The sequence below is a fragment of the Caulobacter hibisci genome, from assembly GCF_016135805.1.
In the GTDB taxonomy this organism is placed as follows: domain Bacteria; phylum Pseudomonadota; class Alphaproteobacteria; order Caulobacterales; family Caulobacteraceae; genus Caulobacter; species Caulobacter hibisci.
Genome location: NZ_JADWOX010000007.1, coordinates 113557 through 169257, shown reverse-complemented (window position 1 = coordinate 169257; position 55701 = coordinate 113557). Strand labels below are relative to the sequence as shown.

The following is a 55701-nucleotide window of genomic DNA, read 5'->3' as shown; positions in this document are numbered from 1 at the left end:
GAACGGCATCAACGGAGCGGCCTGCGACGGCGGCCGGCACACCGACCGGAGGGCGCACTGATGGTTCCCTACGCTCCGCCGCCCGAGGAGGAAGCGGCCCAGGCCGCCGAGCGCCTGCGCCTGGGCCACAGGCGCGACGCCGAGGGCAAGCCGGCCCGCGGCATGACCCTGATCATCGCTGGCGAGGGAACCGGCAAGTCTCAGATGCACCCCGTCCTTGTCGCCCAGTGGGAGGCGGCCGGCGGCAAGGTTGTGCGACTGCCGACCGACAACCCCATTCGCGGCCACGAGGTCACGGGCGTGTTCATCGACGAGGGCCACCAAGTCACGCCCGCCGCCGCCCGCCAGATCCTGGGGCGGCCGAGCCTGGGCGCCCGCGTCGCCATCGCCATGGACGCCCTCGACCGAGCCATGCCCTGGCTGATGATCGCCGCCGCCATCGCCTTTTGCCTCTTCATCGCCTGGATGGTGGCCACGGGCGCGGCGCTCGACGCCGCGGCGGTGCGCCGATGAGCCGGGCCAATTTCTGCCTGGGGCGCGGGTTCGAGCCTGATCGCACCTTCGCCACCGCCGACGAGCTGGCCCGCGCCCTGCTGGCCCTGCTGGTCGAGCGCGGCCACGCGGGCATGCCGTTCGGCCTGCGCGACGCCAACGCCGCCCGCGACGCCGTCCACGCCAGCGGGCCGTGCGTGCGGGTGACCGTCTATGCGCCCGAGGGCCAGGCCGTGGATCCGGGCTTTGCCTATCTCTTCACCCCGTTCGGCCCCGCCGCCCGCGACAAGCTGGCCCAGGCCATCGCCGCGGCCGATCCCGACTGGAGCGCCCGCGTGCGCCAGCCGGCGGCGGCGCCGGGCCTTCAGCTGGCCCCCTCAGAGCCCGAAAGGAGCGCGGCATGACTGGCCGCCGCAATCGCACCGCCAGCGCCCTCTGGCGCAAGAGCCTGGACACCGAGACCGCCCGCAAGACGCCCCTGGGCGCCCTGGTCGCCGACGTCTCCAGCACCGCCCACTACCTCGCAGGCTTTGGCCTGATCGTCTCGGTGCGCGAGCTGCCCGCCGGCGCCTTGTCGGCCGACTGGCTGGCCCACGGCGAAGGGCCGCTGCTGTCGCCGGCCGGCGAGCGCACGTGGAATGCGCTGCTCACCCTGGCCCAGCACCTGGCGACCTCGCCCCAGATGTTCGGCGCCAGCGGCGACCTGGCCGCCGTGGTGCTGCACCCCCAGGCCATCACGCATGCCGACGCGGCCCTGCAGGGCGAGAAGCGGGAGGCGGCTTGATGGGCAAGCAACACCTGGCCGAGCGCATTCTCGCGCAGGCCGAAAAGGTTCGCGCCGAAACTCTGGCCGCGTTCGCTGACCTCGACATCGACGCCCAGCCGGCCGCGATCGCCGCGCTCCTGAACGCCGCCGGCATGACCGTAGCCGACGTCGTCGGCTACGCGGTCGAAACCCACAAGGTGGAAGAAGCGGCAAACCTCGCCGCCGACCAGCTATTCGAACTGGCCTGCGCCCAATGGTCGCTACGGCTTCACGCCAGCAGGCGATCCCAGTCGTGACCGCCGCCGCCCTCTCCCAGGCGGCCGTCGCCCAGGCCGTGGGCCTGTCGCGCTCGCGGTTCGCCCACGTCTGGCGCGACCTGGTGGCCGACGGCCGCCTGCCCGCGCCGTTCCTCAGCGGCCCGGGCGTCCACCCCAAGTGGGACGCCGACGCCATCGCCGCGCTGAAGGCTGGCCAGCACCAGGCCCAGCCCGCCCCGCCCGCCCCCGCCGCGTCTCGCCCACCCCAGGCCGCCGACGCCGCCCGCCTCGATCGCCAGCGCAGCACCCTGCGCGGCCTTCTCCAACGCCAAGGAGCCTGACGCCCATGGTCGCCTATAATTTTCAACCCGCCTTCCAGGCCGCCATTCGCGACGGTAGCAAGGACCTCACCTTCCGCCGCATCGGCGTGGCCAAGCACGCCCGGCCGGGCGACCGCATCCCCCTGCTGTTTCCGCAGGGGCCCGGCAAGAAGGCCGCCGGCGTCACCGCCCTGTGCGTGCTGCGCGCCCAGGTGATGATCACCGGCGCGGGCGTGCTGCGCATCGTCGGCCCCGTGCTCACCTTCAACGACCACGGCGCGGGCCTGGCCCGCCTGCTGGAGGCCTGCGAACAGGCCATGCCCCAGGCCGCCGAGCACCTGCCCAGGCTGGCCGCCCACGACGGCTTCGCCGACTGGCCCGCCCTGTGGACATGGCAGCGCGACAACGCCCGCGACGACGAAAGCGCCCACGAGCTGGCGCGCATCGTCATCGGCTGGAACCCCGCCACGATCGAGGAGCGCGCCTGAGCCATGACCGAGTTGATCAAACCCCTGTTCGACGCCGTCGCCTTCGCCCAGGCCCTGCGCCAGCGCCTGGCCGACCGCGCCGACCTGCCCGGCTATCGCGACGCCGCCGCCGAGGCCGGCGTCTCGGCCGCCACCTTCAGCCGCGCCGCCAACGCCGACGCCACCCTCAGCCACGAAAACTTCCTGCGGCTCAGCGCCTGGCTCGCCGCGGCGTCGGGCGGGAAGGCGGCGGCGTGAGCGGGCGTCGCTTCGGTCAACAGACCGCCGCCGAACTGGCGGAGGCCCGCGCCGCCGCCGACGCGGTGATGGAAGACTATGGCGAGGGCGACCTTGCGCGCTTCCGCGCCGACGGCATCTGGAACGATCACCCCGCCGTTCAGGCCGCCCTGCGCGTGATCATGGATCGCAATGACGGCCATGCGCCAGGGCACGCCGATGTCACGCGCGACGCCGATGGGCGGATCCGCCAACTGGCGGCGGTCGGCCTGCCGGCCGAGGCGGAGTGGCTGCTGGCGGCCAAGGACCGCTGGCACAACCGCGCCCTGGCGGCCGAGCGCGATCAGGGCTTGGGCGGCGCCGAAGTCGTCGCGCGGTTGACCGAGGTGATGACCGAGACGATGGAGCGCGCCCAGCAGGCGCTGCGCTACCTGGCCAAGCACCAGAACTTCGAAGACGACGGCGCAGGCAACCGCTATCGCGAAGGCTTCGAAATCGCCTGCGAGGTCGGCCAGTCGTCGATCGCCGACAGCATCGAGCGCCACCGCGCTTCGATCCTCGCCGCCGCGCCCTCGCCTCCCGCCGTCTCCCATGAGGGGGAAGAGGGTAAACCGGATCTATCGAAGGCCTTCCCCGATAGCGAGGGGTTCGGTGCGAGCTTCGACCGCGAAGACGGCGTGTGGATTCTCTACACGATGCCGGGCGCCAAGGCGTTCGGCCAGATCTACGGCTACGACCGCGAGAGGATCGACTGGGTTATCGCCGCCCTACGCAAGGCCGCCGCCCCTGACGAGAAGGCTGCGCTGGTGGAGGGCGAAGCGTTCCAACGGGTCTACGCCGCCGTTGCCGACCGGAAGGCGGGCGCTGATCGCGAAATGTCGCGCAATCGGGCCTTCATCTACTCGCCCGAGATGGTGGCGGAGGAATACAAGCTTGCGACCGTCCCCGGCCTCTCGCTCGCCGACCTGATGGCCCTGCTCGCCGCCCTCTCTCCTCAAGGGGAGGGTGATCAGTGACCTGTCGCCACGAAGCACGCTTCGTCATCTGCCCAGGCTGCGGCGGTGAGGGCATTTGGGACGTGCCTACCGGCTGGATCGACTACGACCGTGGCGAGCCGATCACCGAGACGCACGCCTGCAAAACGTGCGGAGGGTCGGGCCAGGTCGAGGAAGAGCCTCAAGCGCGCACCTACAGCGACCTTGCTGAAGAGGACGCTGAAATGCCCGCCCCTCAGTCCGAGGGAGAAGGCTGATGGCGAAGCTGACGGTTCGAGAATTGGAGCGCAGCGCACTCCGCTACGCGATCAGAGAGCGCGAGGCTCTCGTTCACGCGATCGGCGACAGCACCAACCCCAGCGACGTACGGGAGCGAGAACGCGCTAACGCCCTAATCCTAGGGTGGAAGGCGATGCTGAAGCGGCGTCACGGTTTCGTCGAGGCTCCGCCGGCAGGCAAGGCGGTCGATATCTTCACCCTCGCCGCTCAATCCGGCCGCGCCGCTCTCAGCGACAAGGGAGAAGGCTGACATGGCGTTCCCGAGCGACTGGACCGTGCGCCGCGACGGCTCGCACTACAACGGCGGCAAGGAATGGTTCGGTGAGGGCGGCCGGTGCGATCAAGAGCGCCGCCTTCGCTACATCGACCGCTACTATCGCGCGACGCGCACCGGCGAGCGGCAATGGATCGTGGACGGCGTAGCGTGCGCTTCGGCCGATGAAGCCTGGGACCGCCTACAGGCCCCGCCTGTCTTCACCCCGGAAGAGCTGATCGCGCTCGCCGTCATGACCGACGAGCCGACCGACCTTCGCGACGCCTACCCCTACGAGGTCTTGAAGGGCCTCACGAACAAGGGAGCCGCGATCGCGAACCGTGGGCGCTACGTCATCACCGACGCCGGCCGCGCCGCTATCAGCGACAAGGGAGAGGGCGAGAAGCAGACGGCAAGGCCCTCTGCCCAAACTCGAATAAACCCTAGATAGTCAGCTTTGACTATTAATCCCTCGACGCTTCCAGAGTCCACAAGAGTAACACGGAGTCTAACCACTTCCCCCAAGGGTTGTTTCGCAAATACAACCTCGCGACATCGCAAGTTGTTTGTTTGTATTTACTCCCGCGTGCGACAGCTTGTCGCATGGCGGACTGAACTAATCTCCTAGTCATAGTGCGCCCTTCCTAAACCTGTGATTGGGGGCTTTCTTGAGTAGCGTTGATTTTCAAACCTTGCCGCCGGCCATGCAGAGCGCGCGCGGGGCCGCCCGGGCCTTGGCCGCCCTGCTCCGCATCGCCGACCCGGCCGGCGCCCGCTCGCTGGGCGGTCCCGACACCGCCGACCTGGCCGACCTGGTCGACGTGGTGACCGGCAAGTTCGACGAAGGCCTGGGCGACCTGGGCTTTTCACCCCATCCGTCCGACTGACGCGCCAGGCTGGCGCGGCGGTTGACAAGACCAAGGGGGCGGCGATCACTCGTCGCCCCCGGCCTTTTGAGAGGAGGCCTTCATGTCCAAAGCGCCCCGCCGCCCCGCCGACCCGCGCCACAGGCGCGTCGATCCGCCCAAGGCCAAGCGCGCCCAGCGCGCCCACGGCGCCCTGCCGCCCGGCTTCGTGCCCCGGCCGCAGGCCGACGGCTCGTTCCGCCCGCGCTGGATCCCGCAGCCCGCGCCGCGCAAGGCAGGCTGGAGAAGCGGCAGCCTGGTCGACGACAAGGGCGTCTATCTGTCCTACGGCGCGGCCATCGACATGGCCCGCGAGATCAATGCCGCCGTGGCCGCCTGGAAAGCCGGCGACGAGACGCCGCCTCACCTGGCCGCCTTCGCCCCCGCGCTCAGCTCGGTTCAGACCATGGCCGTGGCGGTCGGGGCCTCGATCGGCGCCCTGGAAACGGCCTGGCTGGAAAGCAACGAATACCTTTCCAAGTCCGCCGCCACCCGCCGCGACTACAAGAACAAGCTGGGGCGGCTGCTGGAGGCCATCGCCGGCTACGCCCAGCGCCCCCTCGCCAGCGACGCCGCCGGCCGCGCCCGCATGACCCGCGACCTGGCCACCCTGCGCGGTCTGTCGATCATGACGCTGGAGCCCGTCCAGCAGGGCGACGATGATCTGTTCGACCCCCTCTATGAGGCCTATTGGGCGCTGCATCAGCACGCGGGCGTCAACCAGGCCTCGGGCGTGCTGGCCGTGGCGTCGGTCTGGCTTAACTGGATCCGCAAGCGCAAGCGCCGCGAGGTGGTCAACTGGGCCAAGGAGGTCGAGCGCGAAACCCCGCCGGGGCGCATCCGCCCCGCCACCCTGGACGAGCTGCGCGCCCTGATCGCCGCCGCCGACGCCAACGGTTACGAGGACGTCGCCGACGCGGCCATCCTCTCGTTCGACCTGTCGTGGTCGGCGATCGACATCCTGCAACTGACCGAGGCCAAGGTGCTGCCCGGCTATCGCGCCCACACCGCCCGCCAGAAGACCGGGCGCAAGGGCGGCACGCCCATGACCTTCATCGGCCGCAACCGCTATGACGCGATCCTGGCCCGCCGCAAGGACGACAAGGTCCAGCCGCTCAAGGCGGCCGATCGCCGCGTCATCCAGCTCAAGCGCGAGCGCGACACGACCAGCAAGCGCGGCATGGAGGCCGACAGCGAGCACCTGCGCCGCAGGTTCTCCGACGTGCGCGACCTGGCCGCCCTCGCCTGCCCCAGCATCGCCGACCTCACCTTCGCCGACCTGCGCGACACCGCCTGGACGATCGCGCGCCAGGCGGGCCTGTCGGACGACCAGCTGGCCAGCCGCACCCTGCAGAGCCGCAAGCACATCAAGGAACTGGGCGACCGCCACTATGGCGAGATCGGGCCGGAAATCGCCGACCAGGGCAAGGATCTGCTGGAAACCTACTACCGGGCGTCGGGCCTCGCCCTGTAATCGGAGGCCCCGTGTGAGTTTCGGAAACGACCGTGTGAGTTTTTCGACAAAAGACGACATGCAACGGCCCATTACAGCCCGCGCTTTTGCTCAACACCCTTTGATTTACTTAGCTTTTTCCTTGGACCCTATTTCTCTTAATCAGCGGGTCGTAGGTTCGAATCCTACTACACCCACCATTCCCTCCTAGACCTTGTGAACTGAGGCCGGATGGCCGCTGAAGTGGCCGGCGCCGCCGCTTCGCGCAACCGTACGCGGTTTTCGCCGGCAACTGTCCGACAGTCGGGCGCCGCCGCTCACGCCCCCTTGAACCGCCGTTTCGCGCCTAGCGTCGCGAGATCGTCTTCATCGGATCCGCGCCATGACCGCCGCCAAGCCGCCCTCGTCCCGCCTGCCCCTTCTCGTCCACGCCGGCTATGGCGCGGGCCAGATCGCCGGCCAGGTGTTCCGCGACGCGCCGTCGCTGCTGCTGCTGTTCTTCATGACCAATGCGCTGGGCGTCGAGCCAGCGCTGGCGGGCGCGGCGATCTTCTTTCCCAAGCTGTTCTGGGGCCTGCTGTCGGACCTGACCGTCGGGCTGGTCTCCGACCGCTGGAAGGACCGCGTGCCGCGACGGCTGTGGCTGCTGGTCGGGGCGCTGCTGGCGCCGGCGGCGCTGATCCTGCTGTTCCATGTGCCGGAGGGAACCGCCACGGCCAAGGCGGTCTATGTGGCCTGCGCCTTCAGCGTCTACATGATCGTGTTCGGGGCCTTCTCGGTGCCGTACCTGGCGATCGGCACCGAGCTGTCGGACGATCCCAAGGAGCGGACCGTGGTCATGGCCTGGCGGATGGGCTTCTCGGCCATCGGCCTGCTGGTCGGCAACGCCCTGGCGCCGGTGCTGGTCCAGACCTGGGGCGGCGGCCGGCCGGCCTATTCGCAGATGTCGCTGGTGCTGGCGGCGGTGTGCTCGGTCAGCCTGCTGATCGCCTTCCTGGCCTCGCCGCGCCCCGTCGTGCAGGCCGCCGGCCAGCCGGCCCTGCGCCTGAAGGCCATTCTCAGCGCCGTCACCGACGCCACCTTCCGGCCGCTGCTCGCCGCCTACATCCTGCAGCTGGTCGGCTCGGGCCTGGGCTATGCGGCCATGGTCTATTTCCTCAGCTACAACATGGGCCGCACCGACGCCCTGAACCAGCTGGGCCTGATTGTGCTGATGATGAGCGCCGTGGTCATCGCCGCCCAGCCGCTGTGGATCAAGCTGTCGACCGCCTTCGGCCGCAAGCGGATCTACATCGCCGCCGCCCTCGGCCACGGTGTCGTGCAGGGGCTGTGGGGCCTGATGGCCGGGGCGCCGCTGCCGGCGATCTACGGCCTGGTGCTGCTGTTCGCGCTGTTCAATTCGGGCTGGAGCCTGATGAGCTACAGCCTGCTGTCGGACGTCATCGCCAAGGACGAGGCCGCGCATGGCGAGAGCCGGGCCGGCGTGTTCTCGGCCCTGTGGACCGGGGCCGACAAGATCGGCTTTGCCTTGGGCGGCACCTTGCTGACGGGCCTGGTGCTGTCGGCCTTCGGCTTCTCCAGCGCCCTGGCGATGCAGGGCGCGCCCCAGCCGGGCTCGGCGCTGATCGGGGTGGCGATGGCGTTCTCGTTCCTGCCGGCGGCGTTCAACATCGCGGCGGCGGCGGTCTATGCGCGGTTTGGGAAGGCTTGAGCCCAAAATGACTGAGGCCGGCGCAGTGCGCCGGCCCCTGGGTCCCGGATAAGCCCTTCGGGCTTTCCGGGATGACGCGCTTTGGAGAAGGAGGGCCTCAGCCCACCTTCACCAGGGTCTTACCCGAGTTCGCGCCCTTCATCAGCCGCTCGAACTGGGCCGGGGCGGTCTCGATGCCGTCGCCCAGGTCCTCCACCTGCACCAGGCGGCCGTCCTTGATCCAGGGCTCGGCGGTCTTCACCCACTCGGCCCAGCGCGGATAGAAGTCGTAGACGATCAGGCCCAGCATCTGGGCGCGCTTGCCGACGATGGGGCCAAGGCCGAACTGCGGCGGCGGGCCGTCGACCTGGTAGTGGGCCGACAGGCCGCACAGCACCACGCGGCCGTAGAGCTTCAGCAGGCCGAACACCGGCTGCAGGATCGGCAGGCCGACGTTCTCGAAGTGGACGGTGGGGCCGCCGTCGGTCAGGGCCTTCAACTGGTCGACCCAGCCTTCGCTGCGATAGTCGACGGCGGCGTCGAAGCCGTACTGCTGAACCACCTGCGCCACCTTGTCGGCCCCGCCGGCGATGCCGACGGCCTTGGCGCCGAGGATCTTGGCGATCTGGCCGGCCGTGCCGCCGACGCTGCCGGCGGCCGCGTCGACCGTGAAGACGTCGCCTTCGCCGACCTTGGCCAACTGGGTGACGCCGGCCCAGGCGGTCAGGCCCGGCATGCCCAGCACGCCCAGGTGATTGGAGACGCCGAGCGAGGGATCGACCTTGCGCACCTCGGCGGCGTTCATCAGCCCGACCTGGGTCCAGCCGGCCTCGCCGACCACGTGGTCGCCGACGACGAAATCGGGATGGCCCGAGGCGATGACCTCGGCGACGGCGGCGCCCGGCAGGCTCTCGCCCGGACCGGGGCGCGGCTCGCCCATGTGCCGGCCGCGCAGGCGCGAGCCGATATAGGGATCGAGCGACAGATAGAGCACCCGCACCAGCAGCTGGCCGGCCGGCGCGCTGGTCGGGGCGGCGCGCTCGACGACCTCGAAATCGGCGGCGGTCGGGATCTCCTCGATCGTGCGCTTGAGGACGACTTCCAGGGTCTTGCTCATGGTCGGCTCGCTTGGTCGGGCGCCGCCTGTCGGAGAAAGCTGCCGCCCCCTCCCCGGCCGCACCGCGGTTGGGACTATCGAAGCGGTGACCCTAGCTTTCGAGACCCCTCCGTGGCCGCCGCCAAATCCGATCCATCCGCCAGCCGAACTTCCATCGTCGCCGCCCTGCGGGCCATCGTCGGCGAGGCCGGCGTGCGCGACGACGAAGCGAGCCGCGCGCTCTACAGCCAGGACATCTTCGCGATCAGCGACGAGACCGTGCTGGCCGTGGTCGCGCCGACCAGCGTCGAGCAACTGGCGGCGGTGGCTGGCCTGGCCTCGCGCGAGAACCTGGCCCTGGCCCCGCGCGGCGGCGGCATGAGCTACACCAAGGGCTACATCCCGGCCCGCGCCGGCACGCTGAGCCTGGATCTAGCCAAGCTGGACCAGATCGTCCGCATCGACGCCGACGACATGGTCGCCACCGTCCAGGCCGGCTGCACCTGGAAGACCCTGGACGAGGCGCTGAAGCCGCTGGGTCTGCGGGCGCCGTTCTGGGGGCCGATGTCGGGCCTGACCTCGACCATCGGCGGCGGGCTGTCGCAGCAGAACGCCTTCTTCGGCGCCGGCCACTATGGCACCACCAGCGAGAGCGTCGTGGCCCTGACCGTGGTGACGGGCGACGGCCGGATCCTGCGCACCGGCGCGCGCGGACAAGGCGGCGAGCATCCGTTCTGGCGGTTCTACGGGCCGGACCTGACGGGGCTGTTCGGCGGCGACTGCGGGGCGCTGGGCATCAAGGCCGAGGTGACGCTGCGGCTGATCCGCCGGCCGGCCCACGAGGCCTACGCGTCTTTCGCCTTTTCGGACGCGGCGAGCATCATCGGCGCCATGGCCGAGATCACCCGCGCGGGGATCGCCAGCGAGCTGTGCGGCTTCGATCCGAACCTGACCAAGGTGCGCCTGCGCCGCTCTTCGCTGCTGACCGACGTCAAGGTGCTGCAGGACGTGGTCGCCAAGCAGGGCTCGCTGTTCAAGGGCCTGCTGGCCGCCGGCAAGATCGCCCTGGCCGGCCGCAACTTCGTCGGCGCCGACGACTATCCGCTGCACGTGATCAGCGAAGGCCGCAGCAAGGCCGGGGTCGAGGCCGATCTCGCCGAGGCCAAGGCGATCGCCAAGCGTTTCGCCGGCCGCGAGATCGAGAACAGCATCCCGCGCATCATCCGCGCCCAGCCCTTCCCGGCCGCCAACAGCATCCTGGGTCCCGGCGGCGAGCGGTGGGCGACGCTGCAGTGCGTCGCGCCGCTGTCGCGGGCCGTGGCGATCCACGCGGCGATCGAGGCCGTCTACGCCGACATGGCGGGCGCCTTCGCCGAGCACGGCATCGACACGGCCTTCATGTTCACGGCCCTGTCGACCAACGCCTTCGTCATCGAGCCGACCTTCTACTGGCCCGGCGCGCGCCATGCCCTGCACGAGGCGACGATCGAGCCGCACCTGCTGGCCAAGCTGCCCGCCCTGCCCCACGACCCGGCCGCCTTCGCGACGGTCAGCGAGGCGCGCGCGCGGGTGGCGGCGATCTTCCAGGCCGAAGGAACCGGCCACCTGCAGATCGGCCGCGTCTATCCCTATCAAGCCAGCCGCGACGAGGCGTCCTGGGCCCTGCTGGAGGCGGTGAAGGCCGCCCTCGACCCGCAAGGCCTGGTCAATCCCGGCGTCCTCGGCCTCGGAGCCCCCAAATGAGCACCTACCGCGCCCTCGAACTGCGCCGCTTCGCCCGCACCCTGCGCGAGGCCGCCGACGTGGTCGACATCGACACCCGCGCGCCCGGTCCCGGCGAGGTCGCCGTCCGTAACGCCTGGTGCGGCATCAACGGCCTGTTCGACGTGCAGATCGCCCGCAACGCCGTCAGCTACGTCAAGGTCGCGCCGCCGGTCGCGATGGGCGTCGAGGCGGTCGGGATCGTCGAGGCGGTCGGCGAAGGCGTCACGGAGCTGTCGGTCGGCGACGCGGTGGCCAGCGTGCGCTTCGGCGGCGGCTATCGCGAGATGAACATCGCGCCGGCCAGCACCTTCGTGAAGGTGCCGGCGGCCGACCAGGAGTCTTTGATCCTGGCCTCGACCGGCGTCTCGGCCCACGTGGCCTTCCACGCCATCGGCCAGGCCAAGCCCGGCGAGACCGTGGCCATCTCGGCCGCGGCCGGGGGCCTAGGCCACATCCTGGTGCAGGTCGCCAAGGCCCATGGCTGCAAGGTCATCGCCGTCTGTGGCGGGCCGAAGAAGGCCGAGTTCGTCAAAAGCCTCGGCGCGGATGCGGTGATCGACTACCGCGCCGAGCCGGTGGCCCAGGCCCTGGCCCGCGACTTCCCCGAAGCGCTGGACGTGGGCATCGACACGGTGGGCGGCGACATCTTCGACGCCTTCTCCGACAACCTGGCGCGGCACGGCCGCCTGGTCGTGGCCGGGGTGGCGCAGGACATGGACGGCGGCGCCGAGATCGTCAGCGCCCCGCGCATCGCCCACAAGCTCTACTACAAGGCCGCCTCGATCCGCGGCTTCATGAACGGCCTGCTGACCGAGCACTGGCCTGCGGCCCGGGCGGACCTGGCGGCGCTGAAGGCGGCCGGCAAGCTGAAAGCCGTGGCCGACGACACGACGTTCGAAGGCGTCGAGGCGATCTACGACGCGGTGGACTGGCTCAACTCGGGCAAGTCGATGGGCAAGGTGACGGTGAAGCTGTAGCGAGCGCCGCCGGCGCTCGCCCCCTCAGTCGCTTCGCGACAGCTCCCCCAAAGGGGGAGCATTTTCATGGCAAGGCGGAAGACCAAATCCTCTCCCTCTGGGAGAGGTGGCCCGGAGGGCCGGAGGGGGGTCTTAGTGCGGCTCTTCCCCGCCGGAGACGTTCAGGCTCTCGGCGGTGATGTACTTGGCGTCGTCGGAGCACAGGAAGGCCACCGCGTCGGCGGTGTCTTCGGCCTTGCCGGGGCGGCCGAGCGGGATGCGGGCGGCCATGGCGGCGAGATAGGCCTCGACCGAGGCCGCGCCGGTGACCTTGGCGAAGTATTCGTTCTGCCAGGCGCCCAGACCCGTGGTCACGTGGTTGGGGCAGACGTTGTTGACGGTGATCTGGTGCGCGCCCAGCTCGATGGCCGCCGAGCGGGTCAGGCCGACCAGGCCGTGCTTGGAGGCGGTGTAGGCCTGGGCGTGCGGGAAGCCGGACTTGGCCGCCTGGCTGGCGATGTTGACGATGCGCCCGCCCTTGCCCTGGGCGATCATCACTTCCGCGGCGGCCTTGAGGCCAAAGAAGGCGCCGGTCAGGTTGACGTCGATGACGGCCGACCAGTCCTCGGGCCGCACGTCCATCAGCGGCTTCATGATGTAGCCGATGCCGGCGTTGTTGACCCAGATGTCGAGCGAGCCGTGGGTCGCCTTGGCATGGTCGGCCAGCGCCCGGACCTCCTCCCAGCGACGGACGTCGCAAGGCTGAGTGCTGGCCGACCCGCCGTACTGGCGCAGATCGGCGGCGATCGCTTCCATCTCCTCGGTCCCGCCGATCATGCCGGCAGGCGTGGAAGGATCGACGGGGCGACCAAGATCGGAGACGACAACCGCCGCTCCCTCCTGCGCCAGGCGCCGGGCGATGGCCTCCCCCAGGCCCCCGCGCCGGCCGGACCCGGTGACGACCGCCGTCTTGCCCTCGAAACGTCCCGCCATGCTCAGCCCACCTTGTCGGTGACGATGAAGATCGGGTCAGCCAGGGCCTGGAATTCGGCGGCGATCGCCTGCATCGTTTCGCTCGCCACCTCGCCTCCGAAGGCGTCCATGTCGGCGACGTCGATGATCTCGACATATTGGTAGGGCGGCGGCGCCTCGGTCCCCAGCAGGGCGGCCGAGCGGAAGACCTCGAACTTGTCGATCGAGGCTAGGCCGTTGACGGTGGGCAGGTCGCGTTCCTTGGCCCAGGCCTCGTAGTCGGCGGCGGTGACGCCGGGCTTCAGGTTGAACAGGGCGACAATCCGCGTGACGGCCATCGGGCGCTCCCTCCGTTGCGGCTACAGCGCCGCCGTGAAGATTGAAGCCGCATGCTGGATCGCCGCCCCGATGGGCGCGAGCGCCGCGCTCAGACTGTTCGCCTCTTGGAGAAAGCCCCCATGCCCGCACCTGACGATTTCCGCTGGCCGGACGGTTCTCGCCTGGCCCTGTCGATCGTCGTCAATGTCGAGGAAGGCGCCGAGCACAACATCCGCGACGGCGACAAGGGTCCCGAGCCGGTCGATGAGCTGGGCGCGGTTCCCAAGAGGCCGATGCGGATGCACGGCAGCGAGAGCAACTATCTTTACGGCATAAAGGCCGGCGCGCCGCGCGTCCTGCGCATCCTCGACCAGCACGGGATCGAGGCCACCTGGACCGCCGCCGCCCTGGCCCTGGAACGCGCCCCAGACCTGGCCGCCGCCATCCGCGCCCGCGGCGACGAGGTGGCCGCCCACGGCTACCGCTGGACCCATCAGTTCTGGATGGACGAGGCCAAGGAGCGCGAGTTCATCACCAAGGCCGCCGACTCGATCGAACAGACGATCGGCACGCGTCCCTCCGGCTGGCTGTCGCGCTACCTGCACACCGACCACACCCGTAGGCTGCTGGCCGAGGCCGGGTTCAGCTATCACATGGACGACTATTCCGACGACTTCCCGTTCTGGGATCGTGTCGAGACCTCGGACGGTACGAGCCAGCCGATGGTGATCCTGCCCTACGCCATGGACTCCAACGACATGAAGTTCTGGCTGGCCCCGTCGCTGACCGCCAAGGACTGGCTGGACTACGCCGTGGCCACCTTCGACGAGCTGCACGCCGAGAGCCAGGAAGTCGGGGCGCGGATGATGAGCCTGGGGCTGCACCTGCGGATCATCGGCCGCCCGGGCCGCATCGGCGCCTTCCGCAAGTTCCTGGATCACGTCGCCGCCCACGACGGCGTTTGGATCGCCTGTCGGAGAAAGATCGCCGAGGCGTTCGCGCAAGGGGTCCCGATCGGCGATTGACGGCCAGGGCGATTGTCCTGACATTTCAACGACACGGGCGGCTTTGCCGATCATGACCTATCGCTCGCTGCTCTTCGTGCCCGGCACGCGTCCGGACCGCTTCGGCAAGGCGCTGGACGCCGGCGCCGACGCGGCCTGCATCGACCTGGAAGACGCCGTGCCGCCGGCCGGCAAGGCCGAGGCGCGCGCCGCCGCCCTCGCCTTCCTGGGCCAGCCGCGCACCGCCGTGGTCGGCCTGCGGATCAACGGCGTACGCACGCTGGAGGGCCTGAAGGACCTCGTGGCCCTGGCCGAGAGCGACGCGCGCCCCGACTTCCTGATGATCCCCAAGGTCGCCGCGCCGGAAGACCTGCTGACCGCCGGCGAGATCCTGCCCGGCCTGCCGCTGTGGCCGGTGGTCGAGTCGGCCGAGGGCCTGCGCCGGGCGTTCGAGATCTGCGCCGCGCCCGGCGTGACCGGCGCCCTGTTCGGCGGAGCGGACCTGTCGGCCGATCTCGGCTCGACCATGGACTGGGACGCCCTGCTGCTGGGCCGGGGCACTCTGATCGCCGCCTGCGGCCGCGCCGGCGTCGCCTCGCTGGACGTGCCGCACCTGAACCTTGCCGATCCCGACGACCTGGCCGCCTCGACCCTGCGGGCCAAGGCCCTGGGCTTCACCGGCCGATCCTGCATCCACCCGACCCAGGTGGCTGCGGTGAACGCCGCCTATACCCCCTCGCCCGCCGAGATCGAGCGCGCCCAGCGCGTGGTCGAGGCCTTCGACGCCGCCGGCGGGGCCGCCGCCCTGCTGGACGGCAAGCTGATCGAACTGCCGGTCATCCGCGCCGCCCGGCGCGTGCTCGACCGCGCCTAACCTCCAGGAGAACAACCTTGGTCCAGAACTGGAAAGAGGTCGGCCCGCAACGCTATCGCGAGACCTTCGGCCGCTATTTCGAGGACTTCATCGTCGGCGACGTCTACGAGCATCGCCCCGGCAAGACGGTGACCGAGTACGATAACCACCTGTTCACGCTGCTGACGCTGAACACCCACCCGATGCACTTCGACGTCGAGTTCGCCAAGGCCTCGGAGTTCAAGCGCAACCTGGTGGTCAGCCCCTACACCCTGGCCCTGCTGATCGGCATGAGCGTGACCGACGTCTCGCAGAAGGCCATCGCCAACCTGGGCATGGACGAAGTGAAGTTCAGCGCGCCGGTGTTCGCCGGCGACACGATCTATGGCGAGAGCGAGGTGCTGGCCAAGCGCGAGAGCAAGTCGCGTCCCGGCCAGGGCATCGTCACGATCCTGACCACGGGCATCAACCAGGACGGCACGGTCGTCTGCACCTTCAAGCGCAACATGCTGATCCCGGCGCGCGGCCACGCCGTCGAGGACAAGGTCGGGAACTACTAGGATGAGCGAGATCTCGGAAGCCGACGAACGCGCCATCCTCGACGCCATCGACAAGTGGCTCGAAAAGAAGGTCTCCCCCGTGGCGATGCAGCTCGAGCACGACGACGAATATCCCCATGCCCTGGTCGAGGACATGAAGGAGCTGGGTCTGTTCGGCGCCTTGATCGACCCGGAATACGGCGGCCTGGGGCTGTCGGCCCTGACCTATTCGCGGATCGTCACCAAGATCAGCGCAGAGTGGATGAGCCTGACGGGCGTCTTCAACTCGCACCTGATGATGGCCATGGTCGTCCAGAAGTTCGGCACGCAGAAGCAGAAGGATTTCTGGCTGCCCCGCTTCGCCAGCGGCGAGATGCGCGGGTGCCTTGGCCTGACCGAGCCGGACGCCGGCACCGACCTGCAGGGCATCCGCACCGTCGCAAAGCGCGACGGCGCCGACTACGTCGTCAACGGGACCAAGACCTGGATCACCAACGCCATCGAGGGCCATGTCTCTGCCCTGCTGGTGAAGACCGATCCGGAAGCCCAGCCGCGCCACAAGGGGATGAGCATGCTCATCACCCCGAAGATCGATCCCGAGACTCGCGCGCCCATCGCCGGCGTCACGAACGGCCGCAAGCTGGAGAAGCTGGGCTACAAGGGCATCGACAGCGGCGAGTTCATCTTCGAGGACTATCGCTGCGACGCCGAGTTGTGCCTGGTCGGCGGCGAGGAAGGCCAGGGCTTCGTCATGGCCACCGGCGGCCTGGAGATCGGCCGCATCAACGTCGCGGCCCGCTCGGTCGGCATCGCCAAGCGCGCGCTGCTGGAAAGCGTCAAGTACGCCCAGCTGCGCAAGACCATGGGCAAGCCGATCGCCCAGCACCAGGCTATCCAGCTGAAGCTCGGCGAGATGGGGGCCAAGACCCGCGCCTCCGAACTGCTCGTGGAAGACGCCGCCAAGGCCTACGACCGCGGCGAGCGCGTCGACATGGAAGCCGGCATGGCCAAGTACTTCGCGTCGGAAACGGCGCTGTACGTCGCCACCGAAGCCATGCGCATCCACGGCGCCTACGGCTATTCGAAGGAATATCCGATCGAGCGGCTGTTCCGCGACGCCCCGCTGATGTGCATCGGCGAAGGCACCAACGAGATGCAGCGGATCATCATCGCCCGCCAGCTCGTGGCCCGGAACCCGACCTGATGAGCGGTCAGGTGCGTCGCCCGCTGGCCGGGATCAAGGTGCTGGCCGTCGAGCAGTACGGCGCCGGCCCCTACGCCACCCAGCTGATGGCCGAGCTGGGCGCCGAGGTCGTCAAGATCGAGGCGCCGGCCATGGGCGGCGACGTCAGCCGCGCCACCGGCCCGTTCTTTCTGGGAACGGCCGACAGCCAGTTCTTCCAAACCTTCTCGCGGTCGAAGAAGTCCATCGCCGTGGACATCAAGACGCCCGAGGGCCGAGCGGCCTTCGAGCGTCTGGTGGCCCAGGCCGACATGGTCGTCGACAACCTGCGCGGCGACCAGCCGGGCAAGATGAAGCTGACCTATGACGACCTGAAGAGCGTCAATCCGGCCATCGTCTGCGGCCACCTTTCCGCTTACGGGCGCGGCAACAGCCGGGCCGGCTGGCCGGGCTACGACTACCTGATGCAGGCCGAAGCCGGGCTGATGAGCCTGACCGGCGAGCCGGACGCCCCGCCGGCCCGGCTGGGCGTGTCCATGGTCGACTTCATGACCGGGACCATGCTGGCCTTTGGCGTGGTCAGCGCCCTGCTGTCGGCTAGGACGACGGGCGAAGGCTGCGACGTCGACGTCTCGCTGTTCGACGTCGCCCTGCACCAGCTGTCCTACCCGGCCGTCTGGGCGATGAACGAAGGCTACAAGGTCCAGCGCCTGCCGCGCGGCGCCCACCCATCGATCGCGCCGTCGCAGGCGGTGAAGACCGCCGACGGCTGGGGCCTTGTCATGTGCCAGACGCCGAAGTTCTGGGAAGCCCTGTGCGACCTGGCCGGCGCCGCCGCGCTGAAGGCCGACCCGCGCTTTGCCGACATCCCCAGCCGCCACGCCAACCGTCCCGCCCTGAGCGAGGCGATGGACGTGCTGTTTGGCACGCGCACCACGGCCGAATGGACAGCCCTGCTCGGCGGCAAGGTGCCGTTCGCGCCGATCCTCGAGATGATGGACGCGCTCGACAATCCGTTCGTGGCCGAGGTCGGCATGCGCGACGTGGTCGAGCACCCTGACCGAGCGGAGGGCTTGGCCATGCTGGCCTGCCCCGTGAAGATCGACGGCGAGCGGATGCCCGGCGTCCGGGCGCCGAAGCTGGGCGAGCATACCGCCGAAGTGCTGGGAGTTGCCTCGTGAAGCTGGAAGGCGTCCGCGTTCTCGACCTGTCGTTCTTTCTGCCGGGGCCGATGCTAACCCTGATGATGGCCGACCACGGCGCAGATGTGCTGAAGATCGAGCCGCCCGGCGAAGGCGATCCGGCCCGCGAGATCGGCTATCGCAAGAACGGGACGAGCGTCTGGTTCCGCAACACCAGCCGCGGCAAGCGCAGCCTGCAGGTCGACTTGAAGTCCGCCGAGGGCCGCGCCCTGCTGCTCGACCTGGCCGCCGAGGCCGACGTGGTGGTCGAGGCCTTCCGGCCCGGCGTGATCCAGCGGCTGGGCTTCGACTACGAGGCCGTGAAGGCGCGCAATCCGGGCATCGTCTATGTGGCCATCTCGGCTTTCGGGCAAACGGGTCCCTATCGCGACAAGCCGGCCCACGACATCGCGGTGCAAGCCCTGGCCGGCATGGTGTCGTTAAGCGAAGGCTTCGACGGCAAGCCGACCCCGCCCAACATGCCCGCCGCCGACGCCCTGGCCAGCCTGACCGCCCTGTCGGGCGTGCTGATGGCCCTGCTGCGGCGGGAGAAGACGGGCCTGGGCGACTATCTGGATGTGGCCATGTTCGACAGCGTGCTGGCCTGGACGCCCAACGTCACCGGCAAGATCTTCGCGACCGGCGAGGCTCACGTCCCCAAGGACGAACGCTCCTGGGGCGGAAACGCCATGTACGGCCTCTACGAATGCGCCGACGGCCAGTGGATCTGCCTGGGCGGCTCGGAGGTGAAGTTCGCCCGCAACCTGCTGGCGGGCCTGGAGCGCCTGGACCTGCTGCCCTATGCCGAGCTGCAGCCAGGACCCGGCCAGGAGCCGCTGCGGGCCTGCCTGCGCGAGGCCTTCATCACCAAGACCCGGGCCGAATGGGAAGCCTGGTTCGACGGCCGCGACGTCTGTTTCGCGCCGGTGCGCACCTTGAAGGAGACGTTCGAGGATCCGGCCCTGGAAGCGCGGGGCATGCTGTCGCGCGACGCCGACGGCAACGAGATCGTCGGCACGCCGATCCTGTTCAGCAATGAACCGGCGGTAATCGATTCGGTCCCGCCCGCGCTGGGCGCCGGTCCTGCCGGGTGGCGGGCGCGATAAGCCGAAGCGGAATTCGGAAACCCTCGGCTACCTTTTCACCGAGCATCCCCGCGAAGGCGGGGATCCAAGCCGAGTCGGCAGATCACCCACGGCCGCGCCCAATCCTGAAAGTCCACTTGGATCCCCGCCTTCGCGGGGAAATTCGGATTGAGGGATGGCAAGTGGGACGGCTATCGGAAGCCAGCTCAAAAGCTCGTCATCCCGGCCAGAGCACCGGGATGACGAACAAGTTGAAGGAAGACGTCAGGAGCCCGTCCGCTCGCGTTCCATCTGGTCGAGCAGCATCGGTCCGGCTTCCATCAGCAGGAACGCGCTGGTCAGCAACAACAGAACTCGCATCAGCATGACGGCCCTCCTGTATTCGCGAACCGTCCCCCGACAGTCCGCACAAGGAAGGCTGGACCGGTCCTGCGAAGGCGCGAGAGCGTTTTCGCGTTTGGCCGACTGGCGGACAGCCGCGCCGTTGTCCGCTGTGCGCGCAAACCGCGACGCCGCGCCGAAGACCAGCCGGCGCCGCTGCTAGCGTCACCCCATGACCGCCGCCGCCGAAGCCCTCGTCGATCACGCCCTGTCGCTGCGCTGGGACGCCCTGCCGGACGCCGTCCAGGCCGACGCCCGCCGCCTGCTGCATGACGCCGTGGCCGTCTGCGCGGCCGGCGCGGGCGCTGCCTATTCCGACGCCATACTGGCGGCCGCGCGCGGCTGGGGCGGAGACGGCGAAGGCCTGGTGCTCGGACGGCCGGGCGTGCGCCTGCCGCCGGCCCAGGCCGCCTTCGTCAACGCCTTCCAGCTGCACGGCCAGGAATACGACTCCGTCCACGAAAGGGCCGTGCTGCACCCTCTGCCGACCATCGTGCCGGCCCTGATCGCAGAACTCGACCGCTCCGGTCCCTACAGCGGCGAGGAGGTGCTGGCGGCCATGGTCGCCGGCGTCGACGTCGCCATCGCCCTGGGGGTCGCTGCAACGACCGCCCTGCGTTTCTTCCGGCCGGCGACGGCGGGAGTATTCGGGGCGACGGCGGCCCTGGCGCGGCTGAAGCGCCTGCCGCGCGAGACGGCGATGGACGCCATGGGCTATGCCTTGGCCTTCAGCAGCGGCACCATGCAGGCCCATACCGAGGGCAAGCCCGCCCTGCCCGTCCAGATCGCCGCCGCCGCCCGCTCGGCCCTGCAGGCGATCGATGTGGCGGAGGCAGGCCTGCCCGGTCCGCGCGACTGGCTGGAGGGTCCGTTCGGCTACCTGCCGCTGTTCGAGGCCGGCTTCGACCTGGGCCCCGTGCTGGCCGATCTGCCAAGCCGCCGCCGCATCGCCGAGGTCTCCTGCAAGCCCTTCCCCACCGGCCGCGCCTGCCATGGCGGGCTGGTGGCCGTGCGCAGGCTGGCGACCGAGCACGGCGTCGGGCCAAGCGACCTCGACAGCCTGACCTATTCGGCCCCGCCGCTGATCCGCCACCTGGTGGGCCGCGTCGCCAAGCCGGAGATGGACACGGCCTATGCCCGCCTGTGCCTGCCCTATCTGGCCGCCGTCATGCTGACCCGCGGCCGCGTGGGCCTGGACGACTACACACCTGCGCGCCTCAACGAGCCCGACGTCCTGGCCCTGGCCGCGCGGATCGTCGTCGAGAGCGACGGCAATCCCGATCCCGCCGCCTTCGTGCCGGCCCGCGCCATCGCCAAGCTGAAGGACGGCCGCGAGATCGTGCTCGACGTCACCGCCCAGCTGGGTTCGCCCGACTTTCCGATGAGCCGCGACGAGCACCTGGAAAAGGCCCGCTCGTGCCTGGCCTTCGTCGGCATGGAGGCCGTTCACGCCCCGCTGACCGACCTTTTCGACCGCTTCGACACCCTGGCCGACGCCCGCGAGGCCTTCCTCCTCGCCAGCGGCGGCTGAGATCCCCAAGGTACTCATGTCCCACCAGACCTACTGGCAGTCGCTCGACTATCCCGCCCTCGTCGCCGACCACCCGATCGGCGACGACTTCACGCGCTTCGCCACCCAGACCAGTCGCGACGCCCTCCGGGCGCACCAGAACCGCCTGTTCCTGCGCTGCGTCGATCGCGCCTGGAAGACGCCCTTCTACCAGCGCCTGTGGGGCGACGCCGGCATTCAGCCCGGCGACATCCGCTCGCTGGACGACCTGCCGGGCCTGCCCAGCTTCGACAAGTCCGACATCATGGCCTCGCTGGAACGCCAGCCGCCGTTCGGCGACTTCGCCGGCTTCGAGGGCTATCCCGAAGGCCAGCGGCCGCCGGTGATGCTGCACACGACCTCCGGCACCACAGGCTCGCCGCAGGTGCTGCTGTTCGGCCCCAAGAGCCGCGAGGTGCAGAACCTGCTGCTGGCCCGCAACTACCAGTTCCAGGGCCTGCGGCCCGACGACGTGATCCACTCGGTCTACGGCCACGGCATGATCAACGGCGGCCACTATGTGCGCGAGGCCGTCACCCGCTGGACCAGCGCGACCTTCCTGTCGGCCGGCACCGGGGTCGAGACCCGTTCGGCCCAGCAGGTCGAGGTGATGAAGCGCTTCGGGGCCACCGTGCTGGTAGGCTTTGGCGACTATCTGAAGAAGCTGGCCGATACGGCGCTGGAGATGGGCGTCGAGCCTGGCCGCGACATTCCCGTGCGCCTGATCTCAGCGCACCTGGGCCGCGAGGACCGGGCGGCGATGGAGAAGGCCTGGGGCGGCGCCAAGTGCTTCGACTGGTACGGCGTCGGCGACACCGGCCTGATCGCCGGCGAAGGCCCCGACCGTGACGGCCTCTACGTGCACGAGGACGCCCACTACCTCGAGATCTGCGACATCGACACCGGCGCGGCCGTGGCCCCGGGCGAGCTGGGCGACATGATCGTCACCTGCCTCTTCAAGGACGACCTCTATCCGCTGATCCGCTTCAACACCCACGACGTGACCCGGGCGATCCCGAAGCCCTCGTCGATCGACGTGGTGTTCCAGCGCATCGAGGGCTTCCTCGGGCGCTCGGACAACATGGTCAAGATCCGCGGGATCAACATCTTCCCGCAGGGCGTGGGGGCGATGCTGGAGCATGCGCCGGCCTTCGCGGGCGAATTCATCTGCCGCGCGCGGCGCGACGCGACCGGCCGCGACAGCTTCGCGGTGACCGCCGAGACCACGGCCGATACGGCCGAATGGCGTGATATCGCAAGCTTCTACGGCGAGATCCTCAAGCGCAAGATCGGCATCGAGGTCGAGGTCGAACTGGCCCCCAAGGGCGCGACGGCCGGCCTGACCCAGATCGACGTGCGCCAGAAGCCGATCCGCCTGATCGACGAGCGCTACTGAGGTGGCGGGCTTTTCCGATCCCATAATCGCGGCCGGCGTCGCCGGCCTGCCGGCGCTCTACGCGGCGGGCGTCAGTCCCGTGGACGTGACCGAGGCCTATCTCGACCGCATCGAGCGGCTGAACCCGGCGATCAAGGCCGTGGTCGAGCTCGACGCGGCCGGCGCGCGCGCCGAGGCCCGGGCCAGCGCCCTGCGTTGGGCGGCGGGAACGCCGCTGTCGCCGATCGACGGCGCACCGATCGCCGTGAAGGCCAATATCGCCGTCGAGGGCCTGGTCCACAGCGCCGGGATCAAGGCCTATGCCCGCAACGTCGCGCCGGCCGATGCGGCCTGCGTGGCCCAGCTTCGGGCGGCCGGGGCGGTGATCCTCGGCACGCTGAACATGCACGAGGCCGCGCTGGGCGCGACCAACGACAACGTTTTCCTGGGGCGGTGCGAGAACCCGCACCGCGCAGGCTTCACCCCCGGCGGCTCGTCGGGCGGCTCGGCGGCGGCCGTCGCGGCGGGGCTGTGTGCGGCGGCCCTGGGCACCGACACCATGGGCAGCGTGCGGCTGCCGTCGTCCTATTGCGGCGTGGTCGGCTACAAGCCGGCCCTGGGCGCCATCGCCACCGACGGGGTCACGGCGCTGTCCTGGACGCTGGACCACGTGGGCGTCCACGCCCGCTCGGCGACCGACGCGGCCCTGGTCGCCCAGGCCTGCGGCGTCGATGCGCCGGCGACGCTGGACGGCCGGCCGCTGGCGGTGCTTGACCTGGACGGGCTGGTGAAGCTGGAGCCGGCGGTGGCCGACAACTTCGCCCGCACGCTGGACGCCCTGACGGCCGCCGGCTGGCGGATCGAGAAGCTGAGGATCGATGACCTGGACCTGGGCGCCCTGCGCCGCGCCGGTCTGCTGATCAGCGAGGTCGAGGGCGGAGTCGAGCATCGCCGCGCCCTGGCCCTGGACCCGGAAGGCTTCACGCCGGAGCTTCGGTCGCTGCTGGCCTGGGGCGCCCGGCAGACGCCGGCCAAGCTGGCCGAGGCCTATCGCCTGCTGGCCGAGACCTGGCGGACAATTCGTGCTGTAACAGCGCCTTACGCCGGACTTCTGACGCCGACCACGCCGCAGCACGCCTTCGCCTTCGACGGCCCCGTGCCCGCCAACCAGGCCGACCTGACGGCCCTGGGCAATGTGCTGGCCGCCCCGGCCTTCGCCCTGCCGGCGGGCGACGCCGACGGCCTGCCGCTGTCGCTGCAGGTGATCGCCTGGACCGACGGCGCCGCCCAGGCCCTGGCCGCGCGCCTGGCCGAAGCCCTGCCGCCCGCGACCGTTCCGGAGGCCTTCCGATGACCGCTTTCGCCGACGGCGCGCTGACCCTGACCATTGACGGCGACGTCGCGACTCTGGCTTTCGATCGGCCGGCCAAGCGCAACGCCATCGCCCTGGCCATGTGGCGCGCCCTGCCCGACGCCTGCGCGGCCTTCGCCGCCTCGGACGCCAAGGTGTTGATCGTCACCGGCCGCGGCGGCCACTTCGCCGCCGGCGCCGACATCGGCGAGTTCGAGGCGGTCTATGCGACGCCGGAAAGCGCGGCCGACTACAACGCCGCCATCGCGGCCGGGATCGGGGCGATCGCCGGGCTGGAGAAGCCGGTGCTGGCCGCCATCGAAGGCGCCTGCGTCGGCGGCGGCCTGGCCGTCGCCCTGGCCTGCGACCTGCGCATCGCCGCCTCGGACGCCCGCCTGGCCATCACGCCCGCCAAGCTCGGCTTGACCTACAGCCTGGAAGACACCAAGCGGCTCGTGGACGCTGTCGGCGCCTCGGCGGCCAAGGACATCCTGTTCACCGGACGGCTGCTGCGGGCCGAGGAAGCGCTGCGGCTGGGCCTGATCGATGCGGTGGAGACGGATGTTCCGGCCGCGGCGGCGGCCAAGGCGGCCGAGATCGCGGCGGCCTCGCAGCATTCGGTGCGGGCGATCAAGGCGACGATCCGGGCGATCCTGGCCGGCGCCGTCGAGGACGACGCGGCGACGCGAGCGGCCTTCGTGGCCTCGGTGTCGGGGCCGGATTTCATCGAGGGACGCACGGCGTTCCTGGCGAAGCGCAAGCCGGTGTTTCCGGGGCGGTGAGAGCTGCCTTTCGTCCCTCTCTCATCGAGAGAGGGAGGGGCCCGCGCCGAAGGCGTGGGAGGGTGAGAGGTTATAATCTCTCAGGATCGAGCGCGGTCGTTCCGCGCATGTTTGGTTGGCAAAAGCTTCGACGCTTCAAGGCGATGTCGCGGCCTGTTGAAGTCGGCCAGCGGTGAAACCTCTCACCCTCCCACCGCTTCGCGGCGGGCCCCTCCCTCTCTCTAAGAGAGAGGGATTTGCGTTTGGCGCTACCGCTGCAACTCCACCAACTCGTACCAGGTCTGCATATACCCGCCGACGCCGCCCTTCACGAAGAGCGAGTCCTCGTCTGCCGTGACCCACATGTCGTAGGTCGGATGCTCGCCGTCCTTGCTGACCATGCCGCCGTCCTCGCCGAGGAAACGGAAGTGGCGGCAGGCGAAGGTGCCGGCCGGGGTCGTGGCCTCTTCCTCGCCGACATACTCAAGCGTGATGCCGCTCTCGACGATCTGCGGCGGGGTGGCGCCGCGGTGATCGACCGAGGGCAGGAAAACCCGAAGCTTGCGCTTGTGCGGGCCTTTCGAGACGTCGATCACCTTGCACATGTAGGCGTCGCCGATGATCGGGTGGGTACCGAAGCCGTCGAAGTGGCCGTTCATCGGCACGCGCTGCGACAGGCGGCCGATCGACGGGCCGTAGCTTTCGCACTCGATGAAGTCCTCGCCGAAGCGGAACCAGCCCGAGCCCATGAACTTGTCGCCGACCGTCAGGCGCAGGTGGAAGTCCATCGGCCGGTTGTGCTCGTCGAGGGAGTAGACGGCGTCGCGCAGGACGGTGGGATCCGGCTCCTCGATCTCGCACTGGGCCCGGATAGTGACCTTGCCGTCGGTGTGGCGGGTCATGGCGAAGTACTCGCGGCCCCGCTCCTGGCCTTCACGGCCCGGCTTGCGCGAGGTGTAGAGGATCTTGCCGCGGATGGTCTGGTGCTTCATCGCCTCTCTCCTCAGAAGGCCGCCAGGCCGGTGATCGCCCGGCCCAGGATCAGGGCGTGGACGTCGGCCGCGCCTTCGTAGGTGTTGACCGTCTCGAGGTTGGCCGCGTGGCGCATCACATGGCTGGCGCCGGAGATGCCGGCCCCGCCGTGGATGTCGCGGGCCTCGCGGGCGATGATCAGGGCCTTGCCGCAGTTGTTGCGCTTCAGCAGGCTGATGGCCTCCGGAACCCAGTCGCCGGCGTCGAGGCGGCGGCCCAGGGCCAGGGCGCCCTCGAAGCCCAGCGCGATCTCGGTCTGCATGTCGGCCAGCTTCTTCTGGATCAGCTGGCGGGCGGCCAGCGGGCGGCCGAACACGACCCGGTCGGCGACATAGGCCGCGCTGGTCTCCAGGCAGAACCGCGCCGCGCCCATCGCGCCCCAGGCGATGCCGTAGCGGGCCTTGTTCAGGCACGAGAACGGACCGCGCAGGCCCTTGACGTTCGGCAGCATGGCGTCGGCCGGCACCAGCACGTCCTGCAGGACGATCTCGCCGGTGATCGAGGCGCGCAAGGACAGCTTGTCGTCGATCTTGGGGGTGGTGAAGCCCTCGGTCCCGCGCTCGACCAGGAAGCCGCGGATCTCGCCGTCGAGCTTGGCCCAGACCAGGGCGACGTCGGAGATCGGGCTGTTGGTGATCCACATCTTGGCGCCGTTCAGCACGTAGCCGCCGTCGACCTTGCGGGCCACGGTGCGCATCGAGCCGGGGTCGGAGCCGCCGTCGGCCTCGGTGAGACCGAAACAGCCGATCAGCTCGCCGCGGGCCATGCCCGGCAGCCACTTGCGCTTCTGCTCTTCCGAACCGAAGGCGTAGATCGGGTACATGACCAGCGAGGACTGCACGCTCATGGCCGAGCGATAGCCGCTGTCGACGGCCTCGATCTCGGCGGCGGCCAGGCCGTAGGCCACGTGGCTGACGCCGGCGCCGCCATATTCCTCCGGCAGGGTCGAGCCGAGCAGGCCAAGCTCGCCCATCTCGGTCATGATCTGGCGATCGAAACGGCCGTCGGCATAGGCGCTGACCACGCGCGGCAGCAGTTGCTCCTGGGCGTAGGCCCGGGCGGCGTCGCGGATCAGGCGCTCGTCCTCGGTCAGGCGGGCGTCGAGGGCGAGCGGGTCCTTCCAGTCGAAGGCGGGAATGGTGCGAGCGGCGTCGAGGGGCATCGTAGTCCTCCGGCGGCCGGAAATGACCGCACAGCAATTGATCTGAACTTCCGCCTTTCTAGCCGGGGGCCCCGCGCCTACCCCGGTCGCCGCTGAATTTGACCGGGAGGCGACTAGGTTGAGCGGACGAACTCTCGTCGAGAAGGTGATCGCCAAGGCCGCGGGCCTGCCGAGCGTGCGCGCCGGCGACCTCGTGACGGCCAAGGTGGATCTGGCCTTCGCGCACGACAGCAGCGGCCCGCGCCGCTGGCGTCCGCTGCTGGAAGAGCTGGGCGTGGGCCTGTGGGACCCGTCCAAGGTGGCCATCGTCTCCGACCACTACGTGCCGGCCGTCGACGCGGAATCGGCGGCGATCCTGAAAGGGACCCGCGATTTCGCCCGCGACTATGGCGTCTCCAGCTTCTTCGACATGGTCGGCATCTGCCACCTCGTCCTGCCCGAGCACGGCCTGATCCGTCCGGGCGCCTTCATCGCTGGCGGCGACAGCCACACCCCGACGGCCGGGGCCTTCGGGGCCTATGCGGCCGGCTATGGCGCCACCGACATGGCCGCCATCGCCGCCACCGGCGAGACCTGGCTGGCCGTGCCGGAGACCATTCGCGTGGAATGGACCGGCGCCTTCCAGCCGGGCGTTACGGCCAAGGACGTCATGCTGTTCCTGTGCCGGGAACTCGGCATGGACAACGCCTTCAAGGCGGTGGAATTCGCCGGCCCGCTGGTCGAGGCCATGCCGATGGCCGAGCGTATGGTGCTGGCCAACATGGCCGCCGAACTGGGCGCCGAGACCGGCGTCGTGGCGCCGGACGCGACGACCTTCGCCTATCTGGCCGCGCGCGGCGCGCCGGTGGCCGACGAGGCGGCGGCCCTGGCCCTGCATTCGGATCCCGACGCGACCTACGCCGCCGTCCATCGCTTCGACGCGTCGGATTTGTCGCCGCAGATCGCCGCCCCGCACTCGCCGGCCAACACCCGCGACGCGACCGAGTTCGCGCAGATCCGCATCGACCAGGCCTATATCGGCGCCTGCGTCGGGGCCAAGATCGAGGACCTGCGCATGGCCGCCGCCGTACTGAAGGGCCGCCGCGTGGCCCCGGGCGTGCGGCTGCTGGTGGCCCCGGGTTCGGCCCGGACGGCGGAACTGGCCGCGCGCGAAGGCGTGATGGAGACCCTGCTGGCGGCCGGCGCGGTGCTGATGCCGTCGGGCTGCGGGGCTTGCGCCGGCATGGGCGCGGGGATCCTGGCCGAGGGCGAGACCTGCATCTCGTCGACCAACCGCAACTTCCAGGGCCGCATGGGCCATGCGGGGGCCAACGTCTATCTCGGCTCGCCCTACGCCGTGGCCGCCGCCGCGACGGCCGGCCGCATCGTCGATCCCCGCCCCTATCTGACGGGAGCCGCCTGATGTCTCGCGCCTTCGTCTTCGGCGACGCCATCGACACCGACCTGCTCGCCCCGGGCAACCTGATGAAGCTGCCGCCGGCCGAGCTGGCGCAGCATTGCCTCAAGGCGATCGCCCCGGACTTCGCCAGCACGGTGCGCCCGGGCGACGTGGTGTTCGCCGGCGCAAACTTCGGCCTCGGCTCGTCGCGCGAGCAGGCGGCCGTCTCCCTTCGACTCCTTGGCGTCTCTGCGGTGCTGGCGACCTCGTTCGCCCGCATCTTCTACCGCAACGCCATCAACCTCGGCTTGCCGGCCTTCGTGTTTCCCCAGGTCGGCGAGATGACGGACGGCGATCGGATCCTTCTGGATCCGGTCGCTGGACGCCTCGAGAACATCACCACGGGCAAGACCTACGCCCTGACGCCGATCCCGCCGCACCTGATGGCGATGATCGACGACGGCGGCCTGATCCCGCACCTGAAACGACGCCTGAAGGGAGCCGCCGCATGAGCCTGCGCGACCGCCTCGCCCAAGACACGCCGCTGCTGGCCCCCGGCGCCTACGACGCCCTGTCCGCCCTGCTGATCGAGCAGGCCGGGTTCGAGGCCATCTATCTGTCCGGCGCCTCGATCGCCTACACCCAGCTGGGCCGGCCCGACATCGGCCTGGTGTCGTTCGATCATGTGGCCGACGTGGTCGGCCGGGTGTCCGAGCGGGTGAACCTGCCGCTGATCGTCGATGGCGACACCGGGTTCGGCAACGCCGTCAACGTGCAGCGCACGGTGCGGATCTTCGAGCGCATGGGGGCTTCGGCGATCCAGCTCGAGGACCAGACCTTCCCCAAGAAGTGCGGGCACCTGTCGGACAAGGGCCTGGTCTCGACCCAGGAGATGTCGGGCAAGATCCGCGCGGCGCTCGACGCCCGGGCCAGCGACCAGACCCTGATCATCGCCCGCACCGACGCCATCGGCGTCGAAGGCTTCGAAGCCGCGCTCGACCGCGCCCACGCCTATGTCGAGGCCGGCGCCGACGTGCTGTTCGTCGAGGCCCCGCGCACCATCGGCGAGATGAGCGCCATCGCCCACGCTTTCGCTGGCAGGGTTCCGCTGCTGGCCAACATGGTCGAGGGCGGCAAGACCCCGCTGCTGGACGTGACGGAACTGGGCAATATCGGCTTCAAGCTGGTGATCTCGCCCGGCGCCCTGGTGCGGGCCCTGGTTCCGACGGCCGAGGCCTTCCTGGCCAGCCTGAAGGCCAATGGCGCGACCCGTCCGTTCGCAGAGCGGATGATCGACATGGGCGGGGTGAACGACCGCATCGGCCTTGCTGAAATGGTCGAGACCGGCGCGGCCTACGCCGCCGGCTGAGTGGAGCGTCAGATGCAGGCCGATCCCAATCTCTACGACCATTGGCCCTACAGAGACCGACCCAAGATCGTCTGGCCGGACGGCAAGAAGCTGGCCTTCTGGATCGCGCCCAACATCGAATATTACGAGTTCGATCCGCCCAAGAACCCGCAGCGTCCGGGCTGGCCCAAGCCCTCGCCGGACGTCGTCGGCTATTCGCAGCGCGACTGGGGCAACCGGGTCGGCCACTGGCGGCTGATGGAGCTGCTCGACAAGTACGGCATGCGCGGCTCGATCTCACTGTCGGTCGGGCTGCTCGACCACCACCCGGAGATCATCGAGGCCTGCGTGGCGCGGAACTGGGAGTTCTTCAGCCACGGCATCTACAACACCCGCTTCTCCTACGGCATGGACGAGGCCCAGGAACGGGCGGTGATCGAGGATTCGATCCGCTCGGTCGAGGCCGCCACCGGCCAGCGGATCCGCGGCTACCTGGCCCCGGCCCTGACCCACACCGAGAAGACCTTCGACCTGATGGCCGAAAACGACTTCTGGTACACCTGCGACCTCTTCCAGGACGACCAGCCCCAGCCGGTGAAGACCAAGACCGGCAAGCTGATCTCGATGCCCTATTCGCTGGAGGTCAACGACGTCATCACCTACGGCGCGCTGTCGATGAGCCCGTGGCGCTATGCCGACGTGCTCAAGCGCCACTTCGACCAGTTGCTGGAGGAAGGTGAGAAGTCGGGGACGGTGATGTGTATCCCGCTGCACGCCTATCTCGTCAGCCAGCCGCACCGCATCCGGCCGTTCGAGGAGGCCCTGCGCCACATCGCCGGCCACGACGAGGTGTGGATCACCACGGCCCGCGAGATAGCGCAGCACTATCGCGACCACTACTTCGACCAGACCGTGGCCGACATCGCCGCGCGCGGCCTGGCCACGCCAGGAACGGGGTTCGACCATGCCGCTGCCTGACGAGCACCTGATCTATCCGCACCGGTCCTACGGTATGGACCAGGACCGCTACGCCTGGCGGCCCTCGACCGTGCGCGCCCCGATAGCCTGGCCGAACGGCGCGGCCGTGGCGGCGATGATCGTCGTGCCGATCGAGCACCATCCGCTCAACCCGCCGGGCAAGCCGTTCAAGCACCCCGGCGCCATGGTCACCCCCTATCCGGACCTGCGCCACTACACGACGCGCGACTACGGCAACCGGGTGGGCGTCTACCGCATCCTCGACGCCCTGAAGGCGGCGGGGTTGAAGGCGACCTTCCCGATCAACGCCGACCAGCTGGAGCGGCTGAAGCCCCTGGTCGAGGCGATCTTGGCCGACGGCCACGAGATCGCCGCCTATGGCCTATCGACCACCCACATCCACTGGGGCGGCCTGGACCGCGAGACCGAAGCCGCCTGGGTGTCCGAGGTGCGGGCTCGGTTCGACGCGGCGGGGCTGTCGCCGCGTGCTTGGCTCAGCCCGGCCCGGCAGCAGTCGTTCGCGACGCTCGACCTGATCCGCGCGGCGGGCTTCGACATCTGCCTCGACTGGGAGCAGGACGAGGTTCCGGTAGCGATGAAGACCGACGCCGGCGAGGTGATCGGCCTGCCGCTGTCCAATGAACTCGACGACCGCGCCCTGATGATCGACCGTCGGCAGACCGAGGACGAATGGGCGGGCCAGGTGCTGGAAGCGGCCGCTTACCTGGCCGACGGCGCCGAGCGGTTCGGCGGGCGAGTGCTGGGCTTCACCCTGACGCCGTACGTGACCGGGCAGCCGTTCCGGATCTCAGCGCTGCGGCGGTTACTGGCGGGGCTGGGGAAGATCGGCGTGCGGGCGATGACGGCGAGCGAGGTCGCCTCCTGATCCTTCTCCCCTTGCGGGAGAAGGTGTCGACGAAGTCGACGGATGAGGGGGCGCACGGACGGTTCTGAGAGACCCCTCACCCGACCTCCTTCGGAGGCCACCCTCTCCCGCAAGGGGAGAGGGATCAGAGAATGAGCCCCATCGCGATGTCGTCCTCGAACGTCCCGTCCGGGAAGCGTCCGCGCTTGGCCAGCCGCCCTTCCTCGCGAAACCCCAGCCGCTCATAGAGGCGCAGGGCCCCGGCATTGCCCGCGCCCGCATTGAGCTCCACCCGCACGATCGGCGGGTCCATCTCGCGCGCGGCGGCGAACAGCGCCTGGAACAGGGCCGAGCCGACGCCCCTGCCCCGCCAGTCCGGATGCACGGCCACGGTCAGGTCGGACAGCACGTGCGAGAACAGCTTCACCGGAATGCGGACGGCGTGGATCTCGCCGATGACGCCGCCGGCCGCGTCGACCGCCACCAGGCCGACGCCATCGGCCAGGGCCTCGTGCAGGATCCGGTCGATATAGGCGTCGGTGATCTCTTCGGGCCGGCGCGCGATGCCGCCGGGAATGGCCGCCGTGGCGCGATGGACGGCGACGATCGGGATCGCGTCGTAGGCGCGGGTCGGGCGGATCGAGAAGCTCATGCGTCTCTCTGGAACGGATAGAAGCCGTCGCCGAGGTCGAGGATGCCGGTCAACTCGTCCAGGGCCTCGCGGCTTTCGATCAGCAGCGACGGATCGGCGAGATCGGCCGGCGCCAGGCGGTCGCGATAGCGGCGCTGGCCCCAGTCGGCGAGGCGTTCGTGCAGCACGGCGTCAAAGCGCTGGGCGGGGTTGGCGGCGGCAAGCTCGTCGTCGGTCAGCACCACCCGCAAGCGCAGGCAGGCCGGACCGCCGCCGTTGCGCATACTCTGGCGGACATCGGCATACTCCACCCGCCCGATCGGGCCGTTGGAGGCGACAAGGCCCTCGGCGACCGCGCGGGCGCGGGGATTGTCGCGGGTCTCGCCGGGGGCCAGCAAGACGAGGCGGTCCTCGCCGGGCAGGACGAGGAGCTGGGAGTTGAAGAGGTAGCTCTTCACCAGGTCCTCGATCGGCAGGTCGGCCTCGGAAACCTCGACGAACACCGGCTCGAACAGGCCCTCGGCGGCGCGGCGGACGTCGGCCTCCATCGCGGCGCGGTCCTCGAAGGCGGCCTCGTGGAAGAACAGGGTCTCGCGCGTGCCGATGCAGACGACGTCGTTGTGGAAGGCTCCGCCGGCGATGGCGCGGCGGCCCTGGCGGGGAAAGACCGCGCGGGCGGCGGCGTGGCGGCGCTGGATGGCCTCGAAGGCCTCGCGGGTCTGGCGGGCCGGATAGGCGCCGCTCCAGTGCTCCCAGGCCTCGCGGCCCCAGACGAACAGGTTGACGCCGCTTGCGCCGTGGTCGGCGCAGAGCCGCACGTGATTGGCCGCGCCCTCGTCGGCGAAGTGCGGCTGCGTCGGCAGGGGATCGTGGACGGCGAAGCGGGTCTCGTCCGGAAACAGCCGGCGCAGGGACCGGGCGGTCTGCTGGCCTTCCAGGCTGCGGTGCAGGTTGGTCAGTAGGTTGGCGGGCGTGAAGTGGACCCGGCCGTCGGCCGTATCGGCGCTGGGCGTCACCGTGGCGGCGTTGGCGGCCCACATCGGCGAGGCCGAGCAGGCGGCGGCGGCCAAGGCCGGGGCGGTCTTCCAGGCGCTCTCGATGACGGCGGCGTCGGAGCCGGTGAAACCGATCGCCTTCAGGAACCCGACGTCCGGCCGCTCGTGCGGCGGCAGCACGAACTCCGGCACGCCCCAGTCGGCCAGGCGGCGCATCTTGTCGAGGCCCTCCAGCACCGCCGCGCGCGGGTTAGAGACCTGTCCGGCGTTGACCTGGCTGGCGATGTTGCCGGGCGACAGGCCGACATAGGAGTGGGTCGGGCCGACCAAGCCGTCGCAATTGGCCTCGATCGCCGTCATGGACGAAGGCCCTTGATGTCGCCGGTGGTGTCGAGCACCGCCCCGGCCTCGAAGCTGGCCATCGGATAGGCGCAGTAGTCGGCGGCGTAGTAGGCGCTGGGCCGATGGTTGCCCGAGGCCCCGAGGCCGCCGAACGGCATGGTTCCGGCAGCCCCGGTGGTCGGGCGGTTGAGGTTGACGACCCCGGCCCGGATCCGCGCCAGGAAGCGGTCCCACAGCGCCGGGTTCTCGCTGACGAGGCCCGCCGACAGGCCGTAGCGAGTGGCGTTGGCTGCGACGAGGGCTTCGTCGAACGAGGCCACGCGGCGCACCTGCAGGACCGGGGCGAAGATCTCGTCGTCGGGCACATCGACGCCGGTGACGTCGATCAGGCCCGGCGAGACGAAGGCGCCCGACAGGCCCTCCACGCGGCCTGGCTCCAGCAGACGTTGGCCCTCGATGCGGCCGGCGGCGGCCAGGGCGTGGCCGGCGGCGCGTTCGGAAATCAGCGGACCCATGAACGGCTCGTCGCCGTTCCAGGGGCCGATCGTCAGCTTCGGGACCAGGGCCGCCACCGCCTCGATGATCGCCTGGCCTTCCGAACCGTCGGGCACGATCAGCCGGCGGGCGCAGGAGCAGCGCTGGCCGGTGGTGATGAACGCCGACTGCGCCACCAGGGCCGCGACGGCGGCCGGATCGCCCGCCTGCCAGGCGACCAGCGGATTGTTGCCGCCCAGCTCCAGGGCCAGGATCACGTCGGGCCGACCGGCGAAGTGGCGGCGGAAGAAGGTCCCCGCCTGGGCCGAGCCGGTGAACAGCAGGCCGTCGATCTCCTGGTCGATCAGGGCCTGGCCGACCTCGCGGCCGCCTTGCACCAGATTGACGACGCCGGCGGGCACACCCGCCGCCTCCAGGGCCTCGACCAGCAGCTGGCCGGCCAGGGGCGTCTCTTCCGAGGGCTTGAAGACCACGGTGTCGCCGGCCAGCAGGGCCGGCACGATGTGGCCGTTGGGCAGGTGGCCCGGGAAGTTGAACGGCCCCAGCACCGCCATGACCCCGTGCGGGCGGTGGCGCAGCACCGCGCGGCCGAAGGGCATGGCGTTTTCGGCGACGCCCGTGCGCTCGTCATAGGCCTTGATCGAGGCGTCGACCTTGCCGGCCATCGAGCCGATTTCGGCCTTGGTCTCCCACAGCGCCTTGCCGGTCTCGCGGCTCAGGGCCTCGGCGTAAGACGCGGACCGCTCGACGAGCACCTCCTTGTAGCGGCGCAGGATGGCGATCCGCTCTTCGCGCGGCAGGTCGGCCCAGGGATGGAAGGCCTTGCGGGCCGCGGCGACGGCGGCCTCGACATCGACGGACGAGGCCGTGGCCTCGCGCCAGACCACCTCGCCGGTCGCCGGGTCGGTGGAGACGGCTTCGGGTCCCTGCCCGCTCTTCCAGATCCCGTCGATATAGACGCCGCTCATGCCTTCACCCGCACATAGTCGCCCTCGGCCACGCCCAGGGCGTCAGCCGCCTCGCGGCCCAGGATCGCCGCCTCGCCGTCGATCAGCACCGGCGCCCGCACGGCCCGGAAGCGCGAGACCTCGGTGGACGAGATCAGCGCCTCTTCGCCGAACGCGTCCTCGCCGATCTTCACCCGCAGGCGGCGTGCGTCACGCACCGTGCGGATGTCGTCGCGCGGCGCGGCCACGGTGGGGCCGGCGTCGAACAGGTCGACCAGGCCCTGGTAGCGGAAGCCCTCGCGCTCGAGCATAGCTCGGGCCGCCTCGCCGTCGCGGTGGACCTTGCCGATGACGTCGCGGGCGGCCGGGGCCAGGAGCTCGGTATAGATCGGGTGGCGCGGGGCCAGGTCGAGGATGAACTGCCCGTTGGTCGAGGCGCTCATCAGATCAGCCTGGTCGAACTCCAGCCGGAAGAACTTGCTGGCCGCGTGCTCCCAGAACGGACACGAGCCGTCGTCGTCGAACCAGCCGCGCAATTCGGCCAGCACCATCTCGGCGAAGCGCTGCGGCTCGATGCCGATCAGCATGTAGCGCGACTGGGCCAGCAGCCGCCCGGCCCCGCCCTTGCGCTTCTCGGGCCGCAGGAACAGCGAGCCGACCTCCGACCAGCCGGCGCATTCGTTCACCAGCACCAGGGCCTTGTGGTCGAAGCGCATCTCCAGCACTGGCGAGGACTGGGCCAGGGTCACCACCCGGAACGAGAAGAACGGCCGCTTTAGGCCGACGCTGGCCTTGACCCCGGCGACGCCGTCGATGACGCCGGTCTCCAGGTCTTCCAGCATCAGGGTGTACCAGGCCTCGGGCGGGGCGACGCCGGCCTGGAAGCTGGCTTCCGACAGGGCCAGGCGCTCGCGCAGGGTCGGCTCGTCCTCGGGCAGGCTGGTGAAGCCCCGGCCCGAGAGCTCGGCCAGTTCCATCAGGGAGTCGAAATCCGCCGAGCCGGCGGGACGCACGACGAGCATTCAGAGTGTCTCCGGTACGGCGACGGCCATGGCCGCGCGGATCGCCTGGGCGTCGATGTCACCGCTGGCGAGATTGATCAGGGTCAGGGCCGAGAGCTGGGCGCGCTCGACGAAGCTGGCGGGCCAGGCGTGCTCGGCCTCGCTGTGGATGTCGCCGCCGCGCACGCCCAGGCTGTCGATATTGGGCAGGCCCGAGGCGAACAGGTTGTTGCCCTCGCAGACGCCGCCGGACGGCTTCCAGGCGATGTCCTGGCCGAGCAGCGCGCCGACGTCCCTCACCGCGCCGAACAGCTTCTCCTGGGCGGCGTTGAACGGCTTGGCGCCGCGAGTGATGCGCCCGTGAAGGTGGGCGTGCAGGCCGTCGCTTTTCGTGGAGGCGACGATCTCGGCGATCTCGCCCTCCAGCCAGGCGGCGTCGGCGGCCGAGGGGAAGCGGACGTTGAAGCGCAGCACGGCGATGTCGGGCACCATGTTCAGCGGCGAACCGCCGTCGATCTTGGCGATGTTGAGGGTCACGCCCTCGCGCCGGCCGTTGAGGGCGTGCAGGGCCTGGGCCAAGCGCGCGGCCTCCATCACCGCGTTGCGGCCCGAGGCGAAGTCGCGGCCGGCGTGGGCGGCGCGGCCGTGGACCACGACGTGAAAATTGCCCGAGCCCTTGCGGACGCTGGCCAGCGCCCCGTCGGCCAGGGCCGGCTCATAGGTCAGGCCCACATGGCCCAGCCGCGCGAAGTCGGCCAGGACGGGGGCGGAGGCAATGGAGCCGATCTCCTCGTCCGGCGATAGCAGCACGCGATAGCCGAGATTGGACGCCTTCGGGTGGCGCTCGAAGGCCTCCAGGGCCGCCAGCATCACCGAGATCCCGCCCTTCATGTCAGCGATGCCCGGACCGTGCAGGGCGCCGTCGGCGCGGGTGCTGACGGTCTGGAACGCCGAGGTCTCCGGATAGACGGTGTCGTAGTGGCCGGTCAGCACGACCTGGACCTTCGCCTCGGGCCGCACGACCAAGGCGATGGCCGGCGGATGGGTCTGCTCGACCTGGCGGCCATCGGCGGCGATCTCCGGCGAGGCGGTCAGCGGGATTTCGGCAGGCGCGGCGGGCAGCATGGAGAAGGCCTCGACCAGAACCTGCCTTTGCCGCTCCAGGCCCGCGAGGTGGCGGCTGCCCGAGTTGATGGCGCACCAGGCCACGGCCCGGTCGATCATCCGAGGTCCGTCGGCGGCCAGGCTCCCCAGCACGGCCCGATCTTCGTCGTAGATCCGCATGGATTCGATGTCTCCCTTGGCCAAGCCTAGTCCAAGGGCCGCGGGCAAAACGTGCTTTCCTCCAAGAGGGAAACCGGGCGCCCGCGCAACAGCCTTGCCCTACCTATAGTTCTTTCGCCATTTCACTGAAAGCTTGGCGTCGCCGTCGCCGCCCAGGCGCGAGACCAGCGACAGCGCCCGGCGGATGCGCCATTCGACCTGGGCCGCCGGCCCTTCGCGGCCGCCGCCGATGATCTCCACATAGACGTCGTCGGTCACGTACTTGCCGCCGGCCACGGTCATGCCCGTCGTGCCCTCGGCGAAGGCCAGGCGATCCAGGCGCGCGAAGCTGCGCAGGTTGCCGATGACGTCGAAGCCGCCGCCGCCGGCCAGCGAGGCGAGCGCGGAGGCGAGCTGGGCGGCCTCGATCGGCGACAGCTGGGCCGCCGAGGCGCCGAACAGCACCTGCGACAGCACCTCGTCCTGCGGCAGTTCCGGCGTCGAGGTCAGGGTGATTTCCGGCTTGGCGGCCGTGCCCCCCACCTTGATCACCGCCGTCAGGGCGTCGTCCTCGCGGGTCGCGGTCAGGTCGAGACGGATGCGCTCCAACTGGGTCGCCAGGCGCACGACGCCGTCGTCGTCGAACTCGAAGCGCTTGCCGGCGAAGTCGTATTCGCCGCGCACCACCCGGGCGACGCCGTCCAGCACCGGGCTGGCGGTGGTGCCGCCGACATGGGCGTCCAGCGACAGCTCGACGTCCAGCCCCCTGCCCTTGACGAAGATCCGCCGCGGGGCTTTCAGCGTGACGTCCAGGGCCATGCCGGAATCGGCCTTGCGCTGGCGGACCTCGACGCCCTGGACCAGGTCCTGCGGGCGATTGCGCTCGATGACGTCCATCGAGACGACGCCGGCCGGGGTCTTGGACTGGGCCGAGACGTCGGCGCGGTCGATGGTCAGGGCCCCGGTCAGCTTCACCTTGCCGGCGGAGTCGCGGTTGATCGTCGTCTGGCCGGTGGCCGAAGCCTTGGCCAGCTCGTTGTCGATGACCTGGAAGTTCTTCATATCGAGGCGGAAGCTGCCGACGCCGTCGCGCGCCAGGCTGATCCGCCCCTGGCCCGACACCGTGCCGCCGCGCCCGTCGGCACCCTGGGCCTGGCTGACGTCGATGGCGTTGTCGGCAAGGGCCAGGGTGATGGCCACGTCCTGCAGGCGAAGACCGGACTGCCCGTCCTCGAACTTGCCGCCGGTCAGGGCGGCGCGGCCGATCAGCCGTGGATCGGCCAGGGTGCCCGCCAGCGTTCCCTCGGCGTCGATCTTGCCCGACAGGCCGCGCTCGGGACCGATCAGCAGGTCCCACAGCGGCTTGATCTCGCCCTGGGCCAGGAACCGGCCCTGAACCGCGCGGCGGCGGTCGATGGCCAGGCGGAACGGCTTGGCCGAGGCTTCGGTCGGCAGGGTCAGGTCGGCTTCCGCCTTGAGGCCCTGGGGATTGGAGCCACTGGCCTTGATGGTCATCACCCGGTCGCGCAGGTCGCCGTGGATGGTGGCGTCCAGGGACTGGTTGGCCTTGGCGCCGCGCTCGCGGGCGCCGGAGAGATTGGCGTCCAGCTCGCCGTCCAGCGCCTCGCCCTGGCCGCGCATCGACACCCGCGCGTCGATGCGGCCGGCGAGATCGGGATTGAGCGCCGTCAGGCTGACGCCCACCAGGTCGCCGCGAAGCGTGGCGACGTCGCCGCCGATGTCGAGATCCAGGTCGGCCCGTCCGTCGCCGACGTTCAGCCGCAGCAGGCTGGTCGTGCGCGGCCCGCCGAAGCGGATTTGCGCCGTCTCGCGGGTCGAGATCTCGGTGCGGGCCATGCGGCCCTTGGCGTCGAGGGTCAGCAGATAGTCTTCGGCCTGCTGGGCGAGGACGCCGGTCCCGGCCAGGTTCCAGCGACCGGCAGGGGCCTCGCCGCGGGCGTCGAGGGTCAGCGGCAGGCGGCTCATCGGCCCTGAAGCCTTGATCGTGGCGTTGCGCAGCTTCCAGGCGCCGCCGGCGACGTCCTGGGCGACGAGGTCGAGCGTGGCGTTGGGTCCGCCGGGGGCGTCGACCAGCTTGACCGCGCCCTTCACCGAGCCCTGGGCCAGGAAGGCGCCGGGGCCGACGGCCACGGTCAGGTCGGCGGTCGCGGGGCGACCGTCGCGCAGGGAGGCCGCGCCCTGGGCCTTCAGCCCGCCGGCGTCGATATCGAGGTCGGAGAGCTCCAGGCCGCCGGGCGCGAAGCGGAAGGCGGTCTTGCCGCGCGCGGGGCCGTAGGTGCTGGTCGCCTGGAGGTCGGCCGTCCCGTCGGCGCCGTCGGGGCGCTTGGCGAAGGTCAGGGCCAGCCTGGCGTCCTTCAGCGGCAGGCGCGGCAGGTCGATGCTGTCGAAGGCGGCCTTCAGGTCTGCGCGTGGAGCGGCCAGCGTGCCGGTGATCGCGCCGTCGCCCGTGGCCTTGCCGCTGACCTCGACCGGGCCGGCGCCGAACGGTCCCTCGGCCGACCAGTCGAGCTTGAAGGCCAGGGCGCCGCCGGGGTTCATGACGCCGGAAGCCTTGGCGCGGGCGGCCGAGCCGTCCAGCTTGGCCTCGGCCACCGACAGCTTGCCGTTGTCCCAGGCCGCGCGGGCGCTGAGCTTGGGCGCGGCGCCGAGCAGGCGGTCGAGCTCGGCAAGGCCGCTGGCGAAGCCGCTTCCCCTGGCGTCGGCGGTGAAGTTCCAGGGCTTGTTGTGGGCCTGGCTGGCCGACCACTTGATGTCGGCCGCGCCCTTCATGCCTGGGCGGACCGGCGTCAGCGACGCGACCTTGGCCGAGCCGTCGAAGGACAGGCCGCCCAGGATGCCGCGCTCGCCCTTGCCGTCGACGACCAGGTTGGGAGCGACGATCTTGGCGCGCTTGATCAGGAAGCGGCCGTCCTTCAGCCGCGCCCCCTCGAACTCGGCCTTGGGCGCGCGGCCCAGCGGCGCCAGCAGTCCCTCGCCCGCCCCGCCCTCGCCCGAAGCCGAAGCGCGGATGGTCAGCTCGCCCTTCTTCCAGCCGACGAAGGCCGGCCCCTTGGCGCGCGCCAGGCGGTAGCCGAACAGCTCCAGATTGGCGACGTCGGCCGGCCCCTCGACCGAGAAGCCGTCGGCGCCGAGCTTGAAGACGCCCTGGGCCTTGGCCGCGCCCATCTTCGGGATCGGGGTGATCTTGGACAGATCCTTGACCGCCGCCGAGAAGGTCAGCCCCTCGGGCGCGGTGCGGCGCTGGCTGATGTCGGCCAGGCCCTTGGCGTCGAGGATGAGGTTCGGGGCGCGCAGCTTCAGGGACAGGTCGGTGGAGGCCCCGGCCTTCGTGCCGACCAGGTCGACATCGACCGTCGCGCCGAACATCCGCTCATAGAGGTCGGTGTGGCTGGAGGCCGACAGGTCGACATGGCCGCTGGCCGAGCCGCCCTGGGCGGTCCAAGCCCCGCCGGCCCGCAGCGGAACGGTGTCGCCGCTCTGGGCGCGGACCGTGAAGGCGCCGGCCTGCGTCGTGCCGTTGGCCTTGGCGTCGAGCTGGAAGGTGCGGTCGGCGGGCAGGCCGAGACTGCCGGCCAGGGCCCCACCCTTGGCTTCGCGGCCGGTGGCGGTCAGCAGCAGGGTCTGGTCGCGGCCCAGGTCGAAGACTAGGTCCAGATGATCGCCCGGATGCAGGCGACTGGCGGCCGACAGCCGTCCGGCCTGTCCGCCCAGACGCGCCATCTCGAACGCCCCGGAGACGTCGAAATCACCGGCGACGTTGCTGAACGCCGGCCGGGAAACCAGGCGCAGCTTGAAGGCGTCGAGGTCCACCGAGACCGGCGCGGCGCTGGATTTGCCCTTGGGCCCGAGCGTCGGGCGGCGCACCAGGGTCACCTGCCGCGCCTCGATGTTGTCGGCATGGAAGCGCCGCCACCACAGCTCGCGCGGACGCCAGACGACCCGCAGGTCGGCGCCCTCCAGCCAGACGCCCTTCTCGTCGGAGATGGTCAGGCGGCGCACGCCGAAGTCACGCCAGATGTCGCCCGACAGGCCCTCGATCTTCAGCGTGCCGATGCGGCCGAGCTTGAGGCCGCTGGTGCGGGCTTCCAGGAAGGCCCGGCCCTGCGGGGTGATGACGCCGTAGCGCACCACGCCCAGGAACAGGGCGACGATGGCGACCAGGGTCACCGAGACGATGATCAGCCAGCCGGGTCCGCCGATGCGGCGCGCGACCTTGACCGCGGCCTCTGCGACCTGCTCGACGGGCTCTGGCGGCGGGGCTGCGTCGGTCAAAAGCTCTGCCCGATGCTGAGATAGATCTGGAAGGCCGGGTCGCCCTTGCGCTTTTCCAGCGGCACAGCAAAGTCGGCGCGGATGGGGCCAAAGCCCAGGTCGTAGCGGACGCCGAAGCCGACCCCGGCGCTGAAATCGTCGGCGCTGGGCGTGGGCTCGATCCCCACGGCGCCGGCGTCGAGGAAGAACACCCCGCCCCAGCGCTCGGTGAAGCGATGGCGCACTTCGAGGGAGGCCTCGAACAGCGACAGTCCACCCTGGGGGGTGTTGTCCGACAGGCGCGGGCCGATGGCCTGGTAGGCGTAGCCGCGCACAGAGCCGCCGCCGCCCGAATAGAAGCGCCGCGAGGCCGGGACTTCGGGCATGGTGCCGCCCAGCATGGCGCCCAGCTTCACCCGGCCCGCCAGCACGGTCTTGGCGTCGTCCCCGAACGGCAGATAAGCCGAGCCCTGGGCCTGGGTGCGGATGTAGACGAGGCTGGTGTCGCCGGTGATCGCCGTCGGCTCCGCCCGCGCCTCGACCCGCCAGCCCTTCTTGGGGTCGAGGATGCTGTCGGAATGATCCCAGGCATAGGCGGTCAGGGCCGTGAAGGTGGCCAGGTTCAGCCTCTGGCCGACCGTGCCGCCGCTGGCCGTGGTCAGTTCGGTGGTCTGCGACAGGTCCAGCGACAGGCCGTAGGTCTGGTAGCGCGTGGCCTGCAGGCGCCGCGTCAGGTCGGCGCTGAAGGTGGCGCCGGTTTCGTCATAGGCGTCGGTGGTTTCGCCGAACACCTTGCTGGTCAGCTTCAGGGTCTGCTGCGGTCGGCCCCAGTGCGGCAGGGCCACCGAGCCCTCGAGGCTCTTTTCCAGCTTGGCCACCTGGGTGGTGATCGTCGTGGTGTCGGCCCGGCGCAGGCGGTTGTAGCGGATCCATTTGACGTCGACGCCGGGACCTTCGCTGGTCGAATAGCCGGCGCCAAATTCTAGCGTCCGCGAGGCGCGGTCGGCCAGGGTCACCTGGATCGGACGCAGGCCGCTGGGCAGGGCCTTGTCCTTGGAGGCCAGGGCCACCGAGACGGTGTCGTAGACCCCAGTGTCGCGCAGCCGGCGCTCCAGCTCGGCGATGTCTTCCGGATCGTAGACGTCGCCTTCCGTCCACGGCGCCAGGCGCCGCAGCCAGACGATGTTGGTGCGGCCCTTGGTCGACAGCTCCACCCCGTCGACCTTCACCAGCTCGCCCGAGGCGATGACGAAGGTCGGACGGACGGTGTGGTCGGCGTGGTCGACGATCACCTGGCGCGGATCGGCCATGGCGTCGGCATAGCCCAACTTCTGGACCTGGGCGACGGCGCGGCCCTCGGCCCCGAGCACCTCGGCGGCGCGGCCGGCCGCGCCCTCGGTCAGGCCCAGCACCGAGAAGGCCCTTTCGCGCACGCCCTCGTCCGGCGGCTCGCCCGACCAGTCGATACGCGGATCGGCGAAGACGAACAGCGGCCCGGGCGTGACCTTGACCACGCCGCGCGGCGGATCGGCCTCGGTGACGTCGGGCTCGACGACATAGGCGTAGTAGCCCTCGGCGCGCAGGACGGCGACGGCGTCGTCGGCGGCGTCGCGAGCGCGGCGTCGCGCCTCGGAGCGGCTGCCCGGAGGACCGTCCGACTCGGTCAGGGCGCGCTGGATCGACTCGCGCAGAGCGCGATCCTCGACGCCCGTGATGGTCGCCGAAGGCTCGTCCGCTCGCGCCTGGGACGCCAAGGCCGCCACCACGGCGACCACGCCCAGGACTGTCGTCTTACGCACCAAGCCTTCGTCCCCGCGCGGAGCGCCCCCTGGCCTCGTGTAGTCGGGCGCTTCACGCCTGTCACGCCGCGAAATGCGGCGAGGACAAACGATGGCGCCTTCTCAGCCCTGGCAAATGGCGCCCAAATGATGAGCAGTCGTGCGCATCGGCGGGGCGGAGCACGAAATCCGCCACGGCCGGTCCCGAGGCGTTCTAGGATTCGATCGGCTGGCGGAGTTTCCCCGACGGCCCAAGATGCGGACAACACAGCGTGGACAGCGGCGTGGCGGCGAAAATACAAAGTCTGGACGAGGCCCCGACCCTGCCGATGACGGGGGCGGCGTACCTGCCGGGCGTGGCCTATGACGAGATGTTCGCCGCCGGCGGCGACGTGCGGGCCCACTACGCCCCGTTGCAGACCCGGATGGCGACGCTGGGCGCCTCGGCCCTGGCCGACCGGCAGAAGACGCTGGAACGCTCGTTCCTGCTGCAGGGCATCACCTTCACCGTCTACGGGGCCGGCAGCGCCACCGAGCGGATCATCCCGACCGACCTGTTCCCGCGAATCATCCCGGCCGCCGAGTGGGCCAAGATCGAATCAGGCCTGACCCAGCGCCTGCAGGCGCTGAACATGTTCCTGGCCGACATCTACGGCGAGCAGCAGATCCTGATGGACGGGGTGGTGCCCCGCGACCTGGTGCTGGGCGCGCCCTCGTACCGGCGCGAGATGCAGAACCTCTACGTGCCGCACAAGTCGTACGCCAATGTCTGCGGCAGCGACCTGATCCGCGGCCAGGACGGTCAGTTCGCCGTGCTGGAGGACAATCTGCGCGTCCCCTCGGGCGTGTCCTACATGCTGGCCAATCGCGACGCGGCCAAGCGCACCTTCCCGGGCACCTATCGCGAGGCCGGCGTGCGGCCAGTCGAGCGCTATCCCGACCTGCTGCTCGCGACGCTGAAGAGCATGAGCGCCGACTGGCGGTCGGACCCGCAGGTCGTGGTGCTGACCCCCGGCGTCTACAACAGCGCCTACTACGAGCACGCCTATCTGGCCCGCTTGATGGGCGTGCCGCTGGTCGAGGGCCGCGATCTCGTGGTCCACGACAACATGGTCTACATGCGCACCACCACCGGCCTGCGCCGGGTGGACGTGATCTATCGCCGGGTCGACGACGACTTCATCGACCCCCTCACCTTCCGTCGGGATTCGTCGCTGGGGGCCGCTGGCCTGTTCAACGCCTATCGCGCCGGCAACGTGGTGATCTGCAACGCCCCGGGCACGGGGGTCGCCGACGACAAGGCCGTCTACGCCTTCGTGCCGGACATCATCCGCTACTACTTGGGCGAGGACCCAATCCTGCCCAATATCGAGACCTACCTCTGCCGCGAGAAGAGCCAGCTCAGCCACGTGCTGGCCAATCTCGACAAGCTGGTGGTCAAGGCCGTGGGGGCCTCGGGCGGCTATGGCATGCTGGTGGGACCACATGCCTCGGCCCAGGAGCGCGCCGAGTTCGCCGAGGCGCTGAAGGCCGATCCGGCCAACTACATCGCCCAGCCGACCATCCAGCTGTCGACCGCGCCCTGCCTGGTCGACGGCCGCATCGAACCGCGCCACGTCGACCTGCGCCCGTTCATCCTCTGCGGCGAGAAGACCATCGTCACGCCGGGCGCCCTCACCCGCGTCGCGCTGAAGCGCGGCTCGCTGGTCGTGAACTCCAGCCAGGGCGGCGGCTCCAAGGACACCTGGGTGCTGGCCGAGGAGAACGGCCACAACGGAAACGGCAACGGCCAGAAGGGAAACGGTCAATGATGCTGGCTCGGGTCGCCGACAGCCTCTACTGGCTGGGCCGCTACATCGAGCGCGCCGAACACCTGTCGCGCCTGTCGAGCGTGATGCTGAACGCCACGCTCGACCAGACCGATTCCGGGGTCCAGGCCGTGTGGATCGCCCTGTCGGCCGTCGGCGACAGCGAGACCGGCAAGGTCTCGCCCTATGACGCCGCCCGCGCCCTGGTGCTCGACCGCGCAGATCCCAATTCGGTGGTGTCGTCCCTGACCATGGCCCGCGAAAACGCCCGCCAGGTGCGCGACCAGATCACAACCGAGACCTGGGAGCGGCTGAACCTGCTCTATCTGCGGGTCACCGACGAGAACGCAGAGACCGAGTTCGCCGACAATTCGACCGCCTTCCTGCACGACGTGATCGCCGACGTGCACCTGTTCAAGGGCGCGGCCGACGCCACCATGAGCCATGGCGAGAGCTGGCGGTTCATGATGCTGGGCATGTACCTGGAGCGCGCCCAGCTGTCTGCGAGCCTGCTGGAGGTCTGTTTCGCCCCGACGCCGGGCCGCGAGATCAACGACCATCTGGCCCTGGTCAGCCTGCTGCGCATGGCCTGCGCGCTCGAACCGTACCTGCGGGTCTACACCGCCGAGATCGAGCCGCGGCACATCCTGGAGTTCCTGGTCTTCGACGAGGACTTCCCGCGCTCGATCCGCTTTTCCACCTCGCGCATCGAGGAGCACCTGATCGCCCTGGCCCGCCACGTCGAGGCCGCCGGCCGCGCCGCGCCCGAACGGCTGGCCGGCAAGCTGAAGGCCCGTCTCCAATTCGCCGACGTCGACGAGTTGGAGGCCGGCGGCGCCGGCTCGCTGCTGACCACGGTGGTCAACGAATGCGCCCGCATCCACGAAGCGATCTACGAGACCTTCGTGGCCTACCCCCTCGAACTGCGACTGCCGGCCTGATCCCATGCTGCTCGAAATCCGCCACGTCACCCAGTACCACTACGAGCGGCCTGTCCGCGAAAGCCTGATGGAGCTGTGGATGCAGCCCCAGAAGGGCGCGCGCCAGCGGCTGGTCAGCTTCGAGCTCGACATCGAGCCGGCCGCCCAGCTGTTCTCCTACGCCGACAGCTTCGGCAACGCGGTCTATCACTTCGACGTGCCCCATCCGCACGACCGCCTGACCATCATCGCCCGCTCGGCGGTGGAGACCGAGCGGGTGCTCGAATTCCCCGACAAGCTGGACCTGGGCGAATGGGACCGGCTGCGCAGCGAGTTCGTGCGCGGCGAGTGCTTCGACTTCCTGCGGCCGCACGGCTTCGTGCAGACCACCGAACTGCTGCAAGCGTTCATCGCCAAGCACGACCTGGAGGCCCTGCGCCGCCTGGATCCGCTGACGGCGCTGCGGCGGCTGAACGAGACCCTCTACCAGTCGTTCGGCTACCAGCCCGGCGTCACCGACGCCGACAGCCCGATCGACCTGGCCCTGGAGGCCGGCAGCGGCGTTTGCCAGGACTTCGCCCACATCATGCTGGCCATCTGCCGCAGCTGGGGCCTGCCGGCGCGCTATGTGTCGGGCTACCTGTTCACCGACCGCGACGCCGGCGACCGCTCGGATCCGGACGCCACCCACGCCTGGATCGAGGTGTTCCTGCCGAGCCTGCGCTGGGTGGGCTTCGATCCGACCAACAACTGCCTGACGGGCGAGCGGCACGTGGCCGTGGCGGTCGGCCGCGACTATGCCGACGTCACCCCCTCGCGCGGCGTCTACAAGGGCGACGCAGAGAGCCATCTGGCGGTGGGCGTGACGGTGCGCCGGGCCCGCGCGGCCCTGGCAGAGCCGGAGTTCCTGCGCCTGGCCCGCCCTGCCGCCTTCGGCGGCCGCCGCCGCGGCGGCGACGCGGCGGCCCATCAGGACCAGCAGCGTCAGCAGCAACAACAGTAAGTTCGAGCCCACTTTTAAGCCCGTCATTCCCGCCCTTGTGGCGGGAACCCCTCTGTCAGCCGCAAGGGCAGTAGGAGCGGCGTGCTGAGCACGCCGCTTGCGTCTCACGTGCAAGCGGAGCCAGGGGTTCCCGCCACAAGGGCGGGAATGACGGGGAGTGATGGGCTCGACCCCGACGGCGAAACGCCGGGGTCGCCTCAGATCAGTCAATCTTCACGAACGGCGTCGCGCCGCTGGTGACCTTGGGCAGTTCGCCGTTCCACTTCTCGATGGCCTGCTGCTGCAGGACCTGAGGGTTGGCGCGGATCGCTTCGCCCTTGATGCGGATGGCCTCAGCCTCGCCGCGGGCCTTGGCGATGGCGGCGTTGGCCAGGGCGACTTCCTTGGCCTCCAGCGCCTTGGCCGCCAGGGCCTCCTGCTCGAGCTTGGTCTTCTCCTGCATGCGGTCAACGACGGCGGTCGGGTAGCGGATCGAGCCGATCCAATCCATCTGCGAGACCGCCACCCCATGGCGCGCCCATTTGTTGGCGACGCGGGCCAGGGCCTTCTGCACCACCATCTGGCGGCCGCCGCTGTAGAGGGTCTCGACCGACACCTTCTCGGTCTCGGCGGCGATGGCCGAGCGGACGTCGTTGCGGATCGGCCCGTCGAGCAACTGGTCGAAGGTCAGGCGATAGGTCTGGTACAGGGCCGGCGCCGAGGCCGGATTGACCTGCAAGGTCACCGACACGTCGGCCGTCATCGGCAGGCCGGTGTTGTCGCTGAACTGCAGTTCCTCGTTCTCGTTGCCGCGCTCGTCGCGGTCGCGGGTGTAGCTGTAGGTGCGCTGGATCACGGGGAACTGGACGATCCGCTCGCCGATGCCCCGGAAGTACCAGCGCGCCGGCAGCGACTCGGGCACGACGCCGGCGCCGGAGCCCAGGGTCTTGATCTTGACCCCGACATTGCCGGGCTCGACCGTGGTGCCCTGCGAGATCACGGAGCACGAGCCAAGCAGCAGCACGGCGCCGGCGGTGACGACGAGCAGGATCGCCCGCTTGTTCAGCGGCGAATGGATGGCGGTCATGATTTCCCTCAATGCGCCTTGGGCGCGCGGTTTGAAGCGCTGGACGGACGCGTCGCGATGGCGACGAAGCGCGAGGCCAGGAAGATCAATCCGGCCGCGCCGAGCGCGAAGACGAGCGGCGCGGCGATCAGGCCCAGGTCCGTGCCGGAGCCCCACAAAGGACCCACGACGACACGCACCAGGACGACCGCGAGGACCACCCAGATCGTAAGAAGTGCGACAGCTTTCCCCAACATCCCCTCAGCCCTCATGGACCGGCGATATCCAATAGCTAGGCAGGGGAACGCGCCCCTTCAATCAGGGGACGCACGGATTGCCGAGATTTAATCTGCGCCGGGAAGCGGAGCTCACGCCGCGTAGACGTGGCTCTTGCCGGCCGCGACCGTCACCGAGCCCGTGAAGCGGTCGGCGTCGGCGCGCGAGGCGGCGATCTCGATGCGGGCGCCGCTGGCCAGCACCGCATCGACCCGCACCAGGGCGCCCTGGACGTTGACGCGCTCGACCTTGGCCTCGACGCCGTCGGCGGCCAGGGTGAAGTCGTGCGGACGAACGAAGCCCACGGCCGGGCCGTCGGCGACGCCCGGAGCCGGCAGGCTGAGCGGACCGGCGACGAAGCGGCCGCCCGAGATTTGGCCCTCGAAGCGGTTGGCCTCACCGACGAAGCCGCAGACAAAGGCCGAGGCCGGGTTGTCGTGCACTTCGCGCGGGGTGCCGATCTGTTCGATCTGTCCCTTGTTGAGGATGGCCACGCGGTCGGCCAGCTCCAGGGCCTCTTCCTGGTCGTGGGTGACGAAGATGGTGGTCACGCCGGTGGCGTCGTGCACGCGGCGCAGTTCCTTGCGCAGCGACTTGCGGACGGTGGCGTCCAGCGCCCCGAACGGTTCGTCGAGCAGCAGCACGCTGGGCTGCACGGCCAGGGCGCGCGACAGGGCCACGCGCTGGCGCTGGCCGCCCGACAGCTGCGAGGGATAGCGGCCGCCCAGGCCGTCCAGCTCGACCAGCTTCAGAAGTTCTTCGACGCGCTTGGCGATCTCGGCCTTCGGCGGCTTGTCCTTGCCCTTCCGGACGTCGAGGCCGAAGGCGATGTTCTTGGCCACGGTCATGTGCTTGAACAGCGCGTACTGCTGGAACACGAAGCCCACCCGCCGCGCGGCGGCCGAGGCGTAGGTGACGTCCTTGTCGTGGAACAGCACCTGGCCGGCGTCGGGGAATTCCAGGCCAGCGATGGCGCGCAGCAGCGTGGTCTTGCCCGAGCCCGACGGCCCCAGCAGCGCCAGCAGTTCGCCGTCGGCGATCTCGAGGTCGACGTGGTTCAGCGCCGGGTAGCGGCCGAACTGCTTCTGGACGGAACGGATGGAGATGGTCATGAGGCGTTCCGTTTAGTGGCCGCCCCGGCGCACGGCCGGCTGGGCGACTTCAAGGGCGGTCTTGAGCACGAGGGTGACGATGGCCAGCAGGCAGAGCAGCGCCGCCACCGCGAAGGCCCCGACGAAATCGTACTCGTTGTAGAGGATCTCGACGTGCAGCGGCATGGTGTTGGTCAGGCCGCGGATGTGGCCGCTGACCACCGACACGGCGCCGAACTCGCCCATCGCCCGGGCGTTGCACAGCAGCACGCCGTACAGCAGGCCCCAGCGCACGTTGGGCGTGGTCACCCGCCAGAAGGTGTAGAGGCCCGAGGCGCCCATCGAGATGGCCGCCTCCTCCTCGCTGACGCCCTGCTCCTGCATCAGCGGGATCAGCTCGCGGGCGACGAACGGGAAGGTCACGAACACCGTCGCCAGCACGATGCCGGGCACGGCGAAGATCACCTTCATGTCGTTGTCGAGCAGCCATTCGCCCAGCCAGCCCTGCAGGCCGAAGACCAGCACGTAGATCAGGCCGGCGACGACCGGCGAAACCGAGAACGGCAGGTCGATCAGGGTGATCAGGAACGGCTTGCCGGGGAAGTCGTGCTTGGCCACGGCCCAGGCGGCGCAGAGACCGAAGACCACGTTGAACGGCACGGTGATGGCCGCGGTGATCAGGGTCAGCTTGACCGCCGCCAGGGCGTCCTCGTGGGCGATGGCCTCGAGAGCCGCCCCGAAGCCCTTGCGCAGGGCCTCGGCGAACACGGCGACCAGCGGCAGGATCAGCACCAGCGCCAGGAAGGCCATGACCACGGCCAGGACCAGCGCCTTGACCCAGGTCGGATCTTCGGTGGGGTGACGGGCGCGGGCCATCAGACGAACCTCCGCGAGTAGGCCTGGATGGCGTTGATGACCAGCAGCATCAGGAACGAGACCACCAGCATGACCACGGCGATGGTGGCGGCCTGGGCGTACTGGAACTGCTCCAGCTGGATAATGATCAGCAGCGGGGCGATCTCGGACTTGTAGGGCATGTTGCCGGCGATGAAGATCACCGAGCCGTACTCGCCCACCCCGCGGGCGAAGGCCATGGCGAAACCGGTCAGCCAGGCCGGGCCCAGCGCCGGCAGGATCACCCGCCAGATGGTGGCCAGGCGCCCGGCGCCGAGGCTGGCGGCGGCCTCCTCAACGTCGGCCGACAGGTCGCGCATCACCGGCTCGATCGTGCGCACCACGAACGGCAGGCCGATGAAGACCAGGGCGATGGTCACGCCGATCGGGTTGTAGGCGGCCTTGATCCCCAGCGGCGTCAGGAATTGCCCGACCCAGCCGTTGGGCGCATAGAGGGTGGCCAGGGCGATGCCGGCCACGGCGGTGGGCAGGGCGAACGGCAGGTCGACCAGGGCGTTAAGGATGGTCTTGCCGGGAAACTCGTAGCGCACCATCGCCCAGGCGGTCAGCACGCCGAACACGCCGTTGACGACGGCGGCGACCAGCGCCGCGCCGAAGGTCAGGCGATAGGCGGCGAGCGCCCGTTGCGAGAAGGCTGCGGCCAGGAACTCGCTCGGCGACAGCTCGGCGGCCTTCAGGGCCACGGCCGACAGCGGAATCAGCACGATCAGCGACAGCACCGACAGGGTCACGCCCAGGGTCAGGCCGAAGCCCGGAATCGCCGAGCGCCGTCGGAACAGGGGGCGACGCGCCGCGACGGGGCGTTGCGCGGCGAGGGAGTCGGCGGTCATGCTCTGATCGTCGTCCTGGTTCCGGCTGCGGCTGGAGCCGCGGTAGATAGAATGCGCCAGCCATCCTCTCGGCGCCGGCGCGGCGTCAAGCTGGACCGCTTAAATCCCCACTGCGTCGATGGGGTCAATTGAGATTTACCGGGAAAAGCCCGCAGAAAAACTGTCTCGCCGCCACCCTGCCCCGCAGGCGGAAAACCGGGAAGCGAAAACGGCGCAGCGCTCAACCCCAAAAGCACCCATTTCAAAATATGAGATGACTGCGCATTTTGTGGGAAACATGTTGCACCCATCGATCCGCGTGCCAAGATCGGTGCAACAACGCCCATAATCCCTCGGGGGGAAAAGCCATGTCCAAACGCCTCCGCAAGGCCGCCATGCTGGCCTCCGCCGCCTCGCTGCTGGCCCTGCCCGCCCTGGCCGCGCCGCGCCAAGCCGAGCGCCTGGATCGCGGCCTGGTCGCCGCCCCCGCCATCGACGGCGGCGTGTTGGTGTCCTGGCGGCTGAAGGGCGACGACGCCGGAACCCTCGCCTTCAACCTCTATCGCGACGGCCAGAAGCTCAACGCCAAGCCGTTGAACGGCGCGACCAACTTCGTCGACAAGGCCGGAACGCCCGGCGCCCGCTACAGCCTGAAGGCCGTCAGCAAAGGCAAGGAAGGCCCGCTGGAAGGCGAGACCGGCGCCCTGAAAGACGACTTCCTGACCATCCCGCTGCAGAAGCCGGCCGGCGGCGTCACGCCCGACGGTCAGGCCTACGAGTACACCGCCAACGACGCCAGCGTCGGCGACCTCGACGGCGACGGTCGCTACGAGATCGTCCTCAAGTGGGACCCGACCAACTCCAAGGACAACGCCTTCGCCGGCTATACCGGCCCGGTGCTGCTGGACGCCTACACCCTGGACGGCAAGCGCCTGTGGCGCATCGATCTCGGCCGCAACATCCGGGCCGGCGCGCACTACACCCAGTTCCAGGTCTTCGACTATGACGGCGACGGCCGGGCCGAGATCGCCGTGCGCACCTCGGACGGCACGGTCGACGGGACCGGCAAGGTGCTGGGCGATCCGAACGCCGACTGGCGCGAGGGGCCCGAGGAGCGCCCGACCAACGACAAGACGGGCGCCGAGATCAAGCCGGACGGCACCAAGGTCGCCAGGCTGACGGGGCGCATCCTCAAGGGCCCCGAGTTCCTGACCGTGTTCGACGGCCGCACCGGCGCTGCGCTCGATTCGGTTCGCTTCGCCGCTCCGCGCGATCCGACCACCGACGCCCCGACCGCCGAGCAGATGACCAAGCTGTGGGGCGACGGCTACGCCAACCGCTCCGACCGCTTCCTGGCCGGCACCGCCTATCTCGACGGCCAGCGGCCCAGCATCGTCATGGGCCGCGGCTACTACGCTCGCACCACGGTCAGCGCCTGGGACTTCCGGAACGGCAAGATCGTCCAGCGCTGGGTGTTCGACAGCGCAGCCCCCGGCGTGCCGGAGGGCTTCGGCGGCCAGGGCAACCACCAGCTCTCGGTGGGCGACCTCGACGGCGACGGCCGCGACGAGATCGTCTACGGCTCGATGGCCATCGACGACAACGGCAAGCCGCTGTGGACCGCCAAGCTCTATCACGGCGACGCCCTGCACCTGGGCGACCTGGATCCGACCCGCCCGGGCCTGGAGCGCTTCGGCGTCAATGAAAGCCCCAAGGCCAACGGCGGCATCGGCTCGGCCATGGTCGACGCCAGGACCGGCAAGGTGCTGTGGACCACGCCGACGCAAAGCGACACCGGCCGAGGCGTGGCCTTCGACATCGACCCGCGCTTCCCCGGCGCCGAGGCCTGGGCCAGCAATTCGGACGTGCTCTACACCGTGAAGGGCAAGCCGATCGACGGCGTGAAACACCCCCGCCAGACCAATTTCGGCATCTGGTGGGACGGCGACGACCTGCGTGAGCTGCTCGACAAGAACCAGATCAGCAAGTGGGACTGGACCCAGGGCCAGACCAAGTTGCTGTTCACCGCCGAAGGCATGCTGTCGAACAACGGCACCAAGGCCACCCCGACCCTGTCGGCCGACATCCTGGGCGACTGGCGCGAGGAGCTGATCCTGCGCGCGGAGGACAACAGCTTCCTGCGGATCTACGTCACGCCCTACCCGACCGAGCGCCGCCTGGTGACCCTGATGCACGACCCGATCTATCGGGCAGGCATCGCCTGGCAGAACACCGCCTACAACCAGCCGCCGCACACCAGCTTCTATCTGGGCGACGGCATGAAGCCCCCCAAGCGCCCCAGCATCGCCGTCGTGAAGGTGAAGCCGTGAAAAACGCCCTGATCGGCCTGGCGACCGCCTTCGCCATCGCCCTGCCCGCGTTCGCCCCTCCCGCGCTGGCCCAGGCGCCGGGCGCCGAGCCGCCGCGCGAATGGATCGACAAGGACACCGGCCACCGCGTGGTGCGGCTGTCGGACGAGCCCGGCTCGTCCAGCCTCTATTTCAACTTCAACGGCTACACGCCCCAGGGCGACAAGCTGGTGATCTCCACGCCCAAGGGCCTGGCGGCGATCAACCTGGCCGACCGCAAGCTGACGCCGCTTGTCGAGGAGGCCGGCAAGTTCCTGTTCGTCGGCCGCAAGACGCGCTCGGCCTATTTCATCGTCACCGAGGGCGAAACCCGCGTGGTCAAGGCCGTCGACATCGACAGCCGGAAGGTCCGGGAGGTCGCCCGGTTCGATCGCGGCGACATCCAGACCATCAATGCCGACGAGACCCTGCTGGCCGGGGTGGTCGTGGCCGATCCCAAGATCGAGACCCGCCCCGACGGGGTGCTCAAGCGCGACAACCGCTACGACCAGGCCGCCTACGCCGCCAACGGTCCGGACGGCAAGCCCCTGCCCTTCGCCGAGGCCAAGGAGGTGCGGCTGAACGAGCGGCTCGACTCGAAGATCCCGATGGAGATGTTCGTCATCGACCTGCGCACCGGCCAAAAGCGCGTCGTGCACGCGGCGACCGACTGGCTGAACCACCTGCAGTTCTCGCCGACCGACCCGAACCTTCTGATGTTCTGCCACGAGGGTCCCTGGCACAAGGTCGACCGGCTGTGGCTGCTGCGCACCGACCAGGCGGGCGCCAAGCCGGTGAAAATCCACACCCGGACCATGAACATGGAGATCGCCGGGCACGAATGGTTCAGCGCCGACGGCAAGACCGTCTGGTACGACCTGCAGACCCCGCGCGGCGAGGACTTCTGGGTGGCCGGCTACGACATCGCCACGGGCAAGCGCAGCCAGTTCCACGTCGAGCGCAACGCCTGGTCGGTGCACTTCAATTCCAGCCCCGACGGCAAGCTGTTCGCCGGCGACGGCGGCGACAGCGAGATGGCCGCCCACGCGCCGGACGGCAAGTGGCTCTACCTGATGCACCCGCGCGGCATCCCCGACGTCGCCGGCATCCACGCCCCCGACGCCGAGCACCTGATCCGCCCCGGCGTCATCGACGCCGAGCGGCTGGTCAACATGAGCGGCCACGACTACCGCCTGGAGCCCAACGTCAACTTCACGCCCGACGGCAAGTGGCTGGTGTTCCGCTCCAACATGCACGGCGGCCAGCAGGTCTATGCGGTGGAGTTGGCGAAACACTGACCCCTCTCCCGGAGGGGAGAGGGAGGGACCCAGGCGCTAGCCTGGGAGGGTGAGGGGTGACGCCGTCAACCGACGTGCCGGCACGCCGTCGACCGTTCCTAACCCCTCACCCTCCCACGCCTTCGGCGCGGGCCCCTCCCTCTCCCTCTAGGAGAGGGGTTTTGAGGGCCTCCCGCGCCCGCCACCGGGCCTTCAGCGTATGCGAGGTCTCCCTCGAGCCGTCCGGGCTCCACCCCGGCGGGCCGAACAGATAGCCGGCCACCTCGCGCGGCGAACGGGATCCGGCCAGATCCTTGCCGATGCCGATCCACTCGTGGAAGACGTTGGTGAAGAGGTTGAAGTCGGCCAGGTTCCGCACGATGCCATAGCGGCACGGTTCGGCGTCGTCCTCGGGGATGAAGGTGCCGAACAGGCGGTCCCAGACGATCAGGATGCCGGCGTAGTTGGCGTCGAGATAGCGGGCGTTGCGGGCGTGGTGCACCCGGTGGTGCGAGGGCGTGTTGAACACCGCCTCGAACCAGGCCGGCATGCGCCGCACGGCCTCGGTATGGATCCAGAACTGGTAGACGAGGCTGATCCCCTTCTGGATCGCCACCATGGCCGGGGGGAAGCCCAGGAACGACAGCGGCAGCCACAGCAGCCAGGTGCCGGCCACGCCGCCGGTCCAGGTCTGGCGCAGGGCGGTCGTCAGGTTGTAGTGGGTCGAGCTGTGGTGGTTGACGTGGCTGGCCCACCAGAACCGCCGCTCGTGGCTGAGGCGGTGGAACCAGTAGTAGGTCAGGTCCTCGGCGAAGAAGAGCACCACCCAGGCCCAGACGGCGGTCATCGGGATCGTGAAGATCCGATGCTCCCACACCCACAGGCTGGCGGCGAAGATCGCCCCGCCGGTGACCAGGCCGACGATGCTGTTGCCCAGGCCCATCATCAGCGAGGTGGCCGCGTCGCGCGGCTCGTAGTTCGCCTTGGCCTTGCCGAAACGGGCCAGCAGGATCTCCAGCACGATGGCCACGACGAAGAACGGGATCGCCAACTGGATCGGATCGAAGGCGGGCTTCACGCGGCCGTCTCCGCCGGCGGCCAGGGCTGGTGGCCCAGGACCAGTCGCGGCGCCCCGTCGATGCCGGGAAGCCTGATCCGCCCTTCGTTCGCCCCGTTGGCGACGATGTCCGCCCAAGGCGCGGAGCGGGCGACATAGCCGTCGCCGCGCCGCCACAGCACC

55 protein-coding genes (2 of these 55 cut by a window edge) are annotated in these 55701 nt (G+C 69.9%); 36 read left to right on the top strand and 19 right to left on the bottom strand.

Annotation, left to right across the window (positions count from 1 at the left end; all coding sequences use genetic code 11):
- The 14 genes from I4Q42_RS12225 to I4Q42_RS12160 all read left to right on the top strand — a co-directional run.
- On the top strand, positions 1 to 61 hold the end of the coding sequence (locus I4Q42_RS12225) for a hypothetical protein (protein ID WP_198576349.1). Its footprint begins 332 nt before the window's first position; the window shows 61 of its 393 coding nt (coding positions 333-393); its start codon lies off the left edge, out of view; its stop codon occupies positions 59 to 61.
- The gene (locus I4Q42_RS12220) at positions 61 to 513 is read left to right on the top strand and encodes a hypothetical protein (protein ID WP_198576348.1); all 453 of its coding nucleotides are present in this window, start codon (positions 61 to 63) and stop codon (positions 511 to 513) included. Before I4Q42_RS12225 ends, I4Q42_RS12220 begins: the two co-directional genes overlap by 1 nt.
- Positions 510 to 896 (top strand): hypothetical protein, encoded by a 387-nt coding sequence (locus I4Q42_RS12215; protein ID WP_198576347.1) that lies wholly within the window; start codon positions 510 to 512, stop codon positions 894 to 896. Before I4Q42_RS12220 ends, I4Q42_RS12215 begins: the two co-directional genes overlap by 4 nt.
- Positions 893 to 1276: a hypothetical protein gene (locus I4Q42_RS12210; RefSeq protein ID WP_198576346.1), complete on the top strand. Its 384-nt coding sequence runs from the start codon at positions 893 to 895 to the stop codon at positions 1274 to 1276. The genes I4Q42_RS12215 and I4Q42_RS12210 overlap by 4 nt, the downstream gene beginning before the upstream one ends.
- Complete coding sequence (locus I4Q42_RS12205; RefSeq protein ID WP_198576345.1) at positions 1276 to 1554, top strand: hypothetical protein; 279 nt, start codon at positions 1276 to 1278, stop codon at positions 1552 to 1554. The genes I4Q42_RS12210 and I4Q42_RS12205 overlap by 1 nt, the downstream gene beginning before the upstream one ends.
- Positions 1551 to 1856, top strand: a complete 306-nt coding sequence (locus tag I4Q42_RS12200) for a hypothetical protein (protein WP_198576344.1) — start codon at positions 1551 to 1553, stop codon at positions 1854 to 1856. The genes I4Q42_RS12205 and I4Q42_RS12200 overlap by 4 nt, the downstream gene beginning before the upstream one ends.
- A 5-nt stretch (positions 1857 to 1861) precedes the next feature.
- The gene (locus tag I4Q42_RS12195; RefSeq protein WP_198576343.1) at positions 1862 to 2323 is read left to right on the top strand and encodes a hypothetical protein; all 462 of its coding nucleotides are present in this window, start codon (positions 1862 to 1864) and stop codon (positions 2321 to 2323) included.
- A 3-nt stretch (positions 2324 to 2326) separates the two neighbouring features.
- Positions 2327 to 2560 (top strand): hypothetical protein, encoded by a 234-nt coding sequence (locus tag I4Q42_RS12190; RefSeq protein WP_198576342.1) that lies wholly within the window; start codon positions 2327 to 2329, stop codon positions 2558 to 2560.
- On the top strand, positions 2557 to 3555 hold the full coding sequence (locus I4Q42_RS12185; protein WP_198576341.1) for a hypothetical protein: 999 nt from the start codon (positions 2557 to 2559) through the stop codon (positions 3553 to 3555). The genes I4Q42_RS12190 and I4Q42_RS12185 overlap by 4 nt, the downstream gene beginning before the upstream one ends.
- A gap of 235 nt (positions 3556 to 3790) precedes the next feature.
- Positions 3791 to 4063 carry a hypothetical protein gene (locus I4Q42_RS12180; protein ID WP_198576340.1) on the top strand — a complete coding sequence of 91 codons (273 nt, stop codon included), beginning with the start codon at positions 3791 to 3793 and terminating at the stop codon, positions 4061 to 4063.
- A 1-nt stretch (position 4064) separates the two neighbouring features.
- Positions 4065 to 4517, top strand: a complete 453-nt coding sequence (locus I4Q42_RS12175; protein WP_198576339.1) for a hypothetical protein — start codon at positions 4065 to 4067, stop codon at positions 4515 to 4517.
- Positions 4518 to 4734: 217 nt separating this feature from the next.
- The gene (locus tag I4Q42_RS12170; protein WP_198576338.1) at positions 4735 to 4953 is read left to right on the top strand and encodes a hypothetical protein; all 219 of its coding nucleotides are present in this window, start codon (positions 4735 to 4737) and stop codon (positions 4951 to 4953) included.
- Positions 4954 to 5035: 82 nt separating this feature from the next.
- Positions 5036 to 6445 (top strand): site-specific integrase, encoded by a 1410-nt coding sequence (locus I4Q42_RS12165; protein WP_198576337.1) that lies wholly within the window; start codon positions 5036 to 5038, stop codon positions 6443 to 6445.
- A gap of 361 nt (positions 6446 to 6806) precedes the next feature.
- Complete coding sequence (locus I4Q42_RS12160) at positions 6807 to 8135, top strand: MFS transporter (protein WP_198576336.1); 1329 nt, start codon at positions 6807 to 6809, stop codon at positions 8133 to 8135.
- Positions 8136 to 8232: 97 nt separating this feature from the next.
- Here I4Q42_RS12160 and I4Q42_RS12155 read toward each other — a convergent pair whose 3' ends face one another.
- Positions 8233 to 9231: a zinc-binding dehydrogenase gene (locus I4Q42_RS12155; protein ID WP_198576335.1), complete on the bottom strand. Its 999-nt coding sequence runs from the start codon at positions 9229 to 9231 to the stop codon at positions 8233 to 8235.
- Positions 9232 to 9342: 111 nt separating this feature from the next.
- Between I4Q42_RS12155 and I4Q42_RS12150 the strand changes: the two genes are divergently transcribed.
- A complete protein-coding gene (locus I4Q42_RS12150) occupies positions 9343 to 10953 on the top strand; it encodes an FAD-binding oxidoreductase (protein ID WP_198576334.1) in 1611 nt (536 codons plus the stop codon).
- Positions 10950 to 11951 carry a zinc-binding dehydrogenase gene (locus tag I4Q42_RS12145; RefSeq protein ID WP_198576333.1) on the top strand — a complete coding sequence of 334 codons (1002 nt, stop codon included), beginning with the start codon at positions 10950 to 10952 and terminating at the stop codon, positions 11949 to 11951. Before I4Q42_RS12150 ends, I4Q42_RS12145 begins: the two co-directional genes overlap by 4 nt.
- A 132-nt stretch (positions 11952 to 12083) precedes the next feature.
- Here I4Q42_RS12145 and I4Q42_RS12140 read toward each other — a convergent pair whose 3' ends face one another.
- Both I4Q42_RS12140 and I4Q42_RS12135 read right to left on the bottom strand, forming a co-directional pair.
- Positions 12084 to 12923, bottom strand: coding sequence for an SDR family NAD(P)-dependent oxidoreductase (locus I4Q42_RS12140; RefSeq protein WP_198576332.1), 840 nt, complete (start codon positions 12921 to 12923; stop codon positions 12084 to 12086).
- Between the two features lie 2 nt (positions 12924 to 12925).
- Positions 12926 to 13240 (bottom strand): hypothetical protein, encoded by a 315-nt coding sequence (locus tag I4Q42_RS12135; RefSeq protein WP_198576331.1) that lies wholly within the window; start codon positions 13238 to 13240, stop codon positions 12926 to 12928.
- 120 nt (positions 13241 to 13360) lie between these two features.
- On the opposite strand from I4Q42_RS12135, the gene I4Q42_RS12130 reads away from it, so the two are divergent.
- From I4Q42_RS12130 to I4Q42_RS12085, 10 genes are all read left to right on the top strand, one after another.
- Positions 13361 to 14245: a polysaccharide deacetylase family protein gene (locus I4Q42_RS12130; protein ID WP_198576330.1), complete on the top strand. Its 885-nt coding sequence runs from the start codon at positions 13361 to 13363 to the stop codon at positions 14243 to 14245.
- 52 nt (positions 14246 to 14297) lie between these two features.
- Positions 14298 to 15098: an HpcH/HpaI aldolase/citrate lyase family protein gene (locus I4Q42_RS12125; RefSeq protein ID WP_198576329.1), complete on the top strand. Its 801-nt coding sequence runs from the start codon at positions 14298 to 14300 to the stop codon at positions 15096 to 15098.
- 17 nt (positions 15099 to 15115) lie between these two features.
- Positions 15116 to 15637: a MaoC family dehydratase gene (locus tag I4Q42_RS12120; protein ID WP_198576328.1), complete on the top strand. Its 522-nt coding sequence runs from the start codon at positions 15116 to 15118 to the stop codon at positions 15635 to 15637.
- Position 15638: 1 nt separating this feature from the next.
- Complete coding sequence (locus I4Q42_RS12115) at positions 15639 to 16820, top strand: acyl-CoA dehydrogenase family protein (RefSeq protein WP_198576327.1); 1182 nt, start codon at positions 15639 to 15641, stop codon at positions 16818 to 16820.
- Positions 16820 to 17980 carry a CaiB/BaiF CoA transferase family protein gene (locus I4Q42_RS12110; protein WP_232793071.1) on the top strand — a complete coding sequence of 387 codons (1161 nt, stop codon included), beginning with the start codon at positions 16820 to 16822 and terminating at the stop codon, positions 17978 to 17980. The genes I4Q42_RS12115 and I4Q42_RS12110 overlap by 1 nt, the downstream gene beginning before the upstream one ends.
- Entirely contained in the window at positions 17977 to 19086 is a 1110-nt protein-coding gene (locus I4Q42_RS12105) for a CaiB/BaiF CoA transferase family protein (protein WP_198576326.1), read from the top strand. Before I4Q42_RS12110 ends, I4Q42_RS12105 begins: the two co-directional genes overlap by 4 nt.
- A 532-nt stretch (positions 19087 to 19618) precedes the next feature.
- Entirely contained in the window at positions 19619 to 20977 is a 1359-nt protein-coding gene (locus I4Q42_RS12100; RefSeq protein ID WP_198576325.1) for an MmgE/PrpD family protein, read from the top strand.
- A 16-nt stretch (positions 20978 to 20993) separates the two neighbouring features.
- Positions 20994 to 22391 carry a phenylacetate--CoA ligase family protein gene (locus tag I4Q42_RS12095; RefSeq protein ID WP_198576324.1) on the top strand — a complete coding sequence of 466 codons (1398 nt, stop codon included), beginning with the start codon at positions 20994 to 20996 and terminating at the stop codon, positions 22389 to 22391.
- A 1-nt stretch (position 22392) separates the two neighbouring features.
- Positions 22393 to 23724, top strand: coding sequence for an amidase (locus I4Q42_RS12090; RefSeq protein ID WP_198576323.1), 1332 nt, complete (start codon positions 22393 to 22395; stop codon positions 23722 to 23724).
- Complete coding sequence (locus tag I4Q42_RS12085) at positions 23721 to 24503, top strand: enoyl-CoA hydratase-related protein (protein WP_198576322.1); 783 nt, start codon at positions 23721 to 23723, stop codon at positions 24501 to 24503. The genes I4Q42_RS12090 and I4Q42_RS12085 overlap by 4 nt, the downstream gene beginning before the upstream one ends.
- 248 nt (positions 24504 to 24751) lie before the next feature.
- Here the strand turns inward: I4Q42_RS12085 and I4Q42_RS12080 are convergent, their stop codons facing one another.
- Both I4Q42_RS12080 and I4Q42_RS12075 read right to left on the bottom strand, forming a co-directional pair.
- The gene (locus tag I4Q42_RS12080; RefSeq protein ID WP_198576321.1) at positions 24752 to 25474 is read right to left on the bottom strand and encodes a DUF3108 domain-containing protein; all 723 of its coding nucleotides are present in this window, start codon (positions 25472 to 25474) and stop codon (positions 24752 to 24754) included.
- An 11-nt stretch (positions 25475 to 25485) separates the two neighbouring features.
- Complete coding sequence (locus tag I4Q42_RS12075) at positions 25486 to 26676, bottom strand: acyl-CoA dehydrogenase (protein WP_198576320.1); 1191 nt, start codon at positions 26674 to 26676, stop codon at positions 25486 to 25488.
- Between the two features lie 118 nt (positions 26677 to 26794).
- Here I4Q42_RS12075 and I4Q42_RS12070 point away from each other — a divergent pair, with 118 nt between their 5' ends.
- The 5 genes from I4Q42_RS12070 to I4Q42_RS12050 are packed head-to-tail and all read left to right on the top strand — an operon-like array spanning position 26795 to position 31266.
- The gene (locus tag I4Q42_RS12070) at positions 26795 to 28078 is read left to right on the top strand and encodes an aconitase/3-isopropylmalate dehydratase large subunit family protein (RefSeq protein WP_198576319.1); all 1284 of its coding nucleotides are present in this window, start codon (positions 26795 to 26797) and stop codon (positions 28076 to 28078) included.
- On the top strand, positions 28078 to 28566 hold the full coding sequence (locus I4Q42_RS12065) for a LeuD/DmdB family oxidoreductase small subunit (RefSeq protein WP_232793070.1): 489 nt from the start codon (positions 28078 to 28080) through the stop codon (positions 28564 to 28566). Before I4Q42_RS12070 ends, I4Q42_RS12065 begins: the two co-directional genes overlap by 1 nt.
- Positions 28563 to 29423 carry an isocitrate lyase/PEP mutase family protein gene (locus I4Q42_RS12060; protein ID WP_198576318.1) on the top strand — a complete coding sequence of 287 codons (861 nt, stop codon included), beginning with the start codon at positions 28563 to 28565 and terminating at the stop codon, positions 29421 to 29423. The genes I4Q42_RS12065 and I4Q42_RS12060 overlap by 4 nt, the downstream gene beginning before the upstream one ends.
- A 12-nt stretch (positions 29424 to 29435) precedes the next feature.
- Positions 29436 to 30380 (top strand): polysaccharide deacetylase family protein, encoded by a 945-nt coding sequence (locus tag I4Q42_RS12055; protein ID WP_198576317.1) that lies wholly within the window; start codon positions 29436 to 29438, stop codon positions 30378 to 30380.
- Positions 30367 to 31266, top strand: coding sequence for a polysaccharide deacetylase family protein (locus tag I4Q42_RS12050; RefSeq protein WP_198576316.1), 900 nt, complete (start codon positions 30367 to 30369; stop codon positions 31264 to 31266). Before I4Q42_RS12055 ends, I4Q42_RS12050 begins: the two co-directional genes overlap by 14 nt.
- Positions 31267 to 31390: 124 nt before the next feature.
- Here I4Q42_RS12050 and I4Q42_RS12045 read toward each other — a convergent pair whose 3' ends face one another.
- From I4Q42_RS12045 to I4Q42_RS12015, 7 genes are all read right to left on the bottom strand, one after another.
- Entirely contained in the window at positions 31391 to 31897 is a 507-nt protein-coding gene (locus I4Q42_RS12045) for a GNAT family N-acetyltransferase (protein WP_198576315.1), read from the bottom strand.
- The gene (locus I4Q42_RS12040; protein ID WP_198576314.1) at positions 31894 to 33231 is read right to left on the bottom strand and encodes an N-succinylarginine dihydrolase; all 1338 of its coding nucleotides are present in this window, start codon (positions 33229 to 33231) and stop codon (positions 31894 to 31896) included. Before I4Q42_RS12040 ends, I4Q42_RS12045 begins: the two co-directional genes overlap by 4 nt.
- Positions 33228 to 34676, bottom strand: coding sequence for a succinylglutamate-semialdehyde dehydrogenase (gene astD, locus I4Q42_RS12035; RefSeq protein WP_198576313.1), 1449 nt, complete (start codon positions 34674 to 34676; stop codon positions 33228 to 33230). The genes I4Q42_RS12040 and astD overlap by 4 nt, the downstream gene beginning before the upstream one ends.
- Positions 34673 to 35677, bottom strand: a complete 1005-nt coding sequence (locus I4Q42_RS12030; protein WP_198576312.1) for an arginine N-succinyltransferase — start codon at positions 35675 to 35677, stop codon at positions 34673 to 34675. Before I4Q42_RS12030 ends, astD begins: the two co-directional genes overlap by 4 nt.
- Positions 35678 to 36940, bottom strand: coding sequence for a hydrolase (locus I4Q42_RS12025; RefSeq protein ID WP_198576311.1), 1263 nt, complete (start codon positions 36938 to 36940; stop codon positions 35678 to 35680). It abuts the gene before it with no gap.
- Between the two features lie 99 nt (positions 36941 to 37039).
- Positions 37040 to 41212 carry a translocation/assembly module TamB domain-containing protein gene (locus I4Q42_RS12020; protein WP_198576310.1) on the bottom strand — a complete coding sequence of 1391 codons (4173 nt, stop codon included), beginning with the start codon at positions 41210 to 41212 and terminating at the stop codon, positions 37040 to 37042.
- A complete protein-coding gene (locus I4Q42_RS12015) occupies positions 41209 to 42990 on the bottom strand; it encodes an autotransporter assembly complex family protein (protein WP_332873072.1) in 1782 nt (593 codons plus the stop codon). Before I4Q42_RS12015 ends, I4Q42_RS12020 begins: the two co-directional genes overlap by 4 nt.
- Positions 42991 to 43253: 263 nt before the next feature.
- On the opposite strand from I4Q42_RS12015, the gene I4Q42_RS12010 reads away from it, so the two are divergent.
- From I4Q42_RS12010 to I4Q42_RS12000, 3 genes are read left to right on the top strand one after another with little or no spacing between them, the layout of a single operon-like run.
- The gene (locus I4Q42_RS12010; RefSeq protein ID WP_198576430.1) at positions 43254 to 44780 is read left to right on the top strand and encodes a circularly permuted type 2 ATP-grasp protein; all 1527 of its coding nucleotides are present in this window, start codon (positions 43254 to 43256) and stop codon (positions 44778 to 44780) included.
- Complete coding sequence (locus I4Q42_RS12005; protein WP_198576308.1) at positions 44777 to 45718, top strand: alpha-E domain-containing protein; 942 nt, start codon at positions 44777 to 44779, stop codon at positions 45716 to 45718. Before I4Q42_RS12010 ends, I4Q42_RS12005 begins: the two co-directional genes overlap by 4 nt.
- Before the next feature lie 4 nt (positions 45719 to 45722).
- Positions 45723 to 46700 (top strand): transglutaminase family protein, encoded by a 978-nt coding sequence (locus I4Q42_RS12000; protein ID WP_198576307.1) that lies wholly within the window; start codon positions 45723 to 45725, stop codon positions 46698 to 46700.
- Between the two features lie 202 nt (positions 46701 to 46902).
- Here I4Q42_RS12000 and I4Q42_RS11995 read toward each other — a convergent pair whose 3' ends face one another.
- From I4Q42_RS11995 to cysT, 5 genes are all read right to left on the bottom strand, one after another.
- A complete protein-coding gene (locus tag I4Q42_RS11995) occupies positions 46903 to 47766 on the bottom strand; it encodes an SPFH domain-containing protein (protein WP_198576306.1) in 864 nt (287 codons plus the stop codon).
- Positions 47767 to 47774: 8 nt separating this feature from the next.
- Complete coding sequence (locus I4Q42_RS11990) at positions 47775 to 47966, bottom strand: hypothetical protein (RefSeq protein WP_198576305.1); 192 nt, start codon at positions 47964 to 47966, stop codon at positions 47775 to 47777.
- Between the two features lie 147 nt (positions 47967 to 48113).
- Positions 48114 to 49133 (bottom strand): sulfate/molybdate ABC transporter ATP-binding protein, encoded by a 1020-nt coding sequence (locus I4Q42_RS11985; protein ID WP_198576304.1) that lies wholly within the window; start codon positions 49131 to 49133, stop codon positions 48114 to 48116.
- Positions 49134 to 49145: 12 nt separating this feature from the next.
- Positions 49146 to 49988 (bottom strand): sulfate ABC transporter permease subunit CysW, encoded by an 843-nt coding sequence (cysW, locus tag I4Q42_RS11980; protein ID WP_198576303.1) that lies wholly within the window; start codon positions 49986 to 49988, stop codon positions 49146 to 49148.
- Entirely contained in the window at positions 49988 to 50857 is an 870-nt protein-coding gene (cysT, locus tag I4Q42_RS11975) for a sulfate ABC transporter permease subunit CysT (RefSeq protein WP_198576302.1), read from the bottom strand. The genes cysW and cysT overlap by 1 nt, the downstream gene beginning before the upstream one ends.
- Positions 50858 to 51204: 347 nt before the next feature.
- Here cysT and I4Q42_RS11970 point away from each other — a divergent pair, with 347 nt between their 5' ends.
- Positions 51205 to 53166, top strand: a complete 1962-nt coding sequence (locus I4Q42_RS11970; RefSeq protein WP_198576301.1) for a rhamnogalacturonan lyase — start codon at positions 51205 to 51207, stop codon at positions 53164 to 53166.
- Positions 53163 to 54482 carry an oligogalacturonate lyase family protein gene (locus I4Q42_RS11965; RefSeq protein WP_198576300.1) on the top strand — a complete coding sequence of 440 codons (1320 nt, stop codon included), beginning with the start codon at positions 53163 to 53165 and terminating at the stop codon, positions 54480 to 54482. Before I4Q42_RS11970 ends, I4Q42_RS11965 begins: the two co-directional genes overlap by 4 nt.
- A gap of 106 nt (positions 54483 to 54588) precedes the next feature.
- Here I4Q42_RS11965 and I4Q42_RS11960 read toward each other — a convergent pair whose 3' ends face one another.
- Positions 54589 to 55539 (bottom strand): sterol desaturase family protein, encoded by a 951-nt coding sequence (locus I4Q42_RS11960; protein ID WP_198576299.1) that lies wholly within the window; start codon positions 55537 to 55539, stop codon positions 54589 to 54591.
- A protein-coding gene (locus I4Q42_RS11955) for a hypothetical protein (protein ID WP_198576298.1) crosses the window boundary here: on the bottom strand, positions 55536 to 55701 show its final stretch. 221 nt of this gene lie beyond the right edge of the window; only the last 166 of its 387 coding nucleotides appear in the window; the start codon falls outside the window, past its right edge; the stop codon is at positions 55536 to 55538. The genes I4Q42_RS11960 and I4Q42_RS11955 overlap by 4 nt, the downstream gene beginning before the upstream one ends.

What these genes read in the sequence shown, in the direction of transcription:
- I4Q42_RS12060 (WP_198576318.1), top strand. Translation starts at nt 28,563, where the DNA reads ATGAGCCTGCGCGACCGCCTCGCCCAAGACACGCCGCTGCTGGCCCCC.
- I4Q42_RS12115 (WP_198576327.1), top strand. Translation starts at nt 15,639, where the DNA reads ATGAGCGAGATCTCGGAAGCCGACGAACGCGCCATCCTCGACGCCATC.
- I4Q42_RS12210 (WP_198576346.1), top strand. Translation starts at nt 893, where the DNA reads ATGACTGGCCGCCGCAATCGCACCGCCAGCGCCCTCTGGCGCAAGAGC.
- I4Q42_RS12050 (WP_198576316.1), top strand. Translation starts at nt 30,367, where the DNA reads ATGCCGCTGCCTGACGAGCACCTGATCTATCCGCACCGGTCCTACGGT.
- I4Q42_RS12195 (WP_198576343.1), top strand. Translation starts at nt 1,862, where the DNA reads ATGGTCGCCTATAATTTTCAACCCGCCTTCCAGGCCGCCATTCGCGAC.
- I4Q42_RS12045 (WP_198576315.1), bottom strand. Translation starts at nt 31,897, where the DNA reads ATGAGCTTCTCGATCCGCCCGACCCGCGCCTACGACGCGATCCCGATC.
- I4Q42_RS12040 (WP_198576314.1), bottom strand. Translation starts at nt 33,231, where the DNA reads ATGACGGCGATCGAGGCCAATTGCGACGGCTTGGTCGGCCCGACCCAC.
- I4Q42_RS12095 (WP_198576324.1), top strand. Translation starts at nt 20,994, where the DNA reads ATGTCCCACCAGACCTACTGGCAGTCGCTCGACTATCCCGCCCTCGTC.
- I4Q42_RS12110 (WP_232793071.1), top strand. Translation starts at nt 16,820, where the DNA reads ATGAGCGGTCAGGTGCGTCGCCCGCTGGCCGGGATCAAGGTGCTGGCC.
- I4Q42_RS12215 (WP_198576347.1), top strand. Translation starts at nt 510, where the DNA reads ATGAGCCGGGCCAATTTCTGCCTGGGGCGCGGGTTCGAGCCTGATCGC.
- I4Q42_RS11970 (WP_198576301.1), top strand. Translation starts at nt 51,205, where the DNA reads ATGTCCAAACGCCTCCGCAAGGCCGCCATGCTGGCCTCCGCCGCCTCG.
- I4Q42_RS12085 (WP_198576322.1), top strand. Translation starts at nt 23,721, where the DNA reads ATGACCGCTTTCGCCGACGGCGCGCTGACCCTGACCATTGACGGCGAC.
- I4Q42_RS12005 (WP_198576308.1), top strand. Translation starts at nt 44,777, where the DNA reads ATGATGCTGGCTCGGGTCGCCGACAGCCTCTACTGGCTGGGCCGCTAC.
- I4Q42_RS12145 (WP_198576333.1), top strand. Translation starts at nt 10,950, where the DNA reads ATGAGCACCTACCGCGCCCTCGAACTGCGCCGCTTCGCCCGCACCCTG.
- I4Q42_RS12160 (WP_198576336.1), top strand. Translation starts at nt 6,807, where the DNA reads ATGACCGCCGCCAAGCCGCCCTCGTCCCGCCTGCCCCTTCTCGTCCAC.
- I4Q42_RS11995 (WP_198576306.1), bottom strand. Translation starts at nt 47,766, where the DNA reads ATGACCGCCATCCATTCGCCGCTGAACAAGCGGGCGATCCTGCTCGTC.
- I4Q42_RS12165 (WP_198576337.1), top strand. Translation starts at nt 5,036, where the DNA reads ATGTCCAAAGCGCCCCGCCGCCCCGCCGACCCGCGCCACAGGCGCGTC.
- I4Q42_RS12000 (WP_198576307.1), top strand. Translation starts at nt 45,723, where the DNA reads ATGCTGCTCGAAATCCGCCACGTCACCCAGTACCACTACGAGCGGCCT.
- I4Q42_RS12220 (WP_198576348.1), top strand. Translation starts at nt 61, where the DNA reads ATGGTTCCCTACGCTCCGCCGCCCGAGGAGGAAGCGGCCCAGGCCGCC.
- I4Q42_RS12125 (WP_198576329.1), top strand. Translation starts at nt 14,298, where the DNA reads ATGACCTATCGCTCGCTGCTCTTCGTGCCCGGCACGCGTCCGGACCGC.
- I4Q42_RS12205 (WP_198576345.1), top strand. Translation starts at nt 1,276, where the DNA reads ATGGGCAAGCAACACCTGGCCGAGCGCATTCTCGCGCAGGCCGAAAAG.
- I4Q42_RS12030 (WP_198576312.1), bottom strand. Translation starts at nt 35,677, where the DNA reads ATGCTCGTCGTGCGTCCCGCCGGCTCGGCGGATTTCGACTCCCTGATG.
- I4Q42_RS12140 (WP_198576332.1), bottom strand. Translation starts at nt 12,923, where the DNA reads ATGGCGGGACGTTTCGAGGGCAAGACGGCGGTCGTCACCGGGTCCGGC.
- I4Q42_RS12190 (WP_198576342.1), top strand. Translation starts at nt 2,327, where the DNA reads ATGACCGAGTTGATCAAACCCCTGTTCGACGCCGTCGCCTTCGCCCAG.
- astD (WP_198576313.1), bottom strand. Translation starts at nt 34,676, where the DNA reads ATGAGCGGCGTCTATATCGACGGGATCTGGAAGAGCGGGCAGGGACCC.
- I4Q42_RS12100 (WP_198576325.1), top strand. Translation starts at nt 19,619, where the DNA reads ATGACCGCCGCCGCCGAAGCCCTCGTCGATCACGCCCTGTCGCTGCGC.
- I4Q42_RS12155 (WP_198576335.1), bottom strand. Translation starts at nt 9,231, where the DNA reads ATGAGCAAGACCCTGGAAGTCGTCCTCAAGCGCACGATCGAGGAGATC.
- I4Q42_RS12025 (WP_198576311.1), bottom strand. Translation starts at nt 36,940, where the DNA reads ATGCGGATCTACGACGAAGATCGGGCCGTGCTGGGGAGCCTGGCCGCC.
- I4Q42_RS12080 (WP_198576321.1), bottom strand. Translation starts at nt 25,474, where the DNA reads ATGAAGCACCAGACCATCCGCGGCAAGATCCTCTACACCTCGCGCAAG.
- I4Q42_RS12130 (WP_198576330.1), top strand. Translation starts at nt 13,361, where the DNA reads ATGCCCGCACCTGACGATTTCCGCTGGCCGGACGGTTCTCGCCTGGCC.
- cysW (WP_198576303.1), bottom strand. Translation starts at nt 49,988, where the DNA reads ATGGCCCGCGCCCGTCACCCCACCGAAGATCCGACCTGGGTCAAGGCG.
- I4Q42_RS12065 (WP_232793070.1), top strand. Translation starts at nt 28,078, where the DNA reads ATGTCTCGCGCCTTCGTCTTCGGCGACGCCATCGACACCGACCTGCTC.
- I4Q42_RS12135 (WP_198576331.1), bottom strand. Translation starts at nt 13,240, where the DNA reads ATGGCCGTCACGCGGATTGTCGCCCTGTTCAACCTGAAGCCCGGCGTC.
- cysT (WP_198576302.1), bottom strand. Translation starts at nt 50,857, where the DNA reads ATGACCGCCGACTCCCTCGCCGCGCAACGCCCCGTCGCGGCGCGTCGC.
- I4Q42_RS12180 (WP_198576340.1), top strand. Translation starts at nt 3,791, where the DNA reads ATGGCGAAGCTGACGGTTCGAGAATTGGAGCGCAGCGCACTCCGCTAC.
- I4Q42_RS12075 (WP_198576320.1), bottom strand. Translation starts at nt 26,676, where the DNA reads ATGCCCCTCGACGCCGCTCGCACCATTCCCGCCTTCGACTGGAAGGAC.
- I4Q42_RS12175 (WP_198576339.1), top strand. Translation starts at nt 4,065, where the DNA reads ATGGCGTTCCCGAGCGACTGGACCGTGCGCCGCGACGGCTCGCACTAC.
- I4Q42_RS12055 (WP_198576317.1), top strand. Translation starts at nt 29,436, where the DNA reads ATGCAGGCCGATCCCAATCTCTACGACCATTGGCCCTACAGAGACCGA.
- I4Q42_RS11985 (WP_198576304.1), bottom strand. Translation starts at nt 49,133, where the DNA reads ATGACCATCTCCATCCGTTCCGTCCAGAAGCAGTTCGGCCGCTACCCG.